At 54.0% G+C, this 57,671-nt stretch carries 50 protein-coding genes, 2 tRNA genes, 1 pseudogene and 1 riboswitch (1 of these 54 cut by a window edge); of the genes and pseudogenes, 35 read left to right on the plus strand and 18 right to left on the minus strand.

What is annotated here, in order from left to right; translation table 11 throughout:
• Window positions 1-280: 280 nt before the first annotated feature.
• The 3 genes from HGBM_RS11605 to HGBM_RS11615 are packed head-to-tail and all read left to right on the plus strand — an operon-like array spanning window position 281 to window position 4,052.
• A complete protein-coding gene (locus tag HGBM_RS11605) occupies window positions 281-982 on the plus strand; it encodes an ABC transporter ATP-binding protein (RefSeq protein WP_019121273.1) in 702 nt (233 codons plus the stop codon).
• A gap of 29 nt (window positions 983-1,011) precedes the next feature.
• Window positions 1,012-2,484, plus strand: coding sequence for an ABC transporter permease (locus tag HGBM_RS11610; protein ID WP_026074341.1), 1,473 nt, complete (start codon window positions 1,012-1,014; stop codon window positions 2,482-2,484).
• Between the two features lie 50 nt (window positions 2,485-2,534).
• Entirely contained in the window at window positions 2,535-4,052 is a 1,518-nt protein-coding gene (locus HGBM_RS11615; protein ID WP_019121275.1) for an efflux RND transporter periplasmic adaptor subunit, read from the plus strand.
• Window positions 4,053-4,133: 81 nt separating this feature from the next.
• Here HGBM_RS11615 and HGBM_RS11620 read toward each other — a convergent pair whose 3' ends face one another.
• The 3 genes from HGBM_RS11620 to HGBM_RS11630 all read right to left on the minus strand — a co-directional run bounded on the left by HGBM_RS11620 (window position 4,134) and on the right by HGBM_RS11630 (window position 8,063).
• Window positions 4,134-5,597 carry an aldehyde dehydrogenase family protein gene (locus tag HGBM_RS11620; RefSeq protein ID WP_035286960.1) on the minus strand — a complete coding sequence of 488 codons (1,464 nt, stop codon included), beginning with the start codon at window positions 5,595-5,597 and terminating at the stop codon, window positions 4,134-4,136.
• A gap of 202 nt (window positions 5,598-5,799) precedes the next feature.
• A complete protein-coding gene (locus tag HGBM_RS11625; RefSeq protein ID WP_019121277.1) occupies window positions 5,800-6,519 on the minus strand; it encodes a YqjF family protein in 720 nt (239 codons plus the stop codon).
• Between the two features lie 38 nt (window positions 6,520-6,557).
• Window positions 6,558-8,063, minus strand: a complete 1,506-nt coding sequence (locus tag HGBM_RS11630) for an FMN-binding glutamate synthase family protein (protein WP_035286964.1) — start codon at window positions 8,061-8,063, stop codon at window positions 6,558-6,560.
• Between the two features lie 223 nt (window positions 8,064-8,286).
• Between HGBM_RS11630 and HGBM_RS11635 the strand changes: the two genes are divergently transcribed.
• The 5 genes from HGBM_RS11635 to HGBM_RS11655 are packed head-to-tail and all read left to right on the plus strand — an operon-like array spanning window position 8,287 to window position 12,914.
• On the plus strand, window positions 8,287-9,876 hold the full coding sequence (locus HGBM_RS11635; RefSeq protein ID WP_035286967.1) for a spore germination protein: 1,590 nt from the start codon (window positions 8,287-8,289) through the stop codon (window positions 9,874-9,876).
• 20 nt (window positions 9,877-9,896) lie between these two features.
• Window positions 9,897-11,099 (plus strand): Ger(x)C family spore germination protein, encoded by a 1,203-nt coding sequence (locus HGBM_RS11640; protein WP_019121280.1) that lies wholly within the window; start codon window positions 9,897-9,899, stop codon window positions 11,097-11,099.
• A gap of 17 nt (window positions 11,100-11,116) precedes the next feature.
• Window positions 11,117-11,350, plus strand: a complete 234-nt coding sequence (locus HGBM_RS11645) for a hypothetical protein (protein ID WP_019121281.1) — start codon at window positions 11,117-11,119, stop codon at window positions 11,348-11,350.
• A 46-nt stretch (window positions 11,351-11,396) separates the two neighbouring features.
• A complete protein-coding gene (locus tag HGBM_RS27290) occupies window positions 11,397-12,518 on the plus strand; it encodes a GerAB/ArcD/ProY family transporter (protein ID WP_019121282.1) in 1,122 nt (373 codons plus the stop codon).
• Window positions 12,519-12,560: 42 nt separating this feature from the next.
• A complete protein-coding gene (locus HGBM_RS11655) occupies window positions 12,561-12,914 on the plus strand; it encodes a DUF488 domain-containing protein (protein WP_019121283.1) in 354 nt (117 codons plus the stop codon).
• On the opposite strand, the gene HGBM_RS11660 is transcribed toward HGBM_RS11655, so the two are convergent.
• Window positions 12,911-13,735 carry an ABC transporter ATP-binding protein gene (locus HGBM_RS11660; RefSeq protein ID WP_019121284.1) on the minus strand — a complete coding sequence of 275 codons (825 nt, stop codon included), beginning with the start codon at window positions 13,733-13,735 and terminating at the stop codon, window positions 12,911-12,913. The two genes, HGBM_RS11655 and HGBM_RS11660, sit on opposite strands and share 4 nt — an antisense overlap.
• A 124-nt stretch (window positions 13,736-13,859) precedes the next feature.
• On the opposite strand from HGBM_RS11660, the gene HGBM_RS11665 reads away from it, so the two are divergent.
• The 7 genes from HGBM_RS11665 to HGBM_RS11695 all read left to right on the plus strand — a co-directional run bounded on the left by HGBM_RS11665 (window position 13,860) and on the right by HGBM_RS11695 (window position 19,585).
• Window positions 13,860-14,933 (plus strand): ABC transporter substrate-binding protein, encoded by a 1,074-nt coding sequence (locus HGBM_RS11665; protein ID WP_019121285.1) that lies wholly within the window; start codon window positions 13,860-13,862, stop codon window positions 14,931-14,933.
• A 29-nt stretch (window positions 14,934-14,962) separates the two neighbouring features.
• Complete coding sequence (locus HGBM_RS11670; RefSeq protein ID WP_019121286.1) at window positions 14,963-15,889, plus strand: ABC transporter permease; 927 nt, start codon at window positions 14,963-14,965, stop codon at window positions 15,887-15,889.
• Window positions 15,889-16,686 (plus strand): ABC transporter ATP-binding protein, encoded by a 798-nt coding sequence (locus HGBM_RS11675; protein WP_019121287.1) that lies wholly within the window; start codon window positions 15,889-15,891, stop codon window positions 16,684-16,686. The genes HGBM_RS11670 and HGBM_RS11675 overlap by 1 nt, the downstream gene beginning before the upstream one ends.
• Window positions 16,687-17,125: 439 nt before the next feature.
• Entirely contained in the window at window positions 17,126-17,791 is a 666-nt protein-coding gene (locus HGBM_RS11680) for a PspA/IM30 family protein (RefSeq protein WP_019121288.1), read from the plus strand.
• A gap of 65 nt (window positions 17,792-17,856) precedes the next feature.
• A complete protein-coding gene (locus HGBM_RS11685; RefSeq protein ID WP_019121289.1) occupies window positions 17,857-18,261 on the plus strand; it encodes a DUF350 domain-containing protein in 405 nt (134 codons plus the stop codon).
• A gap of 22 nt (window positions 18,262-18,283) precedes the next feature.
• A complete protein-coding gene (locus HGBM_RS11690; RefSeq protein WP_019121290.1) occupies window positions 18,284-18,790 on the plus strand; it encodes a DUF4178 domain-containing protein in 507 nt (168 codons plus the stop codon).
• Between the two features lie 12 nt (window positions 18,791-18,802).
• Window positions 18,803-19,585: a DUF4247 domain-containing protein gene (locus HGBM_RS11695; protein WP_019121291.1), complete on the plus strand. Its 783-nt coding sequence runs from the start codon at window positions 18,803-18,805 to the stop codon at window positions 19,583-19,585.
• Between the two features lie 253 nt (window positions 19,586-19,838).
• On the opposite strand, the gene HGBM_RS11700 is transcribed toward HGBM_RS11695, so the two are convergent.
• Window positions 19,839-20,606: a sulfite exporter TauE/SafE family protein gene (locus HGBM_RS11700; protein WP_019121292.1), complete on the minus strand. Its 768-nt coding sequence runs from the start codon at window positions 20,604-20,606 to the stop codon at window positions 19,839-19,841.
• Window positions 20,607-20,963: 357 nt separating this feature from the next.
• On the opposite strand from HGBM_RS11700, the gene cyoE reads away from it, so the two are divergent.
• The 6 genes from cyoE (at window position 20,964) to addA (ending at window position 35,348) form a co-directional block, all read left to right on the plus strand.
• The gene (cyoE, locus tag HGBM_RS11705; protein WP_019121293.1) at window positions 20,964-21,929 is read left to right on the plus strand and encodes a heme o synthase; all 966 of its coding nucleotides are present in this window, start codon (window positions 20,964-20,966) and stop codon (window positions 21,927-21,929) included.
• 88 nt (window positions 21,930-22,017) lie between these two features.
• Entirely contained in the window at window positions 22,018-22,977 is a 960-nt protein-coding gene (locus HGBM_RS11710) for a COX15/CtaA family protein (protein WP_019121294.1), read from the plus strand.
• Window positions 22,978-23,071: 94 nt separating this feature from the next.
• Window positions 23,072-24,331: a metallophosphoesterase family protein gene (locus HGBM_RS11715; protein WP_019121295.1), complete on the plus strand. Its 1,260-nt coding sequence runs from the start codon at window positions 23,072-23,074 to the stop codon at window positions 24,329-24,331.
• A complete protein-coding gene (locus HGBM_RS11720; RefSeq protein ID WP_019121296.1) occupies window positions 24,332-28,003 on the plus strand; it encodes an AAA family ATPase in 3,672 nt (1,223 codons plus the stop codon).
• 12 nt (window positions 28,004-28,015) lie between these two features.
• Window positions 28,016-31,513: a helicase-exonuclease AddAB subunit AddB gene (gene addB / locus HGBM_RS11725; protein ID WP_019121297.1), complete on the plus strand. Its 3,498-nt coding sequence runs from the start codon at window positions 28,016-28,018 to the stop codon at window positions 31,511-31,513.
• Window positions 31,488-35,348 (plus strand): helicase-exonuclease AddAB subunit AddA, encoded by a 3,861-nt coding sequence (addA, locus tag HGBM_RS11730; RefSeq protein ID WP_019121298.1) that lies wholly within the window; start codon window positions 31,488-31,490, stop codon window positions 35,346-35,348. The genes addB and addA overlap by 26 nt, the downstream gene beginning before the upstream one ends.
• 58 nt (window positions 35,349-35,406) lie before the next feature.
• Here addA and HGBM_RS11735 read toward each other — a convergent pair whose 3' ends face one another.
• Window positions 35,407-36,036, minus strand: a complete 630-nt coding sequence (locus tag HGBM_RS11735) for a 3D domain-containing protein (RefSeq protein WP_019121299.1) — start codon at window positions 36,034-36,036, stop codon at window positions 35,407-35,409.
• A 4-nt stretch (window positions 36,037-36,040) separates the two neighbouring features.
• A riboswitch (cyclic di-AMP (ydaO/yuaA leader) is annotated at window positions 36,041-36,200 on the minus strand.
• A 212-nt stretch (window positions 36,201-36,412) separates the two neighbouring features.
• Between HGBM_RS11735 and purU the strand changes: the two genes are divergently transcribed.
• Entirely contained in the window at window positions 36,413-37,309 is an 897-nt protein-coding gene (purU, locus tag HGBM_RS11740) for a formyltetrahydrofolate deformylase (RefSeq protein WP_019121300.1), read from the plus strand.
• A gap of 47 nt (window positions 37,310-37,356) precedes the next feature.
• On the opposite strand, the gene HGBM_RS11745 is transcribed toward purU, so the two are convergent.
• The 9 genes from HGBM_RS11745 to HGBM_RS11785 all read right to left on the minus strand — a co-directional run bounded on the left by HGBM_RS11745 (window position 37,357) and on the right by HGBM_RS11785 (window position 44,923).
• Window positions 37,357-38,028: an alpha/beta hydrolase gene (locus HGBM_RS11745; RefSeq protein WP_019121301.1), complete on the minus strand. Its 672-nt coding sequence runs from the start codon at window positions 38,026-38,028 to the stop codon at window positions 37,357-37,359.
• Window positions 38,029-38,137: 109 nt separating this feature from the next.
• A complete protein-coding gene (locus tag HGBM_RS11750) occupies window positions 38,138-38,794 on the minus strand; it encodes a CoA transferase subunit B (RefSeq protein WP_019121302.1) in 657 nt (218 codons plus the stop codon).
• A 21-nt stretch (window positions 38,795-38,815) separates the two neighbouring features.
• Window positions 38,816-39,508, minus strand: a complete 693-nt coding sequence (locus HGBM_RS11755) for a CoA transferase subunit A (RefSeq protein ID WP_019121303.1) — start codon at window positions 39,506-39,508, stop codon at window positions 38,816-38,818.
• 227 nt (window positions 39,509-39,735) lie between these two features.
• A complete protein-coding gene (locus HGBM_RS11760) occupies window positions 39,736-41,013 on the minus strand; it encodes a TRAP transporter large permease (protein WP_019121304.1) in 1,278 nt (425 codons plus the stop codon).
• 1 nt (window position 41,014) lies between these two features.
• On the minus strand, window positions 41,015-41,476 hold the full coding sequence (locus tag HGBM_RS30770) for a TRAP transporter small permease (protein ID WP_019121305.1): 462 nt from the start codon (window positions 41,474-41,476) through the stop codon (window positions 41,015-41,017).
• A gap of 195 nt (window positions 41,477-41,671) precedes the next feature.
• Window positions 41,672-42,706 carry a TRAP transporter substrate-binding protein gene (locus HGBM_RS11770; protein WP_019121306.1) on the minus strand — a complete coding sequence of 345 codons (1,035 nt, stop codon included), beginning with the start codon at window positions 42,704-42,706 and terminating at the stop codon, window positions 41,672-41,674.
• A gap of 74 nt (window positions 42,707-42,780) precedes the next feature.
• A complete protein-coding gene (locus HGBM_RS11775) occupies window positions 42,781-43,569 on the minus strand; it encodes a carbon-nitrogen family hydrolase (protein ID WP_019121307.1) in 789 nt (262 codons plus the stop codon).
• A 2-nt stretch (window positions 43,570-43,571) separates the two neighbouring features.
• A complete protein-coding gene (locus tag HGBM_RS11780; protein WP_019121308.1) occupies window positions 43,572-44,255 on the minus strand; it encodes a DUF2848 family protein in 684 nt (227 codons plus the stop codon).
• Window positions 44,255-44,923, minus strand: a complete 669-nt coding sequence (locus tag HGBM_RS11785; RefSeq protein ID WP_019121309.1) for a GntR family transcriptional regulator — start codon at window positions 44,921-44,923, stop codon at window positions 44,255-44,257. The genes HGBM_RS11780 and HGBM_RS11785 overlap by 1 nt, the downstream gene beginning before the upstream one ends.
• 380 nt (window positions 44,924-45,303) lie before the next feature.
• Here HGBM_RS11785 and HGBM_RS11795 point away from each other — a divergent pair, with 380 nt between their 5' ends.
• Together HGBM_RS11795 and HGBM_RS27295 are read left to right on the plus strand one after the other, a co-directional pair.
• Window positions 45,304-45,705 carry a S1 RNA-binding domain-containing protein gene (locus HGBM_RS11795; RefSeq protein ID WP_019121311.1) on the plus strand — a complete coding sequence of 134 codons (402 nt, stop codon included), beginning with the start codon at window positions 45,304-45,306 and terminating at the stop codon, window positions 45,703-45,705.
• A gap of 110 nt (window positions 45,706-45,815) precedes the next feature.
• Complete coding sequence (locus tag HGBM_RS27295) at window positions 45,816-46,622, plus strand: alpha/beta hydrolase family protein (RefSeq protein WP_019121312.1); 807 nt, start codon at window positions 45,816-45,818, stop codon at window positions 46,620-46,622.
• Here the strand turns inward: HGBM_RS27295 and HGBM_RS11805 are convergent.
• Complete coding sequence (locus HGBM_RS11805; protein WP_019121313.1) at window positions 46,590-48,425, minus strand: ATP-binding protein; 1,836 nt, start codon at window positions 48,423-48,425, stop codon at window positions 46,590-46,592. The two genes, HGBM_RS27295 and HGBM_RS11805, sit on opposite strands and share 33 nt — an antisense overlap.
• Window positions 48,426-48,509: 84 nt before the next feature.
• The gene (locus tag HGBM_RS11810; RefSeq protein WP_019121314.1) at window positions 48,510-49,484 is read right to left on the minus strand and encodes a BMP family ABC transporter substrate-binding protein; all 975 of its coding nucleotides are present in this window, start codon (window positions 49,482-49,484) and stop codon (window positions 48,510-48,512) included.
• Between the two features lie 183 nt (window positions 49,485-49,667).
• Here HGBM_RS11810 and HGBM_RS11815 point away from each other — a divergent pair.
• Window positions 49,668-49,754 (plus strand) — tRNA-Leu (locus HGBM_RS11815).
• A 19-nt stretch (window positions 49,755-49,773) separates the two neighbouring features.
• Window positions 49,774-49,847: transfer RNA gene (locus HGBM_RS11820), tRNA-Thr, on the plus strand.
• 1,113 nt (window positions 49,848-50,960) lie between these two features.
• Here HGBM_RS11820 and HGBM_RS27300 read toward each other — a convergent pair.
• On the minus strand, window positions 50,961-51,275 hold the full coding sequence (locus tag HGBM_RS27300) for a hypothetical protein (protein WP_019121315.1): 315 nt from the start codon (window positions 51,273-51,275) through the stop codon (window positions 50,961-50,963).
• Window positions 51,276-51,758: 483 nt separating this feature from the next.
• Here HGBM_RS27300 and HGBM_RS11830 point away from each other — a divergent pair, with 483 nt between their 5' ends.
• The 9 genes and pseudogenes from HGBM_RS11830 to HGBM_RS11865 form a co-directional block, all read left to right on the plus strand.
• The gene (locus HGBM_RS11830; protein WP_019121316.1) at window positions 51,759-51,902 is read left to right on the plus strand and encodes a cytochrome c oxidase subunit 2A; all 144 of its coding nucleotides are present in this window, start codon (window positions 51,759-51,761) and stop codon (window positions 51,900-51,902) included.
• A gap of 40 nt (window positions 51,903-51,942) precedes the next feature.
• Window positions 51,943-52,431, plus strand: a complete 489-nt coding sequence (locus tag HGBM_RS11835; RefSeq protein WP_019121317.1) for a cytochrome c oxidase subunit II — start codon at window positions 51,943-51,945, stop codon at window positions 52,429-52,431.
• Window positions 52,431-54,104 carry a b(o/a)3-type cytochrome-c oxidase subunit 1 gene (locus tag HGBM_RS11840; protein WP_019121318.1) on the plus strand — a complete coding sequence of 558 codons (1,674 nt, stop codon included), beginning with the start codon at window positions 52,431-52,433 and terminating at the stop codon, window positions 54,102-54,104. Before HGBM_RS11835 ends, HGBM_RS11840 begins: the two co-directional genes overlap by 1 nt.
• Before the next feature lie 147 nt (window positions 54,105-54,251).
• Complete coding sequence (locus HGBM_RS27305) at window positions 54,252-54,689, plus strand: GAF domain-containing protein (RefSeq protein ID WP_019121319.1); 438 nt, start codon at window positions 54,252-54,254, stop codon at window positions 54,687-54,689.
• A 105-nt stretch (window positions 54,690-54,794) separates the two neighbouring features.
• On the plus strand, window positions 54,795-55,889 hold the full coding sequence (locus HGBM_RS11850) for a PAS domain-containing sensor histidine kinase (protein WP_019121320.1): 1,095 nt from the start codon (window positions 54,795-54,797) through the stop codon (window positions 55,887-55,889).
• Window positions 55,861-56,517, plus strand: coding sequence for a response regulator (locus HGBM_RS11855; RefSeq protein WP_019121321.1), 657 nt, complete (start codon window positions 55,861-55,863; stop codon window positions 56,515-56,517). The genes HGBM_RS11850 and HGBM_RS11855 overlap by 29 nt, the downstream gene beginning before the upstream one ends.
• Window positions 56,514-57,023 (plus strand): annotated as a pseudogene (locus HGBM_RS32485) (protoglobin domain-containing protein); the annotation flags it as partial. The gene HGBM_RS11855 and the pseudogene HGBM_RS32485, both read left to right, overlap by 4 nt.
• A gap of 42 nt (window positions 57,024-57,065) precedes the next feature.
• A complete protein-coding gene (locus HGBM_RS32490; protein WP_245552965.1) occupies window positions 57,066-57,542 on the plus strand; it encodes a methyl-accepting chemotaxis protein in 477 nt (158 codons plus the stop codon).
• Window positions 57,543-57,635: 93 nt separating this feature from the next.
• Window positions 57,636-57,671 carry the 5' end (the start) of a hypothetical protein gene (locus tag HGBM_RS11865; protein WP_019121323.1) on the plus strand. 258 nt of this gene lie beyond the right edge of the window, so only the first 36 of its 294 coding nucleotides appear in the window; the start codon lies at window positions 57,636-57,638; its stop codon lies off the right edge, out of view.

The following is a 57,671-nucleotide window of genomic DNA, read 5'->3' on the forward strand; positions in this document are numbered from 1 at the left end:
TTTTTTTTGCCGCGGAAAAGAACCCATGCCTATATCTTCCTATCGGACTTCAAAATGAGGCTTTTTCACAGGATAAGATAGGATGACTTCCTGAGACAGCTTCCTTATCCTGCATGAAAAGCTTCCTATAAACAAGGACTCGACTACTTCTTCGAGAGGGCTTCAACCGAAGCTTTTCTTAATAGATATTGCAAAATCTTGTTACTTTTTGGAGGTTTGGCACGTCTATTCTATATGGAATGATACCAAATATTTTCAGCAAAAATTGAGGTGTGAACAAATGGCCAACGGAGTAGGCGAACTGGTGGTAAAAGGGGTGAACCACTCGTACGGGGCGGGAAAGTTACGGGTTCCGATTCTGTACGACATCCATTTGCACATTAAGAATGGAGAATTTGTGGCGCTGTGCGGTACGTCCGGGTCGGGGAAGTCAACCCTGCTCAGCTTGCTGGCCGGCTTGATGAAGCCGGAGGATGGACAGATTTTTGTCAACGGCGAGGAGATATCCCGCTACAGCGAAAACCAGTTATGCCAGTTTCGCCGCAGAAGCATGGGATTTGTCTTTCAATCGTTTAATCTGCTGCCCAATCTGACGGCACTGGAAAATGTCGAGCTGCCCTTGATATTCGCCGGTGAAAGCATTCGCAGCAGGCGGAAAAGAGCAAAAGAAATGCTGGAACTGGTCGGGTTGGGTGAGCGCATCACCCACAAGCCAAACGAATTGAGCGGTGGACAGCAGCAGCGGGTCAGCATCGCGCGGGCTCTGGTAAACGCTCCGGGAATCGTCCTGGCCGACGAGCCGACGGGTAACCTGGACAGTGCCACAGAAAAAGAGATCTTGCAATTGATGCGGCAGATGAACCGGGAACGGGGCACGACATATGTCATCGTCACACACGATCAGGAAGTGGCCCAACAGTCGGATCGCGTTATTTATATGCAGGACGGCAGAATTGTAGAAAAAGCAGAGAAGCCGGCGTGAGCTTACACGGGTAAATGGGGTGCTAGAGAGTGAAACTGCTTGATTCATTGCGAATAGTTTGGCGGAATCTGTGGCGCATGAAGCTGCGGACCGCTCTGACGTCGGTTGGCGTCATGATCGGGACGGCAGCGATTGTCGCGATGATTTCGCTTAGTCTGGGTTTAAAAGAGAATGCGGTAAAGAGCTTGGAGAACTGGGGAAGCCTCACGGAGATGGAGGTCGCTCCCAGCTACATGATGCCGGACCAGAAGACGATGAGGCCGCCTGACCAGATTAAGAAGCTGAATTCGACGGCAGTCCAGGAACTCAAGCAAGTGCCGGGAGTCAGCGCGGTCATGCCGACCAAGCAGTTGTACACCGACGTGACGTTAAAACTGGGCCGGCGCGAAGCCAACCTTCAACTGGTCGGAGTCGATGTGCAGGAGTCGAAGAATTACAAGAAAGAAGAGGTAGAGAAAGGAACGTATCTGGAAGGGCCGAAAAACGAGATTGTCGTCACGTATGAAGTGCCCCGGCAGATGCGGGATGTGGAGAAAGAGCGGCGGGAAGCACGCAAGCGCGGTGCGAATAACGAATCCTCCGGCGGACGGGGCTTTTTTCCGGGCCCTGGCGGAGGGGAAGGCGAGGGCCAAACGGTTGTCGACATGGTCGGCAAGTCTGCCACATTGGTATTGACCAGAGAGTACTACATCGATAACGAACCGAAATTCGAACGGAAAGAGGTTCGGGTCAGAGTCGTCGGCCAACTGAAAAAAGAAGACCGAGGAAGATGGTGGGGCGGCAACACCGCTTATGTGCCAATGTCCTTGATCAATGAACTGAATGAATGGGTCAACCAGGACGGCGGACGGGGCAGCTGGGGAATGTACGGGGATGATGAAGGCACCACCCGGATCAAGGACCGCAATCAAAAGAAAGAGATTGAATACGACACGATTACGGTGAAAGTGGCATCGCGCGAACAAGTGGAAGATACGGTCAAACGGATTCAAAACATCGGCTACGAGATTTACTCTCCTGCGGGCGCGCTTGAACAGATCAACCAATTCTTCTTCGTCGTGCAAATGATTCTGGGCGGGATTGCCGCCATCTCGCTGTTGGTCGCTTCTATCGGGATCGTCAATACGATGATCATGTCGATTTTGGAGCGGACGAAAGAGATCGGCATCATGAAGGTCATCGGCGCATCCGTCTACAACATACGCTGGCTGTTCCTGATGGAATCGGGATTTATCGGATTGTTCGGCGGTTTTGCCGGGTTGGGCATCGCCTTTGGAGCGGTTGAACTGTTGAACTACCTTGGCCAAAACAGCGACTTCCTCAACCAGTTTGGCGGCGGCGGCCCCATGCCGGACAGTGGGCCGACAAAATTGGCCATCATCCCCTTGTGGCTGTCCGGGTTTGCAATCGGGTTTTCCTTCTTGATCGGTCTCATGGCGGGGATTTTTCCGGCGTTCCGGGCTTCGCGCCTCAGTCCGATGCAGGCAATTCGCTCTGAATAGTCTTGTCGCATAACGAAGATATCAAGGTTGAAAATGGGGAGAAAAGAGAAATGAACAAGAAAAAGTGGATCATCATTTCAGCGATCGCGATTGTATTGGCAGGAGGCGGAGTGTTCGGCTGGAAGTATCTCAAATCCGGTGAGGCGGTGCAAGAGGAGCCGATGGGGCCGCCAGAGATGCCTACCATTGCGGTAGATGTGGGTGAAGTGAAGAAGACGATTTACGCTACCGGTACCGTTGAGGCAAAAGCGCGGGAAGAGGTAAATCCCGAGACAAGCGGAAAAGTGAAGGATGTGCTGGTAAAAGAAGGACAGCACGTGAAGAAAGGGGACGTGCTGTTTACGCTGGACAGTGATGACGCCGCCCTGGAACTGCAAAAACTGGAATTGAACTTGCAGCGGATCAACAAGGATTTGAAAGAAATCAAAGAGAAAAAAGACAAGATCGTCGCCGATAAAGCGGGTAGAGTAAAAGAGGTGTTGGTCAAAGAAGGCGATGAAGTCTCGAAGGAAACCATCATCGCGAAATTGACAAACCCCAACTATCTCAAAATAACAGGGAACTTCACGTCGTACGAGGTGGAGCACGTAAAAGTGGGGCAGAAAGCTAGAGTCTTCTTGTCCGGCCCGATGTTGTACATTGACGGAACAGTGACGAAGGTGGACCTGATCGGGAAGAAAGAAGACGGTTTTTCCGGAATGCATGAGATCGAAGTCCAGGTGAAAAAAGAAGGCTTCATGTACGCCAATGAAAAGGCTGTCATCGAACTGACCGGGACCGACGGGCTTCTCTTTACCAGTGTGGGTGAAGCGAAATTTGAATTGCCGGACGACATTGAAGTCACGGCCGGCACCAGCGGGAAAGTAGCCAAGGTCCTGATCAAAGAAGATGATGACGTCAAGGAAAACCAGACGCTGGTGACGATGGATGTCTCCGCTCAGGAAATGGAGCTGCAGGAAAAGGAGCTGGCGCTGAAAGAATCCCTGCTTTCACTGGAGCAAAAGAAGCGGGATCTGGAGAAGAGCCAAGTAACGGCGCCGATCAGCGGGGAAGTGACGAAGGTGAACGTCAAGGCCGGCGAAACGAAGAACTCGTCCGAACCGGCAGTCGTCGTGATGGATACCTCGGCCGTCTATTTTAAGGCGCATGTCGACGAGATCGATTTTCCGGCGATTCAGGTCGGGCAGACCGTTGATGTCTACATTACCGCCTTTGGCAACCAGCCTTTCCACGGCAAGGTAGTGGAACTGCCCAAAGAAGGCACCAAGCAGGATCGTTCCGTCCGCTTTGAAGTGAAGGTCGAATTGGAGAATAATGGGAAGTTGAGTCACGGCATGACGGGTGACTGTGATATCAACATCAGCCAAAAGGACAATGTCCCGCGCCTGCCGGTCAATGCCGTAGAGGTCATGGAAGAGGGAAAAGGCACCGTCATGGTCAAAGATCCGCAAACCGGGGAGCCGGTTCCAAAAGACGTGGAGATCGGCATCGAGGGTGCCGAGTATGTCGAGATCATCAGCGGGCTTTCACCCGGCGACGAAGTCATCATGATGGACGGACAGTTTTAATCAAATCTTGCTTTCCGAACGCCGTTATTCAATGCAGACACCCACGGTCTCAGACGGGGAGACCGTGGGTGTTTGTGCGCTTTAAGAACGTTTTTGGAACCAGCCGGTCGGGGCAACCTCCAGATTGACGTTGATCTGTTTGACCTCCAAGTACTCATCCAGCCCGTATGTGCCCAGTTCGCGGCCGATCCCGCTCTGCTTGTATCCGCCCCAGGGAGCTTCGTTGAATGTGGGGTGATAGGTGTTGATCCAGGTGATGCCAGCCCGCAATTTGCGGATGACGCGATGGGCTTTTGCCACATCGGAGGTGAATACAGCCCCGGCGAGCCCGTACTTCGTCCCGTTGGCCAGGCGGATCGCTTCCTCTTCTGTCCGGAAGGTCTGGATGACGAGGACAGGGCCAAAGATTTCTTCCTGAACGATTTTCATTTCGGGAGTCGTATCGGTGAAGATGGTAGGCTCTATAAAAAAGCCCTTGTCCAAGCCGTTTTCCGTCATTCTCCTGCCTCCGGTAAGGAGTGTTGCCCCTTCTTTTTTGCCTACTTCGATGTAGGAGAGGACGCGATTCATGTGTTCTTCGGAGATAAGCGGACCCATCTCGGTCGACTCGTCGGTGCCGGGACCTACGACGATTTGCTTGGCTCGGGCGACCAACTCGGGAACAAAGCGATCATACAGGCTCTCTTCGAGGATCAGCCGGGAACCCGCGGAGCAGACTTCGCCTTGATTGGCAAAAATAGCGTACAGGGCATAATCGACCGCTGTCTCGAAGTCGGCATCGGCAAATACGATATTCGGAGATTTTCCTCCCAGCTCAAGCCCCACTTTTTTCACCGTATCGGCAGCAGCCTTCATGATGGCGATACCGGTCTCCGTGCCGCCGGTAAATGCCACCATGTCCACCAGTGGATTTCGCGCCATTTCTGCCCCGACCGTCTCGCCTGCTCCCAGGACCAGATTGACGACTCCCGGAGGAAATCCGACGCGATCGATCAATTCGAACAGCTTGATCAAAGACAGCGGAGTCTGCTCGGCCGGCTTGATCACGACGGTACAGCCGGCAGCGATGGCAGGGGCGATTTTCTGTGTAGCCATGACCAGCGGATAATTCCAGGGAATGATTTGGCTGACGACCCCAACAGGTTCGCGAACGACCATCGCCTGTATCTGATCGGGGACGTCATACGTCTGGCCGTGCGGTTTGGTAGCCAGTCCGGCGAAATAGCGAAACTGATTGACGGCGTCGGATACATCGTAACGCGATTCGCGAAGCGGCTTGCCGTTGTTCAAGGTGTCCAACTGGGCAAATTCTTCTGCGTTCTCTTCCAGCAGATCCGCCAACCGATAGAGCAAAGCGGCGCGATTCCGAGCCTTGCTGTCGATCCAGCCGTCTTCGTCAAAGGCCCGTCTGGCTGCTTCGATGGCGGCGACCGCATCTGCGGTGGAGCCTTCCGCCACAGTCGCAATCACTTCGCCGGTAGCCGGGTTGATGACGTCCCTGGTCTCGTTCGTTGAACCGGGCACCCATTTGCCGTCAATATACATCTTTTGTGCTTCCACTGCGATTCACTCCTTCTCCATGTTTTCCCTGCTGTACTCCATAGTGATCGAATACACGATCAGCTCGATAACCTGTGTCTATCTCCCCCAAATATAAGAGAGTCAGGACTGAAAATTCAGTCTGATTAGAATATACCATATCGCAGCTGAAAAATGCCCAAAAGAAAGGCGGTTTTAGGCCGATTGGCTAACGCAAGGGATGAATGGGGCCGACCAGAGCATGCACTCCTTTGGAGTAATGCAGGAGAGCCGGCTTGCCGAGCGGAGTATCCAGCAGTCCATCGGCCAGGGTATTGCGGCCGATATGTGCTTCTGCAGCGTGCAGCTTCCACGGATCGTGATACACCTCGGCCCAGTAGACGCACTTGGTCCGGGGGTGCTTGCTGTACAGGACGTAACGCTCCATCAGCCAGTGCTCGATGGTACCTGCTTGTGCAGCAAAAGGAATGGAGGCAGGGCGGTAACAGCCGTCAAAGCATGTAGAAAAAGCGTCAGATGGCGTCCTTCTGCTGTGGACGATAATTTCCTGCCCATTTTGTCGAAAGGATATCTTCGCCTTGTGGTAGGGAAGGTGGTACCAAAGCTTGCCCATCTCTACGACCAGTGGATCGGAAGCGTCCAGCGTAATAAAAAAAATGCCGGGCCGACGGTGAGATTTTACATACGTTCTCAGGTTGATCTCCGGGAATGTTGAAAAATATGGTATTTCGGCGAACACTTTTAACCGGATCCCGCTCATGAGAAAAGGGATAATGCTGATCCACGCCTGTCCGTCAAACGTATCCACTTCCAATTCGTCGGGAACCAGTCTCCGAATGCAGTCAACCGAGACAGGCCAGTGCGCGAAGAGGAGGTGTTCCCAGGTTTGAGTCATGATCCATTTTTGATTGAAGGTAAATAAACCCATTTGAAACCAGCCCCCTGATATCGAATCGAGCTGTCTGCCTAGGATTGCTGTTTGGAGCTGCTTTGCACTTGCTTTCGCAGCGCAAGCCACTTTTTCGGTATTCCGGTGCCTTGGCGTTTGCGAGCGGCCTTGCTGTCCTGGCCGCTTCCGGTTGGTTGATGCGGCTCGTAAGCTAGCGGAATTTTTGTCACTTTGCTTGTCCATTCATCCAAGGCTGCCAGGTCGTCAGTGCCCACTTCTTGCAGCGAATGTTTGCCCATGGCGCGAATGGCAACCTTCATTTCCTCCACAAAAGAAATCAAAAAATTTTTCAAATAACCGGCAGCTTCGTCAACATCGAATTCGTCCTTCATGCTGCCGGGGTAAAACGCGAGCTGGGTCGGAGGTTCCCAGGGAATCGCTTTTGTGACCTGATCGTGAGTCATTGCCCACAGCAAAGATGTCCCCAGATAGATGCCATCGGCTCCCATCGCGAGTGCCTTCAGACACTCTCCAGGATTGGAGTAACCCCCTCCGGTCAAAAAGGTAATCTTGCCTTTCATCTGCCGCTTTTTAAGATATTGGGTCGCGCGAGCCAGAGCGTAGACGCTGGGCAGCCCAAAGTCGTCCTCCAGAATAGGCGCGCCGCCTTTCGTTCCCGCCTGGCTTCCGTCCAAGCTGATAAAATCGACTCCGGCCTGTATGGCGATTTCCAAATCCTCTTCCAATCTGTTGCTGGCACACATTTTTATCCCGATCGGCACACCGCCGGTAATGCTCCGCAGCCGGTCAACCAGGCGGCCAAGGTCCTCCGGCTGGTTGATCTCTTCGTGGCGCGAGGGGATTACAACTACTTCTTCATCCTCAACGTTCAGGATCTTGGCTGCCCTGCCCTGGATATACTCGCGGGGAATTATGCTCGCGGCGGCAACGGTCGCCCCTTGTCCGATGTGAATTTCGATCGCGTCGGCCTGCTTGAGAATTTCCGGTTCTTTCGACCAGTGAGCCGAGTTGTACTGCAAGATATAATACTTGGCATTTGCCCTGTCTTCCGGAAGAAACCCGCCCTCACCGGAATTGGTAGAGGTCCCGACAGCAGCCGTTCCTTTCGCAATCGCCACTTTTACTTTTTCGCTGACGCCGATTCCGTAGCCCATGGCGGCGGCCATGATCGGAATGTCCAGGCGCAGCGGTTTTTTGGCCGTGGGTCCGATCGTGATGCTCATGTCGACTTCGGCGTACTCGTGGGCCGGCATGACGGCCAACTGGGCGGGAGAGAACACCAGACCGTCCAGATTTAAAAATTTGCGCGGACTCCCGAACGGCCTTTCAATGATACCTCCGGAGGCTGCACGCAGACTGTTTTCGATGACGGCTCCGGGGCCTGTTCTCGTCACAGCGGTGACCACTTCCCAAATATTGGTTGAATAGCGGTCTGACATCAATCTTTTGGTGAAGATCCCGACGAGCCATTTGATAAAGGGACGGGCAAACAGAAAGGCCAAGCCCCCCGCTACCAGAATGGCGAAAAACGCACCTGTAAAGGAACCGGCGACAAACAGCATCCAGTTGATCTTGAACAAACCAAAGATCCCCCTTGTAAAGGATTATGAGGGATAAAGCAAATTAGCACCCTTTTCCAGTTTATTTTGCCGGCCTGGCGCCGGATGTATTCATATTGGATTAGAACACCGCAACGGCTATTCGGTGAATCAAATGAAGCCTGATTAGGAATGATAGCAGTAAAAAGTGACAAAAGAGGGTGGGAATGTGGGATTGCTGAAAAAAATGCTAAAACGAAAACAGAAGCCCTCTTCCGGATCGTCAGGGAGCATGCAGAACACGTCTGTACAAAACGCCCCTCTTCAGGCGGATCTGCAAGAGAACATAAATCAGATTCAGGAGGCTTTAGGATACTGCCCGGATATCATGGTTCGAAAGATTCTCATCAACAAAAGGCAGACGAGGGCGGCGATTGTTTTTACGGATGGCCTGATTGATGCAACTGCGGTTGAAAACTCAATCCTGAAGCCGCTGATGCTTGACTTTCCCGATAATTCCTCCGAGGAACCACCGCCTTCTGCGGCACAGGATCTGTTGGAGTTTATCCGCGAATCCGTGCTGACCGTCGGAGAACTGCAGGAGCTGACTGATTTAAAGGGGGCACTGGATGCCGTCCTGTCCGGAAATGTCGTTATCCTGGCAGATGGATATGCGCAGGGTTTTTCTGTTGACATGGCCGGCTGGGAGCAGCGCGGTGTGGATGAAGCCACGACCGAAACCGCGATCAGAGGGCCAAAAGAGGGCTTTGTAGAAGACATCCGCATCAATACAGTCCTGCTCCGCCGAAAAATCAAATCCCCCGCTCTTCGGTGGGAAACGAGGATAATCGGAAGAGTGACAAAAACGAATGTAGCCGTCATGTACATCAAGGGGATCGTGAATGAAAAGATTCTGGAAGAAGTGTTCTTGCGTCTGGACAGCATCGACATTGACGGAATCATGGACAGCGGATACATCGAAGAATTGATTCAGGACGAAACGTTTACCCCCTTTCCTACTGTGATCAATTCAGAGCGCCCTGACGTGGTAGCTGCTGCTTTGCTGGAAGGACGGATCGCCATTCTGGTGGACGGCACACCGTTTGTCTTGATGGTTCCCGCCCTGTTCATTCAATTTTTCCAGGCAGCGGAAGACTATTACCATCGATCAGATGTTACCAGTCTGATTCGTCTGGTTCGTTACCTCACGTTTTTTATTACCTTGCTCGGTCCGTCTTTTTACATTGCGATCACGACATTTCATCAGGAAATGCTGCCGACCCCGCTCTTGATCAGTCTGGCAGCACAGCGCGAAGGGGTGCCCTTTCCCGCCTTTGTCGAAGCATTCATCATGGAGGTGGCATTTGAAATCCTGTTCGAAGCAGGCATTCGACTGCCCAGGGCAGTAGGGCAAGCGGTCTCCATCGTGGGTACATTGGTGTTGGGGACGGCGGCAGTTGACGCGGGACTCGTTTCGGCCGCTATGGTGATCGTAGTCTCTCTCACTGCTATTTCCAGTTTTCTGGTTCCCCATTTCGAATTAAATATTGCTATAAGGATGATCCGTTTTGTCTATATGGCGCTTGCCGCTACCTTTGGTTTGTTCGGCATCATTGTCGGTCTGCTCGCTCTTGTGCTTCACATGTGCAGTCTGCGTTCTTTCGGTGTACCGTACATGACGCCCCTGGCCCCGTTTGTACCTTCTGCCCAAAAAGATACGTTCATTCGCGTTCCCCGTTGGAGAATGTACACCCGTCCTATCCTGCAAGCTGGACAAAATAAAGTGCGCCAGCAACCGCCGCAAAAGGCTAAACCAAAGCCGCCGGACAAACAATGACAGGTTAGAGGGGATAAGCGATGAAACGAAAGTTGATTTTGACGCTGGTTTTTGTCATGCTGCTGCCGCTTCTCGGCGGCTGCTGGAACCATCGCGAATTAAATCAGTTGGCCATAGCACTGGGATTGGGAATCGACAAGGTGGGGGATAAATACCGCCTCTCTGTTCAAGTCGTCGATCCGGAACAAGTAGCGGCAAAAAAAGGGGGCGCCGCCGCAGAGCGGACACCTGTGATCTTGTATTCGTTAACGGCAGACAGTGTTTTTGAAGCGGTGAGAAAAATGACGATCGCAAGTCCAAGACAGATATATCCGGCGCATCTTCGTATCCTGGTGTTCGGGGAATCAGCGGCGAGAGACGGGATAGGCAAAATCTTGGATGTAATATCCAGAAATTGGGAATTTCGAACTGACTTTTTTATCATCGTGGCGAAGGGGACGACGGCCTTTGATATCATGGACAGCCTGACGCAGTTGGAGAAAATACCGGCCATGAAATTGTTTTCTTCTTTGAGAACCTCCGACAAGATATGGGGGCCTACTACATCGGTAACGCTGGACAAACTGGTTACCCAATTGATAACGAAAGGGAAGGAACCGGTGCTGACCGGCATCCAATCATTTGGGGATCGGTCAATAGGGGGCACTTTGGAAAACGTGAAAAGGACGAAACCGGCTGAACGCCTGCGATACGGAGGGCTTGCGGTTTTTAAGAGAGATAAGTTGATCGGCTGGTTAAACCAACGGGATAGCTTAGGCTACGCCTATGTAAATGACATAATAAGAAGCACTCCCAATAGGGTTCCCTGTTCAAAAGGGAGGAACATCATGCTGGATGTGATCCGCTCAAAAACAAAAATGAAAGGGGATGTGGTCAACGGAAAGCCGCGAATCAAAGTGATGGTACGGCAGGAAGTAAATGTGGAGGAAGTCCACTGCAAGATTGACCTGATGAAACCAGAGACGATAAGCGAGTTGGAGAAAAAGGCAAACCAACACGTGAAAGCGTTGATCGAACATGCGGTGAAAACCGTACAGAAAAAGTACAAAGCCGATATCTTCGGATTTGGCGAGGAAATACATCGCAGCGACCCCAAAGCGTGGAAAAAGCTCAAGGATAACTGGGACGCAAAATTTGCCCAGCTTCCCGTGACAGTAGAGGTGGATACCAAGATCCGCCGTCTGGGCACCGTCGGCAATCCGCTCATCAAAGAAATCAAATAGAGGAAGGGGGCAACTGGATGTGGCAAATTTTCGGCATTTTGGCTGCAGCCATTGCGATTATTGGAATTGAGGTTCCGCGCTTGCGGCGGAAAGGGCTGGAAAAGGAACTGTGGGTCTTTTCCCTTCTGCTGTTCTTTGGGACTGGACTTGGCATTGCCAAGAGTCTGAACCTGCCGATTCCCAACCCCCTCGATTGGATCATTGCCGTCTACAAGCCGACAAGCGATGCTTTGACAAGATTTTTGGAGTGAGGATGGACCGATTACAAGACGGGAAAAATGGAGGCAAAGTAGGACAATGCTTGATAGAGAACGGATCGCTGCCCGTCAGTTTGCGATCATGACAATTCTGTACATCATCGGCAGCGCCATCCTGGTCATTCCGTCCCTGCTCGCTGCCAAGGCAAAGCAAGATGCCTGGATTGCCGCAATCGCAGCAGTCGGAATCGGCATGGCGTTCATCCCCTTGTACATTGCGTTGGGCAAGCGCTTCCCCGACAAGAATCTCGCCCAATACTGCGAGATCATACTCGGCAAGTGGCTGGGGAAAATAGCTTTTCTCTGCTTTTTAATCGGCTTTCCGTTTCTCATTGCCGCTCTTACACTGCGCAATATCGGCGATTTTTTAACAATTGGCATTTTGACGAGGACCCCGATACAAGTCATCATGATTATCGTTTTGGCAGCGGTCGCCTGGGGGGTAAAGCTGGGGCTCGAGCCGATCGCCCGCGCCGCAGAGATTTTCTTCCCATTTGTCATCTTGCTGCTGTTTTTGTTACTCTTGTTTGTCTCGCCATACCTTCAACTGAAGAATCTGGAGCCTTTTCTTGAAAACGGCATCGCTCCGGTACTCAAGGGGGCCTTTACGCTTGTCAGCTATCCGCTGCTCGAACCCGTTGTCTTGTTGATGATCTTTCCTCATGTCCCAAAACCGAAGGAAGCGGGGCAAGCACTGTGGAGAGGGGTACTGATCGGGGGGATGATACTATTCGCGGTGACGCTTTTTTCCGTATCCGTTCTCGGGGTGGACATCGTAAAAGGCCACAGCTTTCCCAGTTTTGAATTGGCAAAAAAAATAAACATCGGCGACTTCCTTCAGCGAATTGAAGCTTTGATGATGTTCATCTGGATCATTACGATCTTTTTCCGGCTGACGATCCTGGTCTACGTGATATCTGCGGGACTGGCCCAGACCTTCAATCTGAAGGATTATCGCATGCTCTCCTTGCCGCTTTGCGTTATTCTCACCGTAATGGCTCTCGTGATCGTGCCGAACAGCAGCTATCTGCTCGCTTTCAACCAAAAAATCTGGCCGCTGTACGTATACAATTTCGGCCTGTTTTTTCCCTTGCTGCTGTGGATCGCAGGAATTGTACGGAGAAAAGGAAAGTGCGCTGCGAGGAAGGATGAAACCGGTTGACGCAGAACCAATCCATAAGCGCGCGAAAAAAGGAGGGGTAGCGTGATTAGGTTAAAGCGAATATACGAACAGCCGGAACCCAGCGACGGACGGCGGATTCTCGTCGATCGGATCTGGCCGAGAGGCGTCTCCAAACAGGACGCCTGTCTCGACCAATGGATGAAGGAACTGGCCCCGAGCAGTGAACTCAGGAAATTGTTCTGCCACGATCCGGAGCGGTTTGACGAATTTGCCCACCGGTACCGGCAAGAGATCGACAGCGATGATACCCGCCGACAGCTTTTCTCCCAGTTGAAGGAGTGGTCCGCACACGAGGTGGTGACATTGGTCTACGCGGCGAAGGACCAAGAGCATAACCAGGCGGTTGTACTGCGGAATCTGCTGGAAGAATCCTAAGCCCTCTCCGGCTGCAGCAGGATGTTGATCCACAAGCGTCCGTCTTTTGTGTGGATGTCGACGGGGGCTTCGAAAAACGAAGTCAGATTGTCGCTGGTCAATACGTCGGCGGTTTTTCCGGCAGAGTAGATCTCTCCGCGGCGCAGGAGCAGCGTGTGGCTAAAAATTGGCAATATTTCCTCCGTGTGATGGGTCACGTAAAGCATTGTCGGCGCATCCGGTAGCCGGCCCAGCCGCTCAATCGACATCAGCAGCTGCTCGCGTGAGAAGAGATCCAGTCCGGTACAAGGTTCGTCCAGGATCAGCAGGCGAGGAGAAGTCATCAGCGCCCGGCCGATCAACACCTTTTGCTTTTCTCCCTGGGAAAGGGTTTGAAAGGGGCGCTCGGCCAGGCGGGCGCAGCCCAACTGATCGAGGATTTCCAGCGCGCGCTGGACATCTGCCTCCTGCGGCTGTTCGAACAATCCGATGCTGGCATACTTCCCGCTGAGGACAATCTCCTTGGCGCTCTCCCTGCGGTAGATCTTCTCCTGCAGGGACGAACTGACCCATCCGATCGCCTTTCGCAATTCGCGCAGGTCAACGCTGCCAAATGCTTGTCCCAATATGCTTACCTTGCCTGTCGTCGGCCAGATGTAGCCGTTGATGATATTCAGCAGCGTGGTTTTGCCGGAACCGTTCAGCCCGACGATGGCCCAGTGCTCGCCGGGCTTTACGCTCCAGTTGATGTTCTTCAGGATAGGTCTGCCTTCCCGTACCCAGGAGACGTCCTGTATGTCCACAGTCATGAGTTCTCCCGCCCTTCCATTGTCTTTTGTCATGTTTTTTTCTCATTATAACAGCCAGTCGGAAAAAATGTTATCAATAACCATTTAAAAAATGGGCTACTCATGATAAGATTCTGATAATGTAGAAACTGGTGTTTAAAAAAGGGGGAGCAGGTGGATGTTTGCGTCTCACAAGAAGAGAAATGCCATGATGGTTGTCTTTTTTGCCTTAATGCTTTTGTTCGTTACAGCGTGTGGGCAGCAAAGTACAGGCGCTCCGGAGCCGCAGCAGGGGCAAGAGGCCAATTCCGGCGGACAAGCGGAAGCTCCAAAGGAAGAAGCCAAGCCGGAGAAACCGCTGAAGATCGGCATTGTCCAGATTATTGAACACCCGGCGCTGGATGCGGCACGTGAAGGGTTTATCGCGGAGATGACCAAGCTGGGCTACGAAAAAGGCAAAGACGTGGTCTACGACATTAAGTCGGCGCAAGGAAACATGGATACGGCTATTTCGATTGCGCAGAAGTTTCAGGGCGACAATGTCGACATGATTTTCGCCATTGCCACACAGGCAGCACAGGCGTCGGCACAGGTGACGAAGGATATCCCCATCCTGTTTACGGCTGTGACTGATCCCGTGGCTGTCAACGTCGTTGCGTCGATGGATAAACCGGGCGGAAACGTGACGGGGACGACCGATATGAACCCGGTAGAGGAACAGCTTCAACTGATCAAGGAGATCAAGGCTGACGCGAAGAAAGTCGGCATTATTTACAGCGCTGGCGAAGTCAACTCCAAAGTGCAGGTCGATTTGGCAAAAACAGCCTCCAGCAAGTTGGGCCTGGAAATCGTTGAAGCTGCGATCTCCAACGTATCAGAGGTAAAGCAAGCGGCTGAATCGCTCGTCGGCAAGGTGGATGCGATCTACATCCCGACAGACAACGTGGTTGTCGCGTCGATCGCGGCTGTCTTGAAAGTGGCTGAGGCTCAGAAGATTCCGGTCATTGCCGGTGAAGAAAATACGGTGAAGAGCGGCGCCATCACCACTTACGGAATCGATTACGGCAAGCTGGGCGAGCAAACCGCCGACATGGCCGACAAGATCTTCAAAGGCCAGGCGAAACCCGCCGACATGCCGGTGGAAAAGCAGGCAGACATGAAGCTGATCATCAACAAGAAAGCGGCTGAACGCATGGGCGTCACCCTGCCGCAATCGCTCTTGGATCGCGCTCAGGAAGTCATTGAGCAGTAAGCTTACGGCTGCCTTTCAAGGAGGAAACTATGGGCTTCGCAATCAACGGTGCAATTGAACAAGGATTACTATATGCGATCATGGCCCTGGGTGTGTACATTTCCTTTCGCATCTTAAACTTTCCTGATCTGACTGTAGACGGCAGTTTTGCTCTCGGAGGTGCTGTAGCCGCCAAATTGATTTTGGACGGCTACAGCCCGTTTCTTGCCATGCTGGTTGCCCTGTTGGCGGGAGCGGTCGCAGGCTTCCTGACAGGTTTGATGAGCACGAAGGGAAAGATCAACGGTCTGCTCGCCGGGATTTTGTCGATGATCGGCCTTTGGTCGATCAATTTGCGAATCATGGGCGACAGTTCCAATCTTGCACTGCTTAGGGAAACGACGCTTGTTACCATGGTGGAGGATTTGCATGTTCCCGATCTCGTGATCGGCGGAGTCACCATCATCACCGGGGTAGCAATCGTCTTTTTGGTGGTCATACTCATCGTCAAGCTGCTGATCGACTGGTTTCTCCATACCGATCTCGGCCTTGACGTGCGGGCGACGGGGGACAACGCCACGATGATTCGCAGCTTTGGCGCCAATACGGACCGGACGACGATCATCGGCCTGGCCCTGTCGAATGCGCTGGTGGCTTGTTCGGGGGCATGGATCGCCCAGTACCAGGGGTTTGCCGACGTCGGGATGGGGGTCGGGATGATCGTCATCGGATTGGCTTCCGTCATCGTCGGCGAAGTGCTGTTCGGCCGGCCGACGATCATGCGGGCCACGCTGGCTGTCATCGGAGGCTCGCTCGTCTACCGGCTGGTCATCGCCTTTGCCTTGCGGGCCGGGTTGAAGACGTCCGATATGAAGCTGGTTACGGCGCTGATCGTGATCCTGGCGCTGACGCTGCCGAATCTGTTGAAGGGCGTCATCAAGAAAAGCAAGAATAACGGCAAAGGGGGAACAAGCTGATGCTGACAATCTCCCGGGTTCGTAAAGTGTTCAATGCCGGTACAGTCAACGAGAAGATAGCTTTGCATGAGATCAATCTCCACCTTGCTCCCGGGGATTTCGTCACGGTGATCGGAAGCAACGGGGCCGGGAAGTCGACCGTGATGAACGTCATTTCCGGCGGCATCATTCCGGATCAGGGGACGATCACAATCGACGGGAAAGATGTGACCAAGCTGGGCGAGCACCAGCGGGCCGTCTATGTCGGCCGCGTCTTTCAGGACCCGATGGCGGGGACTGCCCCCAATATGACGATCGAGGAAAATCTGGCGATCGCATGCGCCCGCGGGAAGCGGCGCACCCTGGCGTTTGGCGTCAACAACAAGAAGCGGGAGCTGTTTCGCGAACACTTGCGGTCGTTGGGACAAGGTCTGGAAGATCGCCTGAAGACAAAAGTGGGCTTTCTGTCCGGCGGTCAAAGACAGGCTCTCAGTCTGTTGATGGCCACCTTTACCAAACCCAAAATCCTGCTGCTTGACGAGCACACCGCCGCGCTCGACCCGAAACGGGCCCAGCTCATCGTCGATTTGACCCGTCAGGTCGTAGAGCAGAACAACCTGACGACCCTGATGGTGACGCACAATATGGAGCAGGCGCTGAACATGGGCAACAGGCTCCTGATGCTGCACGAGGGACGCATCATCCTGGACATCCCGGAAGAAAAGAAACGAAAAATGACAACCAAGGATTTGCTCCGCGCCTTCGAAGAAGCCAGAGGCGGAGAGGCGTTTGCGGAGGATCGCTACATGCTGACGTAAAAGGGGAGGACTACCGGTCCTTCTCTTTTTATTGAACAAGAGGTTTTCGAAATCGGGGGCTGTAGAAAAAAGCTGCGAGGAGACCGAGAAAAATGGAGCGAGCGCAGGCCTTGGCAAGGCCTATCAGTCGGAGCGGAAAAAAGCGGCACACGCTTGTCGACCAATTACTTCACCGAGATACTACCGTCCGTAGGTCGGCATTTGGTCGACGTGCCGTTTTTTGTAGTGGAGACGGCCAGTCCAGCTTCCCCGCTGGCGTGCCACGAACGAAGCGAGCCCATTTTTCTCGGTCTCCCCGGACTATGTTCTCCAAAGTAAAAGCCTCCCCCTAATTTCCAGTCCAAAAATGAAACTTCTGTTCCGGTAAAATCGTAATACATTGGTAAGAAAACTGTACTGCAAACTGGTACGTAAAAATATTTTGAGGAGGCTCGTTACCATGTCTATCTTTAAACGTTTGCGTGACCTCACTTTAGCCAATGTCTACGCGTTGATCGAAAAGGCGGAAGACCCCGTCAAGATGACCGATCAGTATTTGCGGGACATGCAGGAAGATTTGGATGAAGCGGAAAAAGCGGTAGCGGCACAAATTGCCTTGGAGAAAAAATTCAAGCTGTTGTACGAAGAGCAGGAAGCGCTTGTCAAAAAGCGGGATGAACAGGCCCACGTGGCGGCACAGGCAAAAAATGTCGACCTGGCTCGGCGGGCGCTGGAAGAGAAGAAAGCTGCCCAGCAGAAAGCCGAAGAGTACAAGGCGAGCTGGGAGCAATACAAGGCAACGGCGGACAATCTGCGAGCCAAGCTGGAAGATATGCGCAAACAGATTACCGATCTGAAGAACAAGCGGGAAACACTGGTCGCAAGGGCCAATGCGGCGAAAGCCCAAACGAACATCAACAGGGCGATGTCCGGCATGAATTCGGATTCGGCACTTGCCGGTTTGAAACGCATGGAGGACAAAGTGCTTGAGATGGAATCCCGGGCGGAAGCCAGCGGCGAAATCTACAAAAAAGAAAAATCGCTTGATGAAGAGATTGCCGCTCTCAGCAAGGATCAACAAGTTGAGGAAGAACTGGCCCAATTGTTGAAAAAGTACGAGGGGTAAGCCGCACGGGCGGTTCCCCTTTTCTTTTCTTCAAGCGAGCGATACGGAGTGCGGAGGTGTAGTGTGTGGATTGGCAGAATGTGGTAGGTATGCTCATTTGGACGGCTGCGAGCGCGGTGCTTTTAGTCGTGCTCATGTGGCTGGATTCCTTTTTCACCAAGTACAATGACATGGCGGAAATCAAGCAGGGAAATGTCGCCGTTACGACCCGGTTCGTGATGAAGCTGTTCTCCCAAGGGTATATCTTGTCCCAGTCAATCATCAAGTCCAACGACCTGCTGCATGCGCTGCAGGCGTCAGTCATTTCCTTTGTGATTCTCGTCATTATCGAATGGATTGTACGATTGTTTTTAAGGAAAGCGGCTGATCTGAATTTGGACCAGGGGACGAAGCAGGGCAAGGTGGCACATGCATTGGTGGCTGGCTCCCTCCACGTGGTCGGTGCTTTGATCCTGGGCGCATGCCTGTAACACGAAACGAGAAGGTGAGTAGATGAGTCTGTTTCGGCGAGTAAAAAATCTCTTTGCAAAACCAGAACCGCCCCAGGCAGAAAAAAGCCCCTTGCTCCTTGGTCCGGGGGATGTCGTGGAAGTGTCCCTGGTAACCTATCAAGTGACGGGAAGAACCCGCAATGCCCAGCGCAACGCGGTTCTGCTGACACTTCAGGACGGCCGCGACGTGCGCTATCTGCACATCGAGGAGCGGGAGAGAATCACCTATGCCTTGTACAGCCCAATCGACGGCCGCCTGGATTCGTTTGATGAAGTGCCGACTACCATTGAGCTGGAGGACACGAACTACTACCTGGAGGAACAGTACAACGGCGAAGTACGGGTCCTTGGCAAGACGCCTTTCGGATTGGACGGCGAACAATACGTCTGGCAGTACCAATCGGATGATCGCAAGCTGCTGCGGATTGAATGGCAGGACGGGCGGTTTATGCTGTACGAAGGAGAAGCGGTCATTGCGGCGGACGTGAAGATCTTACATGGTGCATAAGGGGGTGGGCGGATGCAGCAGCGGCTGTACCAGTTGATAAAAATGGGCTTGGCGGTTATCGTCCTGGCTACGATCTTCGCAGGCCATAGCGGTTCATCTGTGAGCATGGCGTACCCCTTGGAATCCGTTTCCGAACAGGGACAACAGGTTTCCCGCGTGTACCGCGCTGCGGGGGAGACAGTGCCCGAAGTCGCGAAAAAACTGGCCGATCAGCGAAAGCCTGCCGAGATCTCAGAGGAAGATCCTGAGCGGATGTTCCTGGTGTACCCCGATGAACTGTACCATCTCCAGCGCGATCCCGAGAACCCGGATGACACGCTGATCGAGGTGGATAACAAGGAGTTTGTCCAAAGCAACTACAGTTCTTCCTTCCTGGAAGGGTATCTTGTCGCCAGCGTTATCAACAGCCTGATGGATTCCCTTGGCGGCGATCACGGGACGTATCGCGGATACAGCCACAAGGACGTGAACAGCCCCAGCTACCACACGCCGACGAACGCGGAAAAAAAACAGGCACCGCCGCTGACGGTGGAGGGGAAAGGGTCGATTTTGAAGCGCGGGAGTGACTCGTCTCGCGCGGGCACATCGATTGGTTCAGACGAAAGCATTTTCAAGAAGAAATCTCCTGCTGCCTCGTCCGGAGGCGTCGGAACCATAACAAGGTCAAGCGGCAGCAGCGGCTCCTCGTTGGACACCGAGGTCACGCCGAAAAAGAGCAAATGGTTCTCCCCTCCGCGCAACAACTCTCCCCCGAAGACCAAAGTGGGCGGTTTTGGACGGATAAAAAGAAGATAGGCCTTGGCGGTTGATTCGCCAAGGCCTTAATGGCGTAAAGCAAATGCGGCTGGGGCATTCACTGAAGCCGGGAGAATCGCCATTTACGGGCTAGAGACCCGCGAGTATCAAAGCTTCCTCGAAAATGAAGGCGGCAAATTGACGGTGATTGCCGCGATGCGAAACAACCGCTCCCGGACGTAACAGGATGCAGGCTTGCCCGCAATGCGACGATCAGCTTCCTTCGCTGCCCATCTTGTGCCGCAGAGGCATTTCAGATTAACTTGAGTCCGCTGATCAGGATGATCATGGAGATGGTGTACTGCAGGAAACGGGTGGGGACACGGGTGGACAGGATGCTGCCGATAAAGACGCCGGGTACGGAACCGAACAACAGCTGCAGGACAATGGGGTAGTCGACCGTTCCGAAGCTGGCATGGGCGAGGCCGGCGGCAGTCACCAGGAAGAAAGCGTGGGCGATGTCCGTTCCGACGACTTCTTTTCCCTGCAGGTTAAAGAAATACATCAAGGCGAGGGCGAAAAGGGAGCCGCTGCCAATGGAAGTGAGTCCGACGATGAAACCGAGCACTGCACCGGTGGAGATGGTTAAGGTCCGCTTCTCTTTCAGTCCGCAAAGCTGCCAGCGGTTGGGGCGGGGTTCGCGTTTATGTAGGACCGTTTTTGCGATCATTGCGATTGGGATGAGTATCAGGGCAAACCCGAGGACTTTCTTGATCAGCGTATCCGCTCCGCCGAAGGTGTGTTCGACCCACTGAATGAGATTGACGGCGACGACGGCGCTCGGCACGCTGCCGATGGCAAAGTACAGGGCGATCTGCCAATGAACGGTCCGCTGCCGCCAGTGCTGGATCGCTCCAAAAATTTTCGTGATGGAATTGTAGACCAGGTCTGTACCGACGGCGATGGTTGGTTGAATGCCCAACATGATCAAAATAGGCGTTAGCAAGGCTGCTCCTCCGACACCGGTAAGGCCGACCAAAAAACCGACAAACAGGCCGATCGCAATCAGGCTAAAGTCCATGTGCGTTTTCTTCCTCTTTTCCCAGATAGCGTGAGTATAGGCAAACTCCCTACAAACTAATATCAGGGTATGGCGCAAGGGGATGACTGGTGAAGTGGAGCGGCAAAATAGGCATTTGTCCAAATCACATCTGTTGAAAAATCGTCAAGAATCATCCTGTTTTTAAGACTGTGCATTTGGTAAAGTTACCGTAGTGCAATCTTTCTACAAATAGAGGAAAAGGTATTCGGTTGACTCGTCTCACTCGGTTTCGTTACAATTATATACGGTATTTTTTTAGCTGGCAGGGAATGCTTCGAGTAACAGGTGTTTACAGATGAGTTGAAGGATATTATCAGGACAAGGAGGGCAATCGCTGTGGAACAACAGTTTGTGGTGAAGGAATCGGACGGCCAACTCCTCGAGACAGATTCCCATCCGCAGGCAGAATCAGTGCAACCCGCAACATGGAGTGACTATCTGCATCTGACTAAGCCGGGGATCACCTTATCAAATCTGATGACGACGTTTACCGGCTTTTGGTTGGCAGTTTCAAGTACAAACCCTGAATGGACCACATTGGAATTCGTTCACAAGGGTTTTCTTACATTGCTGGGCACGGCGCTCGTAATCGCGTCAGGGGCCGCACTTAACAACTACTATGATCGTGAACTCGACGCAAAAATGAAGCGTACGAAGAACCGGGCTGTAGCGTCAGGACGGATTCATCCCCGTTATGCCATTACGATTGGAGTAGCGCTTCTGCTCGTTGGACTCTTGACTTTGATGTACGTAAACCCATTGACGGCAGTATTTGGCTTGATTGGACACATTCTCTACGTCCTGGTTTACACTCCGTTGAAACGGGTGACGACGTTGAATACCGTCATAGGCGGTCTATCTGGAGCGGTGCCGCCGGTCATCGGTTGGGTAGCCGTATCCAACAGCCTCGATATGGGGGCTTGGATCCTGTTCTTGATTTTGTTCCTGTGGCAGCCGCCGCACTTCCTGGCGTTGGCGATGCTGAAAGCGGAGGAATACCGCGCCGGGGGAATCCCGATGCTCCCCGTGGTGAAAGGCTTTGCCGAGACGAAACGGCAGATGTTCAACTACGCTGCGGCATTGCTGCCTGCTTCGCTGCTGTTGATGCTGTACGCAAACGTGGGTTACATCTACCTGGTTGCTGCCATGGCGCTCGGCGGTGTTTACCTCTGGCTGTCGGTGAAAGGATTCTCTGTCAAGGAAGAGGATGACCTCGTCTGGGCGAGAAAAATGTTCGGTTTTTCCCTGCTGTATTTGACCGCGATTTGCGCGGCTGTCATGATCAGTTCGATTCAATTCTAGCGAATACCGCGTATACCCAAGGAACATCTCTTGTACTACGGGGGGTGTTTCTTTTATGTGACATCACGCAGGAAAAGAGGTGCTGACAATGGATAAGTGGCTGAGACGGGTAGGCATTGCTGCGACGATCGTGATGTTCCTGGTGATGATCGGCGGATCATTGGTGACGAAGACCGGTTCCGCATTGGGGTGCGGCAACGATTGGCCGCTGTGCAACGGCAAATTTGTCCCGGAGTATACGTTGGAATCGATCGTTGAGTACATGCATCGGCTGGTAACCGGACTTGCCGGAATCGTCGTCCTGGTGTTTGTGATCATGGCCTGGCGGCGCTATCCGCGCAGCAGGCAAGTACGGGCGCTGTCCGTGTTTGCGGGATTTTTTCTGATCGTCGAATCCCTGCTTGGCGCATCTGCCGTGATGTGGCCTCAGTCGCCTCCGGTGATGGCGCTTCACTTCGGCTTGTCGCTGTTGGCATTTGCCGGAGTGTTCCTGTTGATGTTGTTCGTCCTGCAGCGGGAGAAGGAAGAGAGCCTCGTCTCGCAGCCGGTTTCCGCGGGATTTCGCCGCTACGTTTGGGCGGTAACGATCTACGCTTACGGAGTCGTCTACATTGGGGCTTACGTCCGCCATACCAATGCCAGCTTGGCCTGTCCGGACTGGCCGCTGTGCCGGGGAAGTCTCATTCCCGAACTGTCGGGGCTGGTAGCCGTCCAATTTTTCCATCGCGTCTGTGCTGCCATTCTATTTTTCCTTATATTGGTAATTGCTGTATATGCGGTCCGTCATTACAAAGTAAAAAGGCGCGATGTTTACAAGGCCAGCATTCTGGCGCTCATCCTGGTCGGCATACAGGTATTGAGCGGGGGCTGGGTGGTATATTCACGATTGATCATCTACGCTACCTTGTTCCACTCGGCGGTCATTACCTGTTTGTTCGGGGTGCTGTGCTACCTCTGTCTGCAGGCGCTCAAGCAGCCTCAAGACAGCAAACAGGAAAAGTCGCTGATCGAGCCCAATCCTTCGGCCGTTACCTGGCAAAAAGTATAATCCAAAACCAGCACTGTACAGACAGGTGCTGGTTTTTTGCACTTCTGTTACAATAAAGGCAAAAGGCAAACACGTGATCGATAGGGGTGAGCGAATGCGGATTTTACATACGGCCGATTGGCATTTCGGCAGGATGCTGGAAGGGCGGGACAGGCGTGCGGAGCAGGCGGCTTTTGTCGATGAGCTGTGCCGCATAGCCGACGAGAGGCAGGCAGACCTCGTCCTGATAGCCGGCGATGTGTACGATTCGTTCAACCCGCCGGCTTGGGCCGAGGAATTGTATTACCAGGCCTTGGAGAGGCTGTCTTGCCAAGGCAGGCGGGGGGTCGTGGTCATCGCCGGCAACCACGATCAGCCGGAGCGGGTCAGAGCGGCGGCGCCATTGGCGGAAAAACACGGTATCGTTCTGCTCGGCTTGCCAAAGGAGGCGCCGCGGATCAGCGGACAAGATGTACCTGAGGGCAGGGTGCGGGTCGTCGCCGCCGGCCCGTCCTGGCTGGAGCTGGCGGTGCCGGGTGCGGATCATCATGTGGTGATTCTCGCGCTGCCGTATCCATCCGAGGCCAGGCTGCGGGAGCTGCTCAGCGAGAACTTCACACCGGAACAAATGCAGCAGGCTTTTTCCGAGCGCATCAGCATGTTGTTCGCCGATTTGGCCCGCCATTTTCGTACGGATACGGTCAATCTGGTGATGAGCCATCTGTTTGTGCTGGGCGGCGCCGAGAGCGAATCGGAGAGGCCGATTCAGATCGGCGGGACGTATACGGTACACCCTTCCGCTTTCCCGAAGACGGCTGACTACGTCGCGCTGGGACATCTTCACCGTCCCCAGCTGCTTGGCACTGAGCCGCGAATCCGCTACAGCGGTTCTCCGTTGGCGTACAGCTTTTCGGAAGCGGGTCAGAGCAAGGCGGTTGTCCTGGTGGAAATCACCCCTCAATCAGAGGTTCGCGAAGAGCTCATTTACCTGAAAAGCGGGCGTCCGCTCGTCCGCTGGCAGGCGACAGGGGGAGCGGCGGAAGTGGAGCAGTGGGTGGCCGAAGGGCGCGACGCCGGATGCTGGATTGACCTGGAGCTGCACGTGCCGGACGTGATCGATCCGGCCGAATTTCAGCGCCTGCGCAAGCTGAGTGACAATTTTGTCAAGGTGCAGCGGGTTCTGGTCAAGGGCGAGAGCCGGGGGACACAGGAAGCTGGGGAAGGCGGCGCCGGTGAGCGGGAAGAGCTGACGGCCACGCAGCTGTTTTGCCGCTTTTACGAACGGAAGCGCGGCGCCAAGCCGGATGACAAGCTGGTTCAATTGTTCTCCCGGTTGATGGCGGCTGCGGGCAGCCGGCAAGGAGGAGAGGAATAGGTGAAACCGATTCAGCTTAAGCTGTCCGGGATGCACAGCTATCGCGAGCTGCAGGTCGTAGACTTCGAAAAGCTGTGCGAGGCGGGATTATTCGGGATTTTTGGTCCGACGGGCAGCGGGAAATCAACGATTCTCGATGCGATTACACTGGCTTTGTACGGACAGGTCGTGCGCATGGGCGGGGGATCCCATCCCAAAGAGGTCTTAAACCAACTCGAAGACCGCCTGTTCGTCTCCTTTACCTTTGAGCTCGGCGGCGGAGACATGCGCCGCAGGTACACGATCGAACGGGAATTTGGCGTCGATAAAAAAGGCAACAAACGCCAGCCGGAAGTGAGATTAATCGAACGGGCCATGTCGCCAGGCCAGGAAGACCGCGTGCTTGAGTCGAAGGCCACAGCGGCGACAGCAGCGGTAGAGCAGTTGATCGGTCTTACAATACACGATTTCACCCGCGCGGTTGTGCTCCCTCAGGGGCAGTTTTCCCGGTTTCTGACCCTGACTGGCAAAGAACGCAACGAGATGCTGCAGCGCATGTTTTACCTGCATGAATACGGAGAGAAGCTGAGTGAACAAGTTCGCGGCGCATACGAGCAAAACAAGGCTGAGCTGCACCAGTTGGAGCTCGCCTTGGCCGGACTGGGCGACGCCGGGCCGGATGCGCTGCTGGCCGCTTCTCAGGAGTTGGAGTCAAAGGCGAAGCTGGAAGTGCAGGCAGCAGAGGACTACCGAGCCTTGTCCGAGAAACGCCGCGAGTGGGAACAAATTCGCAGCTGGCAGACGGAACGCTCGGCGCTGCTGGACAAGCTTGCTGCCATGCAGGCGGAAGCAGCCGATGTCGAAGCGCTGGCGGAGCGGATTGCCGAAATGGAAGCGAGCGCACAGGTCTGGCCGGTGCTGGAGCGGTATCGCCACATCCAACTCAGACGGCAGCAGACGGAACAGCAGCTGCAAAGCCTGCGCCTCCAGCGGGACGAACAGACGCTGGTCTACCGGCACAAGGAGCAGGCGTATCAGACCCTGCAAGCCCGCCTGAGAGCCGAGGAGCCGCTGTTGATCGAAGAGAAGAGCCGGATGGAGCAGGCAGCCCAGTGGGAGGAAGAACTGCTCAGGGAAAAAGCGGCGCTGGAAAGCGTTCAAAACGAGCTTGCAGAAGTACAGGCACGCGGAGAGCGGGCGGCCAAGGCAGTAGCGGCGGCAGAGCGAGAGCTGCAGCGGCTGGATGAGGAACTGAATCTGCTCGACGGGCAGCTGCAGCAGCTGTCAGTCTCTGCCGAAGAGCGCAAACGGATCAACGGGCTGCTGGAGGCAAAAAAAGCCTGGAAGCAGGCCGTGCAAAGGCTGCAGGAAGCAGAGAGAGAGGCGGCCGAGGCGAAAAAGCAGCAAAGCAACGTCGCCGAACAGGCACATCGCGGCCAGCTCGCCTGGCAAAAGGCTTCAGAGGAACGGGAGCGGGCCCAGAACCTGCTGGCGGAAGCGGAAGCAGCCTTGCAAGAGATGCCAGGGGAAGAGGAGATGGAACGGCTTCGCGACACACTGGTGCAAATCAAGCTGATCGGGCAGGAATGGCGGGAGTTGAGCCGGGCCCAGCTCGCCTGGCAGCAGCGGCGGCTGGCCTTGGAAGAGTCGTGGAACGGCGCGGAAGAACAGTGTCGGCAGGCGGAAGCCGCCTTCCAGTCCGCAGCGGCGGAGCAGAGCAAAAAGCAGCAGTTCAAACAGCAGGCGGAAGAGAATTGGCTGAGGTGGCGGCAGGATAACCTGGTGCAGCATTTAAGAGAGCAGCTGACAGAAGGAGAGCCCTGCCCCATATGCGGGTCAGTCGATCACCGAACCGCACATCTCCCGGGCGGCAGCGAGGCCTTAGCAGCTGCACCGCTTGCGGGAGAAGGGGAGTACCGCTTGGCCTTGGAGGTCTGTCAAGCGGAGCTGGAGACGGCAGAGGAAGCCCTGCGGCGGACATCCGAGGCGTGGCAGGCCGCCAAGCTGGAGCTTGAGACCTTAAAGCGGGACCGCTCCAAGCTGGAGGAAGAACAGCTGGTGCTGCAGGAGCGATCCGAGCAGATCCGCAATCGATTAGCCGAATGCGGCGAAGGATGGCAGGCTGGAAGCGTTGACGAGCTTTCCCGGATGTTCAAGGAACAGGAGGCAAACAGCCGGCTGCTCGGAGAACGGCGGGAACAGCAGCGGTTGTTGCTGCAATCCCGGCAGCAGACGCTGGCTGCCCTGCGCGAACAGGAATTGGAGCAAAAGTCGGCCTATGACAAACTGACAGCGGTGCGGGAACAGTGGGACGAACGGGCGGCCGCCGCAGAAAAGCGCTGTTCTCAGGCGCAGAGCGAAGCCGATCAGGCTGCGGAATATCTGCAGCAGCTCGGCAGCAGTGGTGAGTTAGCGGCGGAACACATCGAAGCGGCCGCTGCCGAACTGGATGAGCGGGAAACCCGACATGCCAAGCTGCAGCAAACGAAGCTGGAGCGGACGGAGCAGCGCAAGCGATTGCACGCCGAACTGGAGCAAAGCAGGTCAGATCACACCCGCTTGGCCATCCAACAGGCGGGACTTGCGGAGCGGCTGCAGGAACGCCGGCAGCTCTGGGAGCAAAAGCAGCGGCAGTGGCTGGAGCGAACAGGCGGAGAACAGGCCCGGGTACGGCTGCAGCAGTTGGAACAACAGCTCAGCCGCTTGCGTGAGGAAGTACATACCGCCGAGCAGGCGTACAAGCAGGCTGCCGACGATCGGCAGATGCTGATGGAGACGCTGCTCAAGGCGGAAGAAGCCGCCGCGCTGCTCGCCCGGCAGCAGCAGGAGGCCGAGGCAGAACTGCAGGCGGCAGTGAAGGCAAGCGGCCTTCAGGAGCTGTCCCGGGTCGAGGCGGCCCATCGGGAGCGGGAGAAGCTGGCGGACTACAAGGCGAGAGTAGAGCACTTCCGCACGCTTAGAAGTCAGCTTGAGTACGACGAACAGCGATTGGCAAAGCAGCTGAACGGGCGAAGCGTCGATGAGGCCGAGTGGGCCAAGCTGAACGCGGCATGCGACGAATGCGAGCAGGCGCTGCAATTGTTAAAGGACCAGGTGGCCGTCGCCCGCCAGTCGCTCGCCACGATTGAGTCCAATCATCAAAAATGGCTGTCTCTGCAAGCGCGCTGCACGGAAATAAGAGATGAACAGAGCAGATTGGAAGAACTGCGGCGGTTGTTCGAAGGAAAGGCGTTCGTTCAGTTTATCGCTGAGGAAAAACTGGCATCGATCGCCCGGGACGCCTCTTTCCACCTCGCCCGGATGACGAAGAACCGTTACGGTTTGGAGCTGGGCGCCGAGGGGGAATTCGTCCTGCGCGACGAGGGGGCTGGGGGGCTTCGACGTCCCGTCAGCACCCTGTCAGGCGGGGAGACCTTCCTGACGTCGCTGGCTTTGGCCCTCGCCTTGTCGGTTGAGATTCAGCTAAATGGCGGGCGGCTGGAGTTTTTCTTCCTGGATGAAGGGTTTGGCACGCTTGACCCCGAGCTTTTGGAAGTGGTGATGGACGCGCTGGAGCGCCTGCGAATGGCCGACTTTGCGATTGGCGTGATCAGCCACGTGCCGGAAATGCGCATGCGCATGCCCCGCAGGCTGATCGTCACGCCTGCGGAGCCGATCGGCGCGGGCAGCCGCATTGCGATGGAAATCGACTGAGGAGGGGAGACGATGGCGGTACGGTTCATTTTGGGAAGAGCGGGGACGGGCAAAACGACCGAAATCATGCAGCAAATTACCGAACGGATGAAACAGCAGCGAGACGGTACGCCGCTGATCTACCTGGTCCCGGAACAAGCTACCTTTCAGGTCGAGCGCCGGCTGGCGGCGATGCCGGGATTGGGAGGGTTGATACGGGCCCAGGTGCTTAGTTTCCGCCGGCTCGCCTACCGGATTTTGCAGGAAGCAGGCGGGATGGCGAAACTCCCCATCGATGAATTGGGCAAACAGATGGTGCTGAGAATGCTGCTGGAAAAACACGGGGAACATCTCCAGCTGTTCCACCGCGCCGCGCAAAAGCCGGGCTTCGCCGAGCAATTGGCCAGGATGATCAGCGAATGCAAACGGTACGGGGTGACCCCGGAGATGCTGGCTGAGCGGGAATGGAAGAACAGCACGCTTTCGCAGAAAATGGGCGACCTCTCGCTATTGATGAGAGAGTACGACCGCTACATGGATGGCGTGTACTACGATACCGACGACATGCTGGGCCGCGTTGCCGAGAAGATCGCCGCTTCCGAGTATTTGCGCGAGGCGGAAATCTGGCTGGATGGGTTTAGCGGGTTCACCAAGCAAGAATACTTGCTGATCGGGCAGCTGATGCGCTGCGCCCGCGAGGTGACCATCGCCCTCTGCCTGGACCCGGCGGAACGGGAACAACCGGTCGACCCTCTGCACGTGTTTTATCCGACACAGGATACCTATCAGCGCTTGCTTGAGCTTGCCCGGGAAGCCTCCGTAGAAGTAGGGCAGCCGATTTTGTTGGAACAAGCGCATCGCTTTGCCGCAAGCCCGCAGCTCGCCCATCTCGAGCGAACCTATTTTTCCCTGCAGCCGCCGGGACATGCGCCCGCGGCTTCGCGGGAAGGCGAAGTGGAGCTGGTCACGGCTGTAAACCGCCGGGCGGAGGTGCAGGCGCTGGCATTGCGGATTCTCGCCCTGGTGCGGGATCAGGGATACCGCTGGCGGGAGCTTGGCGTGCTGCTCCGCGATATTGGCATCTACGCGGATGAGATTGCCAGCGTCTTTACCGACTACGAGATCCCGTTCTTTTTGGACCAAAAGCGATCCGTGCTGCACCATCCGTTGATCGAACTGGTCCGGTCGGCGCTTGAAGTGGTCACCAAAAAGTGGGGGTATGAAGCGGTTTTCCGCTGTCTCAAGACGGATCTGATCGCTCCCCCGGGAGCCGAATCCGCGGCAGATGCGCGTTCAGAGGTGGATCTGCTGGAAAACTACGTGCTGGCATACGGCATTTACGGTTCACAGTGGTCCAGCGAGCAGCCGTGGTCATTTCATTCGGAGCGGGAGACGGCTTTTGCCGGGATCGACAGCATCCGGCGAAGGTACGCCCAGCCGCTGCTCGCCTTTGAACGGGCGGTTAAACAGGCGGAAGGGGAAAACGTCAGAGCGATGACGGCTGCCTTGTATCAATTTGTCGCCGACTTGCAGGTGGAAGACAAGCTGGCAGAGTGGCAGGGACAGGCAGAAGCGGCGGGAGATTTGGAAGCCGCTCGCGAACACGCCCAGGTGTGGAACCAGTTCGTCGATTTGCTCGACCAGGTAGTCGAGGCGATGGGGCAGCTGAAGCTCGATCTGGTTACATACAGCCGCATCCTCGACAGCGGATTGGAAAGCATCCGGCTCGGGCTTGTTCCCCCGTCGCTCGACCAGGTTGTGATCGGCCAGATGGAGCGATCTCGCCACGCCAATGTCAAAGTGCTGTTCCTGCTCGGCGTAAACGAAGGGATCATCCCGCAGCGGCCGAGCGAGGAGGGCATTTTGGACGAAGCGGAGCGCGAGCAGGCGGCTGAAACCGGGATTGAGCTTGCGCCCGGCGCCAGAGAGCGTCTGATGGCGGAGCAGTACCTGCTGTACCGCGCGCTGACTCGCCCTTCGGAGAGGTTGTGGGCAAGCTGTGCGCTGGCAGATGACGAGGGCAAGGCGCTGCTGCCTTCATCCGCCTTCCAGCGAATCCGGCAGGCGCTTCCCGATGTGACGATCCGACTGTTTACCAACCAGCCGAGCGGACTTGCCTCGTCGGACGCCGACCTCGTCGGACGTCCGCGGCAGCTGTTCAGCCATCTGCTGAGCCTGCTGCGGCAGATGAAGCAGGGGACGCCGCTAACCCCGTTCTGGTGGGAGGTGTACGACTGGTTTGCCAGACGGGGGAAGCCGGAATCGGAGGAACATCGCCAGGTCGCCGGCCTGATGTACGACAACCAGGTGAGGAAATTGCCCCCTGAGCTCAGCAGGGATTTGTACGGGAAAAGCCTCAGGATGAGCGTTTCCAGGCTGGAGCGGTTCCAGGCTTGTCCCTTCTCTCATTTTGCCTCTCACGGGTTGAGATTGGCGGAGAGGCAGTTGTACAAGCTGGAGCGGTTTGATGTCGGAGAACTGTTCCACGCATCGCTCAAGCGGGCGGTGGAAGAGATGAACGAACGGGGGCTCGACTGGGGAAAGCTGAGCGAGCGGGACAGCTTTACTCTGGCAAGCGATGTCGTGGACGAGCTGGTGCCAAAGACCCGCAGCAGCATCCTCAGCCGAACGGCCCGCTACCGGTTTGTCACGGGGACGTTGAAGCGGGCAGTGGGACGCGCCCTGGCCGTCTTGGGGGAACATGCCAGACGGAGCCGCTTTGTCCCGGTCGGCCTGGAAGTGGCTTTCGGACCGGGAGGGGAACTTCCCGGACTTGCGCTGGAGCTGGAGAACGGCGTTACTCTCCAACTCATCGGGCGAATTGACCGGGTCGATCAATCGGCTGAGGCAGGTCAGCGCTATCTGCGGGTCATCGACTACAAATCGGGGCCAAAATCACTCTCTCTGTCCGACGTCTGGAACGGGTTGAATCTGCAGCTGCTGGTCTACCTGGACGTCGTCGCAGCCAACGCCAAAGAGTGGCTGGGAGAGGAGTGCGAAGTGGGCGGGGTCTTTTACTACCAGGTAGCCGATCCGTTTATCTCCGCCAAGCGGATGCTGTCGCCCGAGGAAGCGGCCAAGCAGCGTGCCGGCAAGCTCAAAATGAAAGGGCTGATGCGGGCGGACCGGGAATTGGTGCGCCTGATGGACGATCAACTGGAATCGGGCTGGTCCGACCTGCTGCCGGTCGGGTTGAAAAATGACGGAACGTTCCGGTCTCAATCCGCGGTGGCGACAGCGGAGGAGTTTGCCGGGCTGCAGAGGCATGTACGCAATACAGTCAAACAGCTGAGCCAGCGGATGGTCGAGGGAGAGATTGCCATTGCGCCGTATGTACAGGGGACGTTTTCTGCCTGTCAGATGTGTGCGTACAAGCCTGTTTGCCAATTCGATCCGTTGCATGAGGGAAACCGCCAACGGATGATCGGCAAACTCCCCAATCGCGAAGTCATGCAGCTTATTATGCAAGAGACCGTGCAGCGGCAAGGGGAAGGAGGAAGTGCACATGGCGATGAAGGCGGCCAAGCCTGAACACTGGACAGATGAGCAGTGGCAGGCGATTACAGAGAGAGGAGACCATCTGCTGGTAGCGGCTGCCGCGGGATCGGGGAAGACGTCGGTACTGGTCGAGCGCATCATCCGCCGGGTCAGCGATCCCGAAGAAGAAGTGGGTGTGGACCGACTGCTCGTTGTCACATTCACCAACGCGGCGGCGGCCGAAATGCGGCAGCGGATCGGCGAGGCGCTGCGCAAGGCGCTTGAAGCAAACCCGGCTTCTCCGCATCTGCGCCGCCAGTTGACCCTGCTGCAGCGGGCGACGATAACGACGCTCCACTCCTTTTGCTTGGGACTGCTCAGGCAGTATTACTACCTGGTCGACGTGGATCCCGATTTCCGCATTGCCGATGAATTGGAAATCGAACTGCTTCGCCAGGACGTATTGGAAGCAAAGCTGGAAGAGTGGTATCAGGACGATGCCGAATTTCTCGCCTTGGCCGACGCGATGATTGACGGGAGGGACGACACCGGTCTGGTAAACCTGCTCCTGCAGCTGCACAACTTTTCGCGGAGCCATCCCGAACCGGACGCCTGGCTGCGCCAGTCTGCCGAGATGTTTGAGCTGCAGGAAGGGGCCTCGCTCGCAGACCATCTCTGGACGAGGTATCTGCTGGAGGCGCTCAGCCTGGAAGTGAAAATGATCCTGGGACTGCTGGAAAAAGCGATTGCACTCGCCGGAGCGCCTGACGGACCTGGCAGTTACCTGCCCTTGCTTGAACAGGAGCGGGATGCCGTCCAGACGGCTGTACTTGCCTGTGAATCCGGTTGGGAGCCGCTGCGCCGGGCATTGGCCGCGATCTCGTTTGGCAAACTCCCGGCGGCCAAAGGGGTGGATGACGCTCTGAAAAAGCAGGTGCAAAGCCTGCGCAACAAAGCGAAAGAGAAAGTGGAGGCGCTGCAGGAAGAGTACTTTGCAGCAACGGATGAAGATTACCTGCGCGACCTGCGCCGCTTGGCTCCGCTGATGGGAACACTGGCCCGGGCAGTGAGCCAGTTTGACGCGGCTTTTGCGGCGGAAAAACAGGCCCGCGGCTTGGTTGACTTCAGCGACCTGGAGCATCTCGCCCTGCAAATTTTGCGCGAGTCCGACGAGGCGGGAGGGTTCCGGCCGTCGTCTGTCGCCCGAAAGCTGCAAGATCAGTTTGCAGAGGTGCTGGTCGACGAGTACCAGGACATCAACCTGACCCAGGAGACAATACTGCAGTTGGTCTCGCGCGATCCGGGCGAGGGGACTGCAGGCAACCGCTTTATGGTTGGGGACGTGAAACAGAGCATCTACCGCTTCCGGCAAGCGGAGCCCAGGTTGTTTTTGGAAAAATATGTATCATATCGAACGAGTGGCGAAGGCGAGCGGCAGGGGGCGGGACGGCGAATTGATCTGGCGGCGAACTTCCGCAGCCGCACGGTCGTCGTCGATGCGGTCAACTTCCTGTTTCGCCAGATCATGACCCCGCGCGTGGGCGAGATCGCCTACGACAGGTCCGCCGAGCTGATCGGCAGGGCTCGTTATCCAGATGCCTACTCGGATGCGTTGGACGTGGAAGTGCATCTGATCGACCGTCACCTGCCCGATGGAGATGATGACGGCAACAAGAACTTTGGCGGGGACGGGATAGATGAGGTCCCGGGCGGCGGTGAATCCGCTGAGGGATACGAACTGCTGGAAGCCGAGCAGGTTGGTGCCCCGCAGTTGGAGGCCAGGCTGATCGCAGAGCGGATCCGCAGGTGGATGGAGCCGGGAGCGGGATCGGCGCCGCTGCATGTCTTTGACAAAAGCAGCGGAGGGATGCGGCCGCTGGCTTACCGGGATATCGTCATCCTGCTGCGGGCCAACGCCGGCTGGGCGCAGCCGATGATGGAGGAGCTGCAGGCAGCCGGGATTCCCGTGTATGCCGAGCAGAACGGAGGCTACTTCTCCGCCACTGAGGTAGAGGTCATGCTGTCGCTGCTGCGCGTTATCGACAATCCGCAGCAGGATATTCCGCTGGCGGCAGTGCTGCGCTCGCCGATCGTCGGTCTGACTGAACAGCAGCTGGCCGAATTGCGCATTGCCAATCCGGGCATCCCCTTCCATCAGGCAGTGCAGCTTTACGTTCGCGAGGGACGGGATGAGAGCGAGCTGGACAGGCGTTTGCGCGACTTTTTCCGGCGTGTTGAAGACTGGCGGACAGCAGCCAGACGCGGTTCTCTCGCTGATCTGCTAGCACGGATTTACCGCGAAACGGGCTATCTGGAGTTTGTCGCTTCGCTGGAAAACGGTCAGCAGCGGCAGGCGAATCTGCGGGCGCTGTACGACCGCGCCCGCCAATATGAGGCTACATCGTTTCGCGGACTGTTCCGCTTCCTGCGATTTGTCGACCGGCTGCAGCAAAAAGGGCGTGACATGGGAGAGGCCCGCACGATCGGGGAGAATGAAGACGTTGTGCGGGTCATGACCATCCACAAGAGCAAGGGTTTGGAGTTTCCCGTGGTATTTGTCGCCGGGTTAGGGAAACAATTTAACACGATGGATGAAAAGAAGCACTTCCTGCTGCACAAAGACCTCGGTTTTGGCCCCAAGGTGTCCGATCCCGAGCTTCGCCTTCGTTATCCCAGCCTCGCGTACCAGGCGGTCCGACATCAGCTTCACCGCGAGATGCTGGCTGAGGAGATGCGCGTTCTGTACGTCGCTTTGACGCGGGCGCGGGAGAAGCTGATCTTGGTTGCTTCCGAGAAAAATCTGGCGAAAAGCATTACCGCCTGGTGTGATCAGGCTGGTTCGGGGGATGCGCTGGCTGACGAGGATCTCATCCAGGCAAAAAGCTGCCTGGACTGGGTAGGTCGGGCCCTGGTGCGCCACCCGGCCGGGTCTGCCTTGCGGGAGAAATGCCGGGAACAGGGAGGAGAACTCAGCCTCACGACTGTGCCCGATGACTCACGCTGGTCGTTTTCCTTCTACCAGGCGGACCAGTTTTCCGCAAAAAAAGCGGAAACGAACCTGGATCGGCAGGTCTGGGAGCGAATCGTCAGCCTGCAATCAGTGGGGAGCAGACCGGAAGATCCATTCTGGCGGGAGCAGCTTGAACGTCAGCTGACCTGGAGCTACCCGCACCTCCTGGCTGCGCAGACCGCGGCCAAGTGGAGCGTCAGCGAGCTGAAACGGGTGACTGAAGATGTCTCGGAAAGCGAGCAGCTCAGGCTGTCTGCTGATGCAAGTCCGGCTCGCAAATGGGCGCAGGTCAACAAGAAGCCGCGCTTTCTCACGGAACAGACAACCAAGACCTTTAGCCGGGCGGAGATCGGAACGATTGTGCATACGGTCATGCAGCAGCTGGACCTGAAACAACCCCTGGACGAAGCCGGCGTGCTGCACCAGCTGCAGGACATGGTGGACCGGGAATACCTCACCCGGGAGCAGGCTGCACAGGTAAACTGTCAGCAAATTGCTTCATTCTTCGCCTCGCCGCTGGGCCAGCGGCTGAAAGCCGCGGCCCGGGTGCATCGCGAGCTGCCGTTTACGATGGCCGTCCCATTGGATCAGATCCTGTCTGATGCCTTTACGGAAACAGAGGAGCAGGTAATCGTGCAAGGGGTTATTGACTGCCTGGCAGAAGAACGGGACGGTTCGCTGATTTTGGTCGACTACAAGACAGACGCCATGATCGGCAGCGATCGTGCCGCCTCGCTTGATCAGCTAACCAACCGCTATCGGAAACAGCTCCAGCTTTACACGCAGGCAGTCGAACAGATCTGGCAGCGGCGAGTCGACAAAAGCTACCTGTACTTCTTCTCCGCAGGAGAGGCCGTCCTCGTCGGCGAAGGCAAGTGAAAAAAAGGAACGCCCCGGGAAATACCCCCGGGCGTTCCTTTTTTTGTAGCTAGTGGAGTTATTTAAGTACGTAAACCTTGATATCTTGCACACCGAAGTAGGAAGCGTCATTCGTTGGCAGGAAGATGTCCACACGCTCCCCCTTTATTGCGCCGCCGATGTCGGCTGCTTTCGCCACCATGCCACCGTCTGGCAAATGGGGAGATTTGTATCCTGTGATGTATACGGTGGAACCGAGCGGAATCACCTTTGGGTCTACCGCGATGGTTCCCACTTTTAATGGATTTCCGAAGTAATCCACACCAGCCCAGCCGCCGTTTTCAGCTGCAGAAGCCGTGTAGCCGGTAGCTTTTGCCGAGATGACTCTACTGAAAGACAAGGTTTTGCCTGCAGGGGTAGTAATGGTGCTCTCCAGTGCTTTCGGAGCAGAAGCACTGGCAGCCTTAACTGTTGCGTTTTTGTTCTCTGGGAGTTGGATTTTTTGGCCAATTTGCAAATTGTACGGATCGAGACCCTGATTGGCAGCAAGGATCGATTGCAGGGGGATGTTGCGTTCCTGTGAAATTTTGAAAAATGTGTCATTTTGTTTGATTTCGTAAGTAGCAGCAAATGTTGGGGTAGAGATACTTGCGAACAGCAGAGCGCAAGCCGTGGACGCCAAAGTTTTTCTGGCTGACCATTTTTTCATCAACATCTTCTCCTTTCACATGCCTACGAGGTTAGTTGTCGGGTTCGGGTCAAGGAGGCTGCCCTACGCAATTGCGATTCACCCCAAATCGAAGGCCGCTTTTGACCCTCGATAAAAAAAGTCCCCCGCACTTCCTGTTTGGGAAGTTTCGGCGATAACAATCCATACGATAACATAGGTTCTTGTTTAAAATAAATGATAAAATTATAGTAGCAGTGTAAATTATTGTCCCTTGACAGTCAGGTTTTTTCTTCTTGTCTTTCCATGGCGGACGTTTTTAAGCCAATGTATACAAGGGATGGAATCGTTTGGACTGACTAAAAATACGTGCTATACTAAAGGGAAAACGGCAACGAGAGATAGAGGAGAGAAACAAATGAGTCAACTGTCAGACAGCAGGCGGCGCGCCTACCAGGAAAAACACAAGGATCACGCCCGAATGCTCATCACCTGCCCGGATCGGCCGGGAATTGTCTACGCTGTATCCCGATTTTTAGCCGAAAACGGCGCTAACATTTCACAGTCCGATCAATACTCGACCGATCCTGAGGGCGGCCGCTTTTTTATGCGGATCGAGTTTGACCTGCCCAATCTAGAGGAACGATGCGAAGAGTTGAAGCGAGGTTTTCAACCGATTGCAGACCAGTTTCAAATGAACTGGACGCTCGTGGAGGCCCGCAGGCTCAAACGGATCGCCATCTTCGTATCCAAGGAGGATCACTGCCTGTTGGAACTTCTCTGGCAGTGGCAGTCTGGTGCCCTGCACGCTGATATCGCAATGGTCATCAGCAATCATCCTGATATGAGGGAAACAGTGGAAGCGTTTGGCATCCCTTACCATGTGATATCGGTCACGAGCGAGACTAAGGCCGAGGCAGAGCGTCGGCAGATGGAACTGCTGAAGGATATCGACCTGATCGTTCTGGCCCGCTACATGCAGATCCTCTCACCTCAGTTCCTGCGGGATTATCCGCAGCGGATCATCAATATCCATCACTCCTTCCTGCCGGCGTTTGTCGGCGCAAAGCCGTACGATCAGGCGTACAAGCGCGGCGTAAAACTGATCGGGGCTACTGCCCACTACGTGACGGAGGAGCTTGACGCAGGTCCGATCATCGAACAAGACGTTCAGCGGGTGACCCATCGGGACGATGTCGAGGCGCTTAAAATGAAGGGGCGGCAAATCGAGCGTACCGTCTTGGCACAGGCGGTCACCTGGCACCTGGAAGATCGCGTTCTGGTCTACGACAACAAGACCGTCGTCTTTCCTTAAAAGGAGAGACGACGGTCTTGGTTTGTATTGCAGCTCGCTTCCTGCTGCTACTTCATTCGTTCTTTCAGGATCTCGGATACGTGTTTGATCACTTCTCCTGCCTCAGGTCCGTGCAGGATCAGGTGCCCCGATTCGGGGAAGGAGAGGAGACGCGTGTCCTCACTTCCGGCGTGTTTTTGCAAGTGGCGGGCGCTGACCGCCTGTACCGTGTCGTCCTTCTCTCCCTGTACGATCACATAAGGACATGTGACCTGAGGCAGCAGTTGCTTCGTTTCCGCCAGGAGCATGCGAAATTCCAGCATGCTCCGTATAGGGAATTTTGCCATTCCGTTTACGTAACGGGTGAAATGGGTGCGAAAATCGTCCCGCAGATTAACGGCAGCCTGCTTGATATCCCAGTAGTAAAAAGGGGTGTTGAGCGTGAACAGGTGGTGCACGGGATGGCGGGAGGCAATCTGCAGGGCGAGCAGGCCGCCCATGGAGAAGCCGATTACTGCGATTTTATCGCATCGCAGGCTCAGCCGTTTGTACGCTTCTACGGCTGAATTGATCCAGTCGGAACGCCTGCTTTGACTCAGTGCGCGGCGCCCGGCACCGTGCCCTGCGAGCGTAGGGCATTCAATGACATAGCCCTGCTCTTGTAGAGCTTCAGCCAGAGGCAGAACTTCGTAAACGTCGCCGGCAAAGCCGTGGAGGATTAAACAACCAACCGCAGACATAGGGAACATCCTTTCGAAAAGACCAACTCCCATTGCCCAATCAGGCAGTTGGAGTTGATCTTTGCCAACAGCATTTTTACAGGATAGATGGCTTCAATTGAAGCTTTTTTTATAAGGAAATGGTCTTGAGCTGATCGGACACACGCAGGGGAGGCTGCGTGCAAGACTGGATATCTTCCGGCGTATACCCCGGGGCGACTTCCACCAGCAGTAATCCTTCCGGAGTCACATCCAGCACGGCGCGGTCCGTTATGATCCGGTTTACTACCTTTTTGCCCGTGAGCGGCAGCGCGCATTGGTTCAAGATCTTCGGTTCGCCGTGTTTGTTGACGTGCTCCATGATGACGACAATCTTCTTGGCGCCGTGAACCAAGTCCATGGCGCCGCCCATTCCCTTTACCATTTTACCCGGAATCATCCAGTTGGCCAAATCGCCCTCAGCGGACACCTCCATCGCCCCCAGAATCGCCAGGTCTATGTGGCCGCCGCGGATCATGGCGAACGATTCTGCGCTGGAGAAGTAAGCGGCGCCCGGGATTGCGGTAACCGTTTCTTTTCCGGCGTTAATCAGGTCGGGATCAACTTCCGACTCGGTCGGGTAGGGGCCGATGCCAAGCAGCCCGTTTTCCGATTGCAGCACCACGTTCATTCCTTCAGGGATATAATTGGCGACCATCGTCGGCATGCCGATTCCGAGATTGACGTAGAAGCCGTCCTGAATTTCCCGGGCTGCCCGCATTGCCACTTGTTCGCGAGTAAGTGCCATGAAAATCCTCCTCTTTTTCGCTTATTTTTGTACGGTGAGCCGTTCGATTCGCTTCTCAAAGCGGGGGGCCTGGATCAGGCGCTGGACGTAGATGCTGGGTGTGTGAATGTGTTCCGGATCAAGTTCACCCACTTCGACAATTTCTTCTACCTCAACGATGGTTACTTTTCCGGCGGCAGCCATCATCGGATTAAAGTTTTGCGCTGTTTTACGGTAAACCAGGTTGCCCAGCTTATCCGCCTTCCACGCTTTGATCAGGGCAAAGTCACCCGTAATGCCCCTCTCAAGCAGATACTCCTTGCCGTCAAATACCCGCGTTTCCCGCCCTTCCGCGATCGGAGTGCCGACACCGGCAGGCGTGTAAAATGCGGGGATACCGGCTCCGCCAGCCCGGATGCGCTCGGCGAGAGTCCCTTGGGGAGTAAGCTCCACCTCCAGTTCGCCGGAGAGGAACTGGCGCTCAAATTCCTTGTTTTCGCCCACGTAAGAGGAGATCATTTTTTTTATCTGCTTTTCACGCAGCATGAGACCGAGTCCCCAGTCATCGACACCGCAGTTATTGGAAACGACGGTTACATTTTTGACCCCCTTGTCCCTTAGCGCGATGATCAGGTTTTCGGGAATACCGACCAACCCAAAGCCGCCGACGAGGAGCGTAGCGCCGTCGTGGATATCGGCTACAATCTCGGAATAAGATGTAAAAATTTGTGCCATGTAATTCCCTCCCACTCTATCAACTTTTTTTCGGAAGATTCCCTTTTTTGTGGATGTAATCGCTGTCATAAATTCGTTACGATCATTGTACCAAATGTTGGGTAGCCGGGAAAGGGAAACTATTGCCTGGCAGCTGGGTCATTTGTTAAAACCATCAGGAAAGCAAAAAGGGAGGGGACGAGGCCCCCTCCGTTCAGTTTCTGATAGATGATGGTATAAACGCTTTGTTACTTGCCGGCTACCAGATTTGGCAGCAAGAGACTGACATCGTCCCAATAGGTGACCAGACCGAGGACGATCAGCAGGACCCCGATCATCGGGGCAAGCGGTCTGATCATCTGTGCCAAATTGACCTTGGCAATCGAAGATGTCACAAACAAGCAGACACCCAGCGGCGGGGTAATCATCCCGATCGTCAGGTTAACCGCCAGAATGATTCCAAAGTGGACGGGATCGACACCGACGGCCGTAACCAACGGCAGAAACAGCGGGGTGAAGATTGTCAATGCGCTGATCGTGTCGATAAACGTACCGGCAATCAACAGGACGATGTTGATCAACAGCAAGAGTACCCACGGTTCGTTGGATAAAGACGAGACCATGCTGCCAAGCTGGGCAGGAATGTCGTGAAAGGCTAGCAGCCAGGTAAACAGCGTGGCGTTGCCGATAACGAACAGGATTGTTGCTGAACTAATGACGGTTTCAAGCAATACGTTCTTTATATCTTTCCATTTCAATTCACGATAGACGAATGCGCCGATGACGAAAGCGTACACCACGGCAATCACGCCGGATTCGGTTGCGGTAAAGATCCCTGTGCGAAAACCGCCGATGATAATCACTGGCAAAAGCAGCGCGAGAAAAGCATCTTTCAATCCCACCAGGAGTTCTTTGGCCGAGGCCATTTTTTCGCGCCCTCTGATATTGTTCTTTTTGCCGTAGAAATAAACGTAAAACATGAGCGCCAAGGCCATCAATAAACCAGGGATAATCCCCGCCAGGAACAAATCGCCAATGGATACGCTGGCCATGACACCATACAGGATGAGCGGGATCGATGGCGGAATTACCGGGCCGATCGTCGACGCAGAAGCAACCAGTGACGCAGAGAAGCGGCGATCATATCCCTGTGCCACCATTGCCGGAATCAGAATGCCGCCGATTGCTGCGGCGTCAGCGATCGCCGAACCGGAGATCGCCGAGAAAAACGTGCATGCCAACACGGCTACCATCGCCAGTCCAGCCGGCAGATGGCCAACAAGCAAACTTGCAAAGGAGACCAGGCGTTTGGAAATGCCGCCCACTGTCATCAGTTCGCCAGCCAGTACGAACAGGGGGATGGCGATTAAGGAAAACGAGTCGACCCCGGAAAATGTTTTTTGGGCGACGACAATCAAATCCGTGCCGCTGATTAAGAGACCAACCAATGAGGTGATGCCGATTCCGTAAGCAATGGGGATGCGAAGCAAAAAAAGTGCAAAGAGAAGTCCGATCAGCCAAATCACCCTAGTTCACCTCCCGGTTGCGAATTTCAGCAATCATGTTTTTCAACAGGTAATACAACATAATCAGACCGGAAATGGGGATGATCATATACAGGTAGGAGAGGGAGAGCTCAAGCGTTGGTGTCGTTGCCAGCTTGGAGTTGACGGTGTGTTTTGCACCGTAGTAAATCAGGACTCCAACGAATGCGATACTGAGAACGTAGCCGATGCTGACGATCCATTTCCGCAGGTTGGCTGGTACAGCCCCCAGTACGTCTACTGTCAGATGACGCTGGTATTTTACTCCCAGTCCAGCCCCAAGAAAAACCATGTAGACAAAGGCGATGCGTGTTACTTCTTCGGTCCAGGGAGCAGGAAGTTTTATCACAAACCTGAACAGAACCTGTAAAAATACCGTAACAACAAGGGTAGACAGACAAAGACAGGTTAAGATCTCCAACCAATTTTTAGCCAGTCGCTTCATTGTGGACACGCTCCAGTCAAATAATTTTCCCGCTCTTCCATGTAAATAAGGACTGCCCGCGCAGCCCCTATTTACAGGATAAGAAAGGGGCCCTTGGGCCGGCTTCCTTATCCCGCATGAAAACATCGTCTGAAGAGGAACTCGACAACGCCGTGGAGACTTTTAGCAAAGGTTATTCATGCTTGGCGTGCTGCATTATTCAGCTGCGGCTTTGATTTGATCGATCAGTTCCTGAGGTACTTTGTCAGCGAGTACTTTGGCTACGCCGCTCGTTGCTTCGGCGAATGCTGCCCGATCAGGCTCGGTTATGTTCACTCCGTGTTGTTTCAGTTCTTCGATGGATTGTGCTTCCTTGTCGGACAAAATTTTACGCTGTTCTTGTGCCGCTTTTTGGACTGCTTCCGCTACCCATTGTTTTTGCTCGTCATTCAGCGAGTTATAGGCTTTATTGCTCATGATGACAACAGCAGGTGTGTAGGTGTGAGCGGTCAGTGCCAGTTGTTTTTGCACCTCGTAAAACTTCATTGACATGATCGTGGCAATCGGATTTTCTTGACCATCGACGGTTCCTTGCTCAAGTGCGCTGTAGAGCTCGTTAAATTCGACCGGTGTCGGGTTGGCGCCCAAGGATTTCATAAACTCTTGCCATACAGGGGCGGGTTGAACGCGTACTTTTAACCCCTTCATGTCGGCAGGAGTATTGATGGGAGTTGACTTTGTGGTCATGTTGCGGAAGCCTACTTCCCAGAATCCGAGGGCTTTCATTCCCTTTTCGTCTGCTTTTTGCAGCAGGCTTTTGCCGATATCTCCGTCCAGCACTTTGTATACGTGGTCGCTGTCTTTAAACAGGAACGGAATGCCAAATACATTCATCTCCGGAACAACGTTGGCAAACGAGCTTTCGGCAGCTTGGACGGACATATCGATGATTCCGTTCATTACCCCTTCAACTGCATCCTTTTCGTTGCCCAAGGTTGCGTTCGGATGAATATTTACCTTGATGGTGTTGTTGCTGAGCGACTCCAATTCCTTCTTGAATATTTCCGCCCCAATATGGTATTGATGGGTTTCCGATCCGGTATGGGCGAGCTTGATTTGAATGGTTTGAGCAGGCTGCTCGCCAGCTTGTCCGCCAGCCGGTTCTGATGAACCTCCGCCTGAACAACCTGCGAGTGCGGTCAAGACCAGAGTGGTGCTGAGAATCCCCGTTAAGAGTTTGAACTTTCGCATTGCTATACTTCCCCCTTATGTAGACAATTTGTATATGATGATTTTGTTTGTTTATTTCGGTCGGGCTCTGCTGTTTACACCCCGTAAAGATCAAGTCGCTGATCGTCAAATACAGGGATTTTTTTGCGAATTTCGTCTACTTTGCCTAAATCGATCTCAATATGGCAGATTTGCTCACGGTCGTCTGCAGACAGCAGGATTTCTCCCCACGGGTCGATCACCATAGAGCTTCCCGGGAAGGCAGTGCCCCGGCTTTCCCCGCAGCGGTTGACGGCAATCATGTAGGCTTGATTTTCAATCGCCCGGGCAGTAAGCAAGGTTCTCCAGTGATCGACGCGAGCTGTCGGCCATTGGGCCACGTTGATCAGAATTTTGGCACCTTCCTTGACTAGTCTGCGGGACAGCTGCGGGAAGCGCAGATCATAGCAGATCATGGCGCCGAAAGTAGTGCCTTTACAGTCAAACAAGGCAAATGAGCTGCCGGCTTTTAAGTATTGATCTTCATCCATTAGGCGGAACAGGTGCATTTTGTCGTAGCGCAGCACCTCTTTGCCCGCATCATCAAAGAGCAGCATGGTATTGGTGATGTCGCCGCTTGCGGTGTCACGGTAGAGCACGCTGCCAGCTAACACCATCACCCGGTTTTCCTTCGCAAAGGAAGAAAACATTTCCCTGGTTCGTTGGCCGTCGGCATCGGCAATCTGCTCCGCTTTTTCCAGGGCGTACCCGGTGTTCCACATCTCCGGCAGAATAATCAGTTCCGGCTGTCCCGGCATCGCCTTCTCCATGAGGCGGCCAGCGTGCTCATAGTTGTAGTCAGGTTCGCCAATTTGCAGATCCATTTGGATTAAGGCAATCTTCATCTTCATCCCTCCTGAATCACAACAGAGTAAGAGCTGCTTAGCGATCGAAGCAAGATCGGATCATACAGTTCCATTTCAAACTTGTCGCCATAAACAAAGCCTTCAAGCGTAGGTACCGTTCCGGAGAAAATAACGGTGTCGGCAAGATCGTGATAGCCAAAACCGGCCAACTTTTCCAGGAGATCCTTAACAGGGAGGAGCGCAGTCAGGTTGTGGTCTTGATACAGTCGTCTCCCCGCTGCGTCCGTTACCCAACAGCGCAAGATCAGCTGATCCCAGTGCTGTTCCACGTCCTGCAATCGCCAGAAGGTGTTACTCAGCGGCTTGGGGCATGTTTCCTTTGACTTTTGGATGTCTTCTTTTTCCAGATGGCGATCGGTGTGATCGCTTCCCACGGTAACCAACCACTCTGTCCCGTTGTGCATCAGTACGTATTCCGCTTCGCCTGAGGTCTGTTTACCTGTTACCGTTATCACCTCCTCGAAGGTCAATGCGGTTACCGGATGAGGATAGATGGTCGGCACAGTCGGCGGGGGAGCGACGCCAATTTCTGCCAGCTCGTGGATGTGTTCCTGCACTTTTTCCTGATCCCGCCCCCCGTAGCCGACGACGTAAACGCTCTTAACCTGGCACGTCTGTTCCTCCGTTCCTTTGTCCAAGTGATCGATCTTGATCCTGATGTTCATCATTGATGACCTCCCATTTGATCCAGATTGAACATGATCGCTACCCGGGTTTGATTTAAGTGATGGGCAATGGCCTGCTTTGCTTCCGCCAGATCTCGTTTTTTCACTGCATTCAGGATCCTCGCGTGTTCCTGGAGGGTCTGCTCGTTTCGGCCAGGAAGATTGAGCGCCTGTACGCCAAACCAGCGCATTTGATCGCTAATCGTTTGCATCAGGGAGAGCACGCGGCGATTTCCGCACAATTCTGCGAAGTAGTTGTGAAAGTCTTTATCTATCGAGATAAATGTCTTGTGATCCGCAATATGCTCAGATTGCTGAAGGTAAACCTTTTCTGCGAGCGCGATTTGTTCGTCGGTGATCTTCGGAATGATCAGCTCCATGATCAATCCTTCAATTGCCCAACGAAGCTGCAATACATCCTCTACGTCTTCTCGCAAAATATGGCTGACAAACGTTCCTTTGCGGGGGACAGATTTTACCCACCCCTCAATTTCCAAGAGTTGAATGGCCTCTCGGATCGGTGTTCGGCTGATGCCCAGGCTTTCGCTCAAATTTCGTTCGTACAGTGCTTCGCCAGGCAGGATGGCGTGATTAATGATGGCGTTTTTGATCTCTTCATAAGCCTGTTGTTTAAACAAACGCGGTTGATGAATCTTCCCAAGACGCACCTGTTCCCCTCCTTTCCAATCTTTTCGGTATGAGGTATGAGGTATGTGGCATTAGGTATAAGGCATGTGGCATGCCAGATGTACTTTTTGCAGTATAATGCAAAAATTTAACGTAGTCAATATATTCCCTTATGACGATTTTTAGCCTCTCTTTAAAAAAATCGAAAGAAACAGTATCCGGTTTGGGTTGCCGGTTCATGAAAAATAAGGAAGGAGGACCCTTCAGAGGAATGTTGCCGACAGTGCAGACGACAGTTGGAAAATGGATGTACGAGGCTTGCCGGGGAGAAAACAGGCTTTTCTTTATTGCGTATTCTCTGCTATACTTAGAAATTGAGCCAGACGTTATTTTTTGAAAAGCTAAAAGGAGTGCAAACTTGATGGCAGTAGAAGTGGGAAGCATCATTGAAGGGAAAGTGACAGCGATCAAACCGTTTGGGATGTTCGTTGCCGTGACTGACACAGAACAAGGCTTGGTTCATATTTCCCAAGTAGCTAACGGATTTGTCAAGGATATTAATGAACACTTTTCCGTTGGAGATACCGTTAAAGTAAAAGTGCTCTCCATCGATGATGCTGGAAAAATCTCGCTTTCCGTTCGCGCCGCATTGCCGGCGTCAGAGACCAGCTCTCGTGATGATCGCCGTGGCGGAGGCCCTCGCGGCGGCTACAACAAACGGGACAGTGCCAGTTCCTTTGAGGACAAATTGAAGAAGTGGCTGAAGCACAGTGAAGAAAATCTCGCCACCATCAACAAAAAGCAGAGTAAACGAGGCTACTAGGCCTTTCATAATACGCTGAGTGAAGAGGAACGCTTCGTTCCTCTTCTTTGTATTTGGGGAAAGTTATCATCATAGGCAAAGCCGCAAGTGAGCGAGGAGGTGAGCGGCGAATGATCGTGGAACAAGAAGAGTTGGAGCCGGTCCAACCGGGGGTAAGGTTGTACACGGTCACGTATGAAAGCCAGGGCCTGCGCGTCAAGGCCGCTATGGCCGTGCCGGATGGAGCGGGTCCTTTTCCGGCTTTGCTGTACTGTCGGGGCGGGATGAAGGAGATTGGCAAAGTCCGCGTGGAGCGGATCTCGCAAATGGCGGCTTTTGGTTACCTCGTTTTTGCCCCTCATTACCGGGGAAATGAAGGAACGGAGGGGAGAGATGAGTTTGGCGGAGCGGAACGTCACGACGTGTATGCCGCTTTTGATTTGCTCAAGGCTTCTCCCTGGGTTCTTGCCGACCAAATCAGCTTGTACGGCTTTTCGCGCGGGGGAATGATGGCGCTCTTGGCGGCCATCGAATGCCCTGGCTTTCACAGTGCCGTGATCTGGGCAGGGGTATGCGATCTGTTTCTGACGTATCAGGAACGGGTGGATTTGCGCAGGATGCTCCGGCGGGTTGTCGGTCATCCGGTAAAAAACCGGCAGGCGTACCTGGAGCGATCCCCCGTCTACCGCGCAGGCGAGGTTTCGTGTCCGGTCTTGATCATCCATGGGACGGAGGACGAAAACGTAAGCAAAACACATGCTGTGAAGTTGGCCGAGGCGTTGGCCGCCCACAACAAACCGCATGAGCTGTGGCTGGTTGAAGGGGCGGCACACTTGTTTGATTCCGCACAGATCCAAGAGTACACGGTCAAAATGTTTGACTGGCTGCGTCGGGCAAACAGCCTGTCAAGTGCAGAGGCCGACCGGGCTGACCGGTAGCGAGATGACGACTGTCGTCCCTTCTCCTTCCTGGCTTTCGATGTGAATATTTCCACCGTGGTTTTTGACCATTTGCATGGAGATGGACAGGCCAAGTCCCGTTCCCTGTTCTTTAAAGGAGAAAAAAGGATCAAAGACGTGAGGCAGGATGTCGGCAGAGATTCCGATCCCGGTATCCCGGATTGACAAGTACACCATCCCGTTCTGTTTTTTGCTGTCGATGGAGAGCGTACCTCCATTCGGCATAGCCTCTATTCCATTTTTTATCAGATTCAGAAGAATTTGCTTTAATTGCTCCACATCTGCTTGAATGGTTATCTCCCGATCGTACAATTCGATCATTTCGATATTGTGCAGCAGTGCCTCTCCCTTCATTAGAGGCAGGATGGACCCAAAGATTTCCCCGATCGTCACGTTGCGATAATCAGGCCGCGATGGTTTGGAAAGCTGCAGCATTTCGGTAACGATTTGATTTACTCGTTCAATTTCCTTTAAAATCAGTGGAATGTGGTACGCTTTCTTCTCATCTTCCGTCAATGTTCCCATCAGCAGCTGGATAAATCCGTAAATCACGGTTAACGGGTTGCGGATTTCGTGGGCGGCGCCGGCAGCCAGTTTGCCGACAAGGGACAACTTTTCCGACTGGTTGATAAATTCCTGGACCTTTTCTTGCTCGGTGATATCTGTCAGAACGACAATCCAGCCGATCGTCTCCCGGTCCTTGTCCAGGAGCGGGGCGTAGGAGACCAGAGCGGAAAAGGTGCCGCCTCTCTTGTGGTACAGGATGATTTTGCGATTTTCAAACCAGCAGTCGGCTTCCTCCGCAGCCGGCTGCTCCCATGGCGAAATCGAGCCTTCCGGGGACAGCGGGAAAAAGCGCTCGTCCAATATGACCAGTTCCTTCGCCTTTTCATTCATGTGAATTTCCGAGGTCGGGTAATGGCAGGTGATCACCCCGACTGGCAGTGAATCGAGAATTTGCTGTCGAACAATTTTTTCCGTTTCCAACACCAGCCGCTGCTCAAGTGCCTGTTGAAACAGTTCCGAAATGTTTTGCGACATTTTGCTGAACTCTTGCGCTAACTCGTAAAATTCATCATGCTCGCTGCAGTTTACTTTTTGGCCAAATGTGCCGCTTGATACTTTGCGTACCTCGGTAATCAAGGATTGAATCGGGAGAAGGAGCTGACGGCGGAAGTACAGTGCGCAAAAAGTGCCGAACAGAATGGAGATGACGGAGAGTGTGTAGGTAATCCTCAAGGAGGCATGCAGGCTGTCGTTCGTTTTCTCGAATTCCCATTCGGTCTGCTGTTCCAACAAGCGGAGCGACTTGTTCATCCCGTGTTCCAGCCGGGAGATTCGCGGCTCCACGTCTTCTTTCAAAACGTAATTGATGGCTTGTACGTTTTCCTCTTGCAGCAGAGGGTTGATTTTATTCAAAAAGATGAAATCCAGATCGCGTATCAGGTCAATGACAAGAAAGAGTTCCTCATTTTCTTTTGTCTTTTGCAGCAGGTTAAGCTGGTTGTTGTTGATTAATTGCGCTTCGTATTTTTGCAGGTAAGCAGGCTGCTGCGTCGCGATGTACATATTCAGGTTAAAGGTTTTGCTGTACAGCTGGTTTTTCACTTCCACCAATGTGCTCGTCAGCGGTTGTATCTTCTGGGCAAGGAGCATCTCCTGCGAGATCAGGCCGGTCATTTGATAACTGAACAAGCCGGCAAGAAAGCAGATCAAGAGTACCATGACAAAGTAGCTAAGCATCATTTGTTTGCGAAATCCCAGAGAACGAAAGCGAGACATGCTTGTTGCCTCCTGGAGGTGTATTTCTTGCTTTATTCTCGAAGACCTTGACTGCTTCTTCGAGATGGGTTCGATCGTTTTTTCTTACAATCGCTGTATTTCAAAATTTATTTTTTCCTTGATGGAATTGGGGACCATCGGACCGTACGGACCCAAATGCACCCCGCCTTCCGCCAAGCCATAGTAGATTTCGCCAGTCGGCAATTGATCTTTCAAGTACCGCTGAATCAGATTCTCATATACCTGGTTCACATCCAGGATCAAGCTGGTCAGGACGTGGTTGGGGGCGATAAAGCGCTGGTCACTGATGTAGCCTATGACGTAAATATTCGCCTTTTGGGCCTCCGTAATAACGGGCAAATTATAACTGTCGCCGGTCGTGTAGATCACGTCCACCCCGTCTTGGATCAGCTTGCGAGTGGCTTGCACCGCCAGATCCTTCGATGAAAAGTCGGGGATCTTCTGGACGTAGGCGACAGTCGAATCGTCGGCGGACACCACGCCAGCCTTAAACCCCTCCTGCTGAGCCGTTTCATGCGGTTTGTCGACGGACAGATAGGCAACCTTGTGGTTTTTGCTCATCATGGCAGCAAATTTGCCTACTAAATAACCAGCGGACCACATGTCGTAGCGGATTACCGTCTGGTTCGGGTAACTGGCTGTCCCGTTGAGCGTGACAAAGTGCGTCTGCGGAAAGCGGGAGGCGGCAGCCGTGAAGGGGGACGAAAATACTACGCCGTGCCCAATCACCAGATTGTACCCCTGTTTTGCGAACGCCGTTGCGGCAGAAAATATCTCTTCGGCTTTCATATTAGCGGCTACGGTCAGATCGAACTCGTACTTATCCGCCAACTGCTGCAAGCTTTCAAGTGCAGTGCTGTTCCAGCCTTGATCGTAAGTGGGGCCTTCCAGCAGCAGAGCGATCCGAACGTTGTTGTCCGATATAGAGTTTGACGATCTTATTTGGTTTAAGTTGAAAAGGAACAAGAGCGTTAAGAAGAGTAAGCAGACGGCGACAGTAACAACCAATACAGGCAGCCGAAAGATAAACTTCATCATAGCTCCAAATCGACTCCTTTCCCAACATCCGACCCTTGCTCTAGCATTTGGACAAGATTCGACAAATTACTCCGAAATCCTTCACAATGTTTTCTTCAAAAAAGGTAAGTTTTATTATTGACTTTCAAAAGAATAGATGGTATATTAATTTCTGTCGCTGAGCTTAAAAGAATTTCATCGAATGCGGTCGTGGCGGAATTGGCAGACGCGCTAGATTCAGGTTCTAGTGGTGGCAACACCGTGGAGGTTCAAGTCCTCTCGACCGCACCATCCCAACAACAAATGAGTTGCCCCTATAGTTAAACGGTATAACAGATCACTCGTAATGATCAGTTCGTGGTTCGATTCCGCGTGGGGGCACCATTACAGTGAAAAACCGCATCGCGATGCGGTTCTTGGCATAATACGGTACATAGAAGCCTCTTTCATTGTCTTTTACAGGCAGATGGAAGAGGCTTTTTGCGTGGAGCTCAGTTCTGTAATAATCGGGGGGGGATATCTCAAAAAGTCGATTCGTGGCCAGACTAACTCCGGCAACTTAACAGATCCGTTGGAAATCAACAGTGATTTCCCATATGTATTTCACCGTTCGTTTCGAGGCCTCATGAGCCTTGTAGCTCCCCCGATGATTCATGAAATTAGTCATCATTCCTCCAGATAAGATTTGATGGTTTTCTCGTTTATCATGGAAAAATGGAAGTCTCCATTACGTATTTAAAAGCTTCTAAAGCAGCAACAGAAGCTTTTTGGCACCATTTGGATTGGGTATGATTATGATGCTTAGTGTCGGTTTATTAGAACAAACGTGAATGCTTGCAGCGTCTGTTCGCAAGACGATTATCGGAGCAACTGTTTCATTAATTTGTAAGAATTGTCGTCCTAGTTGGTATAAATGCAAGCAATATCATGACGGTAATCGGTGTTTATGGAGCTGAATATAAGCGGATTCCTCTTCTGATTGTATTTATATTGATGGCTACCTCCATAAATCTTTTTTAATGGCAAGCGGCACAGCGAAGTGGTTAATATTGGAATGGTCCTGGTCGCTTGCCAAGGTATTTGTCTACGTAACTTGACTAGTGCTAGCACTCAGTCACTTGGAAACCTATATAGGAATAATTATCTAAAGTGTTTCTTATGGGATTGGAATTAGAATGGGTGACTAGAGTGGAAAATTACGTTAGGGCACATCATATTACACATCATTTCTGAATCGGAATCGTGAATGTCTTCACGTTTGAGAACTTTCGGATAAGGAGACACTTCGTGGGGCGGACGGAGCCGCGGGGACGAGGATAGTCAATATAATTCTCGCCAAAACAAACCAAATGCCTGTCAAGAATTTAACGTGAAAGTTGACTACGATGATTCTTGTGCCGCATTTGAAATGGACCTCTGGCTGAAAATGCACTGTGAGCTGAAGAAGGATTTGCCCCTATTCCCGGGATGCCTTTTCATTGGCATCCCTCCGCTCGTTTAATTCGCAATTACTTTTTTCAGCAGCTTTATGTCAGTGTGGTGTTCTTTTACAGTGTCTTGAACCTCCCGTAATAAAACCTCTGTTTCCGTGTTATGGGCAACTTGTACCTGAATCTGGTCAACCTTCTTTTCCAATTGATCAAACCGATCGTACATTTCGTTTTTAAACTCGTACATTTCGTTTTTAAACTCGTACATTTCGTTTTTAAATTCGTACATTTCGTTTTTAAACTCGTGCATGTCGATTTTGAACTCGCGTATTTCGCTTTGCAACCCCGCAATCGCCTGCAGAACCTTCTCTACGTCCTCCATAGCATCCCCCTACTTACGTATCATTTACTGTTATTGTACTACTTTATATGGGACAAAAACATACGGTTTGGAGATCCAGAAGTAGAATGTGTCGGTGCCATTTTTTCTTACATGAGGAATCCACCATAAGAATGAGCCTCCTGCTCTCAAAGAAGCTCGTTCTTATTTTTTGCTGCGAGAATGTTACGGCGCCATGATAAAAAGGCAGAAAAACACGAGCAGCAGCACCAGAAAAAAAACGCTCGCAGCGCTCGGTCAGCATACCAGATCACTCCCTGCCCATTGTTTTCTACATACAAAAGTTTTTCCTTTCGTTAAATATATGAATATTCGTCGAACTTGGCTCCTCCTACAAGCGATGAAAAGCCTGATTTTCTGCCGGCGGCAAAAATCAGGCTTTTTTCTTTTGGTTATCAGGGAGTTCCCCGACTTACTCGCCTGCTGCTTCCCTCTAGAATGAGGATGTAAAGGAGGTTGAAACAAGTGAGTCGAAACGTGCCGCAGTTCAAGGAAAAGACGGGCAGCAATGCGTCGCTGAAAGGAACGCTGGCATCCGTGCTGCTGGTCGGGGCATTTATCGTCGTCAGTTGGTTCGGCATATTTTTTCTGTTTCTGAGCCGCAGCTAGGGCGAGGGGCGGATTACGGCAAGGATGGAGGGAGAAACAAATGCACTTGCACAAATACGAAAAAATCTGGCTGCTATTCGGAGGCGGGGTCCTCGTTCTCTTTATTCTCATTTTATCGGTAAACAGCTTCGCCATGGGGATGATGCCGCCCAGCCACATGGAGATGATCGACCCGACAAAGGTGGATCAAACACCGCCGTTTGACAACCCGGGGTTGAGGCAGGTGGGCGACAATGAGTATGAGCTTGTGATGACGGCATTTATCTTCGGTTATGCGCCAAATGAGATCGAGATTCCGGCGGGAGCCAAGGTCACGTTCAAGGTGACCAGCAAAGACGTGGTGCACGGATTTGCCATTCCCGGCACCAATGTCAATATGATGATCACGCCAGGCTATATCAGCACGTTGACACATACATTTTCCGATCCGGGAGAGTATTTGATCCTGTGCAACGAGTATTGCGGGATTGGCCACCAGGTGATGGCGACCCGGATCGTGGTAAAGGGTAAGGAAGGGGAGAAATCGTGATGGAGGAACGCAAAGATACTGCGGCCGTTCAAAAGATGCGTGTGGACCGGGCCGCTTCTTCGCTCTGCATGGCCTATCTGTTGATCGCGTTTTTCGCGTTTGGGCTTGCCGCGCTTGCCGGTGTCCTGCAGGGGCTTGTCCGCGGCGGCATGGTCACTTTGCCGGGCGGAATCAATTACTATCAACTGCTGACGGCCCACGGCGTCTTGATGGGACTGGTGTTTACGACCTTTTTCATCATCGGGTTCCTCATCTCCGGGGTTGCCAGGACGACAGGCGGGGCGTTGACGCCCGGATCGCTTCGATTGGGCTGGATCGGTTGGGCGCTGATGACGGTGGGCACGCTGATCGGCGTAGTGACGATTCTGCGCAACGACGCGTCTGTGCTGTACACCTTTTACGCGCCGATGAAAGCCTCTCCGTATTTCTACATCGGCACGGCGCTGCTTGTGGTGGGAAGCTGGATCGCGGGGATCGGCATTATCGCCAGCTATCGGGCCTGGCGGAAACGGAATCCCGGGAAGACATCGCCGCTGTTCTCCTTTATGGCGGTCGCGACGATCGTCCTGTGGTTTATCGCGACGATTGGCGTTGCGGTATCGGTGGTATTTTTACTGATCCCCTGGTCGTTTGGCTGGGTCGACCGGGTCAACGTCCTCTTGACTCGCACGCTGTTCTGGTATTTTGGCCATCCGTTGGTGTACTTCTGGCTGATGCCGGCGTATATCGCCTGGTACGTCAACATTCCGCGCATTATCGGCGGGAAGCTGTTCAGCGATGCGCTGGCCAGACTCGCGTTTTTGCTCTTGATCCTGTTCTCGATCCCGGTCGGGTTTCACCATCAATTGACGGAACCCGGCGTCTCAGCCGACTGGAAATTTGTCCATGTCATCCTGACTTTTGCGGTGGTCATTCCGACGCTGATGACGGCGTTCTCGCTGTTCGCCGTATTTGAGACGACCGGTCGGGCCAAAGGGGCAAAAGGGCTGTTCGGTTGGTTTGCCGTTTTGCCCTGGAAGGACGTGCGCTTTTTTGCGCCGATGATCGGGATGCTGGCGTTTATCCCCGCCGGAGCAGGCGGCATTATCAACGCCAGCAACCAGTTGAACCAGGTCGTCCACAACACGATTTGGGTCACCGGCCACTTCCACTTGACGGCAGCAACGAGTGTCACCTTAACCTTTTTCGGCGTCAGCTATTGGCTGATCCCGGCTCTGACGGGAAGAACGCTGACGGCGGGGATCAACCGTCTCGGCATCCTGCAAACCGTGCTGTGGACGATCGGGATGCTGATCATGTCGGGATCGATGCACTACCTCGGGCTGATGGGAGCCCCGCGCCGCACGGCTTACACGACGTATGGCGACAGCGCCGCTGCCCTGGGCTGGATGCCGTACCACCAACTGATGGCGATCGGCGGCGTTCTGCTCTTCCTGGCTGCCGCGTTAATGGTCGGGATCGTCATCTACCTGGCTTTCTTTGCGCCCAAGGGCATGACCGAGTATCCGATCGGCGAAGAGGCGGCCGGCGCGCTGGCCACTCCGCGCATCCTGGAGAGATGGCCGGTATGGATCGGCATTTCGGTCTTCTTGATCCTCATCGCCTACGGTATGCCGATTATGGATCAAGTCACCCATGTTCCGCCCGGTTCGCCGCCGATCCGCACGTGGTAGGCAGCCGGATCAGAGCGTAAGCAAAAAGCCGTTTGCAGTCAGTTTGATCGCCTCCGTGCCGAGCGGAGGCGTTTTCCTCTCACAACCCTGTTATTCCTGGTGGACGACTTGAATTTACGGATGCTTTCCGGAAAGGGGGAGTATGTGGTGGGGCAGCGGGAAGAGATTGAAGCCAAGCTTCATCAGCTAAGAAATGAAACCTCCGCAGACTTTGTCGCTTTGGCATTGCCCGATGGGAAGAACCGGCTTCTCTGGAAATACGGATCGGGAAACAGGTATGACCGCTACAAGCGAATCGTCACGCGCACGGGGAAGGGGTTTGTCGGGAAGGCGATCATGTCGCGTTGCCCGGTCATCTACCATGCGTTTGCTCCGCGCAGTGGAGATGACCCCAGCAACTACCCGATCTTGTTGGCAGAGAACCTGACCTCTGCTGTTATCGTGCCGTTCGGTCCCGCTGGACAAGGAGTCGGGGTGCTGCTGGCAGGATGCAGGGAGGACCGCCAGCTGACCTCTGAAGCGATCCTGCGCATTATCGCCGAGGCTGGGGAACTGGCCAATCCCTCGTACAGACTGTTCATGTGAAAGTTTCCCAAAAAGGACACAGTTGTATCCCGGCCAAATGGCAAGCGAGCGATATAATGGTCTTATTCAGGAGCACCAAGGAAGATATTTCTTGGGAGGAAAGTCATGGGTACAATGAATTGGATCGGTGCGAATACAGCCAAGGGTCATTTTTTGGAGACCCTGTTTGAACATATGTCGGATGCCATTTTGATTGTCGATACCAACGGTTTTCTGATTGGCGTCAATCAAGCGGCTGAGCGGCTGACAGGCTGGACGGCTGAGGAGTTGGTCGGCAAAGTACATCTATGTACGATTTGCCGCGGGATGGCAACGTGCACACAGGAAGCCGCCTGTGAGGACTGCTTCGCCCGTCAGCCGCGGTTGGCGTCTTTTGAGATTCGCCTGCGGACCAAGAGCGGAGAGGAATTCCCGGTCATCGCCAGTTCGACCCGCCTTCCGGACGAAGCCATGGGGGCGCTGGCGCTGATCTTGCGGGACATGACCGAGCAGCAGCGAATGGAGCGGGAACGGTTTCGCCGGATGATGAGCAGCCGGATGATTCAGGCCCAGGAAGACGAGCGCAGGCGGATTTCCCGCGAATTGCACGACAGCATCGGACAAACTTTGTACAGCATCCTGGTCGGACTGCGGGTCGTCAACGGGCTTGAGATGGAGGAGTCCATGCGCAAGCTGCTGGCTGACATGGATCAGCTCGCGTCCAGCGCTTTGGACGAGGTCAAACACATGGCGGTGGAGCTGCGCCCCTCGACCCTGGACGATCTCGGGTTGGTGCCGGCGATCCGCTCGTTTGTCAAACGGTTCGAGCAAACGTTTGGGATCATCTCAACCTTCCAGGCTGTCGGCGGCAGGAGGCGTTTTCGTCCCGAGGTGGAAACCGCGCTGTACCGCATCTGCCAGGAAGCGATGACGAACGCTGCCAAGTACGCCCATACGGATACGATAGCGGTCTCGCTGCTGGATACAGGCGAGACGGTCGAACTGTGCATCAAGGATGAGGGATGCGGCTTTAACCCTGACAATTTGGAGGTACAGGGGACCGGACTCGGGCTGTACGGGATGAAGGAGCGAACCCACCTGATCGGAGGAGTGCTGCAGATTCGCTCTAAGCCAGGGGAAGGAACAGAGGTGCACGTGGTCGTACCATTGAACGAAGGCGGTGATCTTGCAGATGTCGATCAGAATCATACTCGCGGATGATCACGCTGTCGTCCGGACGGGCCTGTCCATGTTGATCCAGGCACAGCCGGACATGGAAGTGATCGATACGGCGGCAGACGGCAAAGAGGCCTTTGACAAATCCATCAGATTAAACCCCGATGTAGTCGTCATGGATCTGAGCATGCCGCCTGGCGAGAACGGGTTATCTGCCACTGCCAGGCTGAAGGAAGCGAAGCCGGAGATCAACGTCTTGGTTTTAACCATGCATGATGACGAGGAATACCTCTTTCGCATCCTGAAGGCTGGAGCGTCAGGGTATATCTTGAAAAGCGCCCCCGACAATGAATTGATCGCTGCCATTCGGACGGTACACCAGGGAGCGGCGTACTTGTATCCTTCGGCTGCCAGAACCCTGATTCAGGAGTTTCTGCATCGGGTCGAGCAGGGCAAGGACTTGGACGATTACCAGGTTCTCACGGAGCGGGAGCGGGAAATCCTCACCTACATTGCCAAGGGCTACTCAAACAAAGAGATTGCCGAACTGCTGCATGTGTCCGTCAAGACGGTTGAAACACATAAGGCGCACGTCATGGAAAAGCTGCAGTTAAAAACCAGGCCGGAACTTGTAAAGTATGCGCTGAAGAAGGGGCTTTTGGATCTTGAATGAAAAGCCCCTCTTTGCAATACCAATGCAAAACTGAAGTGACCAGGGGGGGAAGCGGTTTGATTGACTTGCAGGGGACGTGGAAGGAATTGATTGAATATTATGGCGTTACCGAGGAGGATCTGCAGATTCTCCATCGCAATCGGGACTTTTTTGACACCCGTGCGACAGAGATTGTCGACGCTTTTTACGCGGAATTGATGAAGCGGGATCACCTGGCCAAAATCATTCGGGACAACAGCACGTTGGAGAGGCTGAAAGGAACGCAAATCTGGTATCTCAAGTCGCTCGGCAGCGATCGGATCGATGAAGCGTACATTGAAGGGCGTAAGAGGGTCGGAGCAGTCCATGCCAAAGTCGGGCTCTCCTCTTCCTGGTACCTGGGGGGCTACAGCATTTACGTTCGTCTGATTAGCGAGAGAATTCACAACACACCGGATCCGCACAGGTTTTATGAAGCGATCGTAAAACGGCTGTTCTTCGATTCTGCGGTCATCATGGAGCAGTACATCGGAGATACGCAGAAGAGGAATCAGCTCTTTCGCAAGCAGATGGAGCAGATCTCTTCTGAATTGGAAGCGTCTGTATCCCATGTCAACACGATTGCGAGAGAGTACGCCTCGTCAGCCGGCGTGTTAGCCCAGTCGCAGGAACAGATCGTTCAATCGATGGCCAACCTGCAGGAACGAAGCAAAGTGATTGAGAAGCTGAGCCAATTCGTCGCAGAGGTGGCGTCACAGACCAACTTGCTGGGGCTGAACGCAGCGATCGAAGCGGCGCGGGCGGGAGAACACGGACGAGGCTTCAGCGTGGTGGCAAACGAGGTGCGAAAACTGGCAGACCGGGCGAAAAGCTCTTCGCAGGAAATTCAGGAATCGGTCGCTCTCGTGCTGTCACTGATGAACCAGATCGATCAGCAAATCGAGACCAACATGTCGATTACCCAGCAGCAGGCGGCGGCAGCGGAAGAGCTGGCTGCCCTGATGAGCGGAATCGAGCAGATGTCTGTCCGCCTGAAAGAGGTATAGTTGTGTAAATATTCCTATCTATACATGAAAGCGGTTTTATTTGCAAACACTACCTGGGAACCAATAAACGGGTGAAAGGAGTAGTGTATTTTCATGCTGCAAACCACCGGGCAGTCGCAACAGCCACAA

This window comes from Brevibacillus massiliensis, assembly GCF_000311785.1.
GTDB classification, from domain to species: domain Bacteria; phylum Bacillota; class Bacilli; order Brevibacillales; family Brevibacillaceae; genus Brevibacillus_C; species Brevibacillus_C massiliensis.

Coding starts and splice junctions, on each gene's coding strand:
- HGBM_RS27290 (WP_019121282.1), top strand. CDS start 11,397: ATGCTTGATAGAGAACGGATCGCTGCCCGTCAGTTTGCGATCATGACA.
- HGBM_RS11810 (WP_019121314.1), bottom strand. CDS start 49,484: ATGATGAAGTTTATCTTTCGGCTGCCTGTATTGGTTGTTACTGTCGCC.
- HGBM_RS27295 (WP_019121312.1), top strand. CDS start 45,816: ATGATCGTGGAACAAGAAGAGTTGGAGCCGGTCCAACCGGGGGTAAGG.
- HGBM_RS11680 (WP_019121288.1), top strand. CDS start 17,126: ATGTCTATCTTTAAACGTTTGCGTGACCTCACTTTAGCCAATGTCTAC.
- HGBM_RS11630 (WP_035286964.1), bottom strand. CDS start 8,063: ATGCTGTTTGTCGCCGGTTCCTTTACAGGTGCGTTTTTCGCCATTCTG.
- HGBM_RS11635 (WP_035286967.1), top strand. CDS start 8,287: ATGCTAAAACGAAAACAGAAGCCCTCTTCCGGATCGTCAGGGAGCATG.
- HGBM_RS11695 (WP_019121291.1), top strand. CDS start 18,803: ATGCAGCAGCGGCTGTACCAGTTGATAAAAATGGGCTTGGCGGTTATC.
- HGBM_RS11605 (WP_019121273.1), top strand. CDS start 281: ATGGCCAACGGAGTAGGCGAACTGGTGGTAAAAGGGGTGAACCACTCG.
- HGBM_RS11675 (WP_019121287.1), top strand. CDS start 15,889: ATGCTGACAATCTCCCGGGTTCGTAAAGTGTTCAATGCCGGTACAGTC.
- HGBM_RS11745 (WP_019121301.1), bottom strand. CDS start 38,028: ATGTCTGCGGTTGGTTGTTTAATCCTCCACGGCTTTGCCGGCGACGTT.
- HGBM_RS11780 (WP_019121308.1), bottom strand. CDS start 44,255: ATGAACATCAGGATCAAGATCGATCACTTGGACAAAGGAACGGAGGAA.
- HGBM_RS30770 (WP_019121305.1), bottom strand. CDS start 41,476: ATGAAGCGACTGGCTAAAAATTGGTTGGAGATCTTAACCTGTCTTTGT.
- HGBM_RS32490 (WP_245552965.1), top strand. CDS start 57,066: ATGGAGCAGATCTCTTCTGAATTGGAAGCGTCTGTATCCCATGTCAAC.
- HGBM_RS11690 (WP_019121290.1), top strand. CDS start 18,284: ATGAGTCTGTTTCGGCGAGTAAAAAATCTCTTTGCAAAACCAGAACCG.
- HGBM_RS11640 (WP_019121280.1), top strand. CDS start 9,897: ATGAAACGAAAGTTGATTTTGACGCTGGTTTTTGTCATGCTGCTGCCG.
- HGBM_RS11840 (WP_019121318.1), top strand. CDS start 52,431: ATGGAGGAACGCAAAGATACTGCGGCCGTTCAAAAGATGCGTGTGGAC.
- HGBM_RS11855 (WP_019121321.1), top strand. CDS start 55,861: ATGTCGATCAGAATCATACTCGCGGATGATCACGCTGTCGTCCGGACG.
- HGBM_RS27300 (WP_019121315.1), bottom strand. CDS start 51,275: ATGGAGGACGTAGAGAAGGTTCTGCAGGCGATTGCGGGGTTGCAAAGC.
- HGBM_RS11645 (WP_019121281.1), top strand. CDS start 11,117: ATGTGGCAAATTTTCGGCATTTTGGCTGCAGCCATTGCGATTATTGGA.
- HGBM_RS11615 (WP_019121275.1), top strand. CDS start 2,535: ATGAACAAGAAAAAGTGGATCATCATTTCAGCGATCGCGATTGTATTG.
- HGBM_RS11735 (WP_019121299.1), bottom strand. CDS start 36,036: ATGAAAAAATGGTCAGCCAGAAAAACTTTGGCGTCCACGGCTTGCGCT.
- addA (WP_019121298.1), top strand. CDS start 31,488: ATGGCGATGAAGGCGGCCAAGCCTGAACACTGGACAGATGAGCAGTGG.
- HGBM_RS11755 (WP_019121303.1), bottom strand. CDS start 39,508: ATGGCACAAATTTTTACATCTTATTCCGAGATTGTAGCCGATATCCAC.
- HGBM_RS11835 (WP_019121317.1), top strand. CDS start 51,943: ATGCACTTGCACAAATACGAAAAAATCTGGCTGCTATTCGGAGGCGGG.
- HGBM_RS11665 (WP_019121285.1), top strand. CDS start 13,860: ATGTTTGCGTCTCACAAGAAGAGAAATGCCATGATGGTTGTCTTTTTT.
- HGBM_RS11625 (WP_019121277.1), bottom strand. CDS start 6,519: ATGGGTTTATTTACCTTCAATCAAAAATGGATCATGACTCAAACCTGG.
- HGBM_RS11850 (WP_019121320.1), top strand. CDS start 54,795: ATGGGTACAATGAATTGGATCGGTGCGAATACAGCCAAGGGTCATTTT.
- HGBM_RS11795 (WP_019121311.1), top strand. CDS start 45,304: ATGGCAGTAGAAGTGGGAAGCATCATTGAAGGGAAAGTGACAGCGATC.
- HGBM_RS11710 (WP_019121294.1), top strand. CDS start 22,018: ATGGATAAGTGGCTGAGACGGGTAGGCATTGCTGCGACGATCGTGATG.
- HGBM_RS11620 (WP_035286960.1), bottom strand. CDS start 5,597: ATGTATATTGACGGCAAATGGGTGCCCGGTTCAACGAACGAGACCAGG.
- HGBM_RS11670 (WP_019121286.1), top strand. CDS start 14,963: ATGGGCTTCGCAATCAACGGTGCAATTGAACAAGGATTACTATATGCG.
- purU (WP_019121300.1), top strand. CDS start 36,413: ATGAGTCAACTGTCAGACAGCAGGCGGCGCGCCTACCAGGAAAAACAC.
- HGBM_RS11775 (WP_019121307.1), bottom strand. CDS start 43,569: ATGAAGATTGCCTTAATCCAAATGGATCTGCAAATTGGCGAACCTGAC.
- HGBM_RS11660 (WP_019121284.1), bottom strand. CDS start 13,735: ATGACAAAAGACAATGGAAGGGCGGGAGAACTCATGACTGTGGACATA.
- HGBM_RS11715 (WP_019121295.1), top strand. CDS start 23,072: ATGCGGATTTTACATACGGCCGATTGGCATTTCGGCAGGATGCTGGAA.
- addB (WP_019121297.1), top strand. CDS start 28,016: ATGGCGGTACGGTTCATTTTGGGAAGAGCGGGGACGGGCAAAACGACC.
- HGBM_RS11805 (WP_019121313.1), bottom strand. CDS start 48,425: ATGTCTCGCTTTCGTTCTCTGGGATTTCGCAAACAAATGATGCTTAGC.
- HGBM_RS11770 (WP_019121306.1), bottom strand. CDS start 42,706: ATGCGAAAGTTCAAACTCTTAACGGGGATTCTCAGCACCACTCTGGTC.
- HGBM_RS11750 (WP_019121302.1), bottom strand. CDS start 38,794: ATGGCACTTACTCGCGAACAAGTGGCAATGCGGGCAGCCCGGGAAATT.
- HGBM_RS11700 (WP_019121292.1), bottom strand. CDS start 20,606: ATGGACTTTAGCCTGATTGCGATCGGCCTGTTTGTCGGTTTTTTGGTC.